The sequence below is a fragment of the Paenibacillus glucanolyticus genome, assembly GCF_037333485.1.
Classification (GTDB): domain Bacteria; phylum Bacillota; class Bacilli; order Paenibacillales; family Paenibacillaceae; genus Paenibacillus_AQ; species Paenibacillus_AQ glucanolyticus.
Window position 1 is genome coordinate 827,672 of record NZ_CP147845.1, and the last position, 57,671, is coordinate 885,342.

At 48.9% G+C, this 57,671-nt stretch carries 53 protein-coding genes and 1 riboswitch (2 of these 54 running past the window's edge); of the genes, 41 read left to right on the forward strand and 12 right to left on the reverse strand.

Annotated elements, in window-relative coordinates; all coding sequences use genetic code 11:
• Nucleotides 1-244 carry the beginning of a carbohydrate ABC transporter permease gene (locus tag WDY75_RS03890; RefSeq protein ID WP_006212864.1) on the reverse strand. 722 nt of this gene lie to the left of the window's left edge, so 244 of the gene's 966 nt are visible here — the first part of the coding sequence; the start codon lies at nt 242-244; its stop codon lies beyond the left edge, outside the window.
• A gap of 376 nt (nt 245-620) precedes the next feature.
• Between WDY75_RS03890 and dcuS the strand changes: the two genes are divergently transcribed.
• The 3 genes from dcuS to WDY75_RS03905 all read left to right on the forward strand — a co-directional run bounded on the left by dcuS (nt 621) and on the right by WDY75_RS03905 (nt 4,823).
• A complete protein-coding gene (gene dcuS, locus WDY75_RS03895; RefSeq protein WP_006212863.1) occupies nt 621-2,234 on the forward strand; it encodes a DcuS/MalK family sensor histidine kinase in 1,614 nt (537 codons plus the stop codon).
• An 8-nt stretch (nt 2,235-2,242) separates the two neighbouring features.
• Entirely contained in the window at nt 2,243-2,950 is a 708-nt protein-coding gene (locus WDY75_RS03900) for a response regulator (RefSeq protein ID WP_338841927.1), read from the forward strand.
• A 163-nt stretch (nt 2,951-3,113) separates the two neighbouring features.
• The gene (locus WDY75_RS03905; protein ID WP_063477833.1) at nt 3,114-4,823 is read left to right on the forward strand and encodes a DASS family sodium-coupled anion symporter; all 1,710 of its coding nucleotides are present in this window, start codon (nt 3,114-3,116) and stop codon (nt 4,821-4,823) included.
• Between the two features lie 172 nt (nt 4,824-4,995).
• Here WDY75_RS03905 and WDY75_RS03910 read toward each other — a convergent pair whose 3' ends face one another.
• Genes WDY75_RS03910 through WDY75_RS03920 form a run of 3 tightly spaced genes read right to left on the reverse strand, consistent with a single transcriptional unit; the run spans nt 4,996 to nt 8,002 of the window.
• Nucleotides 4,996-6,906 carry a hypothetical protein gene (locus WDY75_RS03910; RefSeq protein ID WP_006212860.1) on the reverse strand — a complete coding sequence of 637 codons (1,911 nt, stop codon included), beginning with the start codon at nt 6,904-6,906 and terminating at the stop codon, nt 4,996-4,998.
• A 15-nt stretch (nt 6,907-6,921) separates the two neighbouring features.
• The gene (locus WDY75_RS03915) at nt 6,922-7,857 is read right to left on the reverse strand and encodes a hypothetical protein (RefSeq protein WP_006212859.1); all 936 of its coding nucleotides are present in this window, start codon (nt 7,855-7,857) and stop codon (nt 6,922-6,924) included.
• Nucleotides 7,850-8,002 carry a hypothetical protein gene (locus WDY75_RS03920; RefSeq protein WP_006212858.1) on the reverse strand — a complete coding sequence of 51 codons (153 nt, stop codon included), beginning with the start codon at nt 8,000-8,002 and terminating at the stop codon, nt 7,850-7,852. Before WDY75_RS03920 ends, WDY75_RS03915 begins: the two co-directional genes overlap by 8 nt.
• 308 nt (nt 8,003-8,310) lie before the next feature.
• Between WDY75_RS03920 and WDY75_RS03925 the strand changes: the two genes are divergently transcribed.
• The 10 genes from WDY75_RS03925 (at nt 8,311) to WDY75_RS03970 (ending at nt 27,441) form a co-directional block, all read left to right on the forward strand.
• Complete coding sequence (locus WDY75_RS03925; RefSeq protein ID WP_036643604.1) at nt 8,311-10,098, forward strand: vWA domain-containing protein; 1,788 nt, start codon at nt 8,311-8,313, stop codon at nt 10,096-10,098.
• 72 nt (nt 10,099-10,170) lie between these two features.
• Nucleotides 10,171-13,560, forward strand: a complete 3,390-nt coding sequence (locus tag WDY75_RS03930; protein ID WP_036643603.1) for a tubulin-like doman-containing protein — start codon at nt 10,171-10,173, stop codon at nt 13,558-13,560.
• A 3-nt stretch (nt 13,561-13,563) separates the two neighbouring features.
• Nucleotides 13,564-15,948, forward strand: coding sequence for a hypothetical protein (locus tag WDY75_RS03935; RefSeq protein ID WP_063477832.1), 2,385 nt, complete (start codon nt 13,564-13,566; stop codon nt 15,946-15,948).
• A 37-nt stretch (nt 15,949-15,985) separates the two neighbouring features.
• Nucleotides 15,986-17,251: a vWA domain-containing protein gene (locus WDY75_RS03940; RefSeq protein WP_006212854.1), complete on the forward strand. Its 1,266-nt coding sequence runs from the start codon at nt 15,986-15,988 to the stop codon at nt 17,249-17,251.
• A 16-nt stretch (nt 17,252-17,267) separates the two neighbouring features.
• Nucleotides 17,268-17,909: a hypothetical protein gene (locus WDY75_RS03945; protein WP_006212853.1), complete on the forward strand. Its 642-nt coding sequence runs from the start codon at nt 17,268-17,270 to the stop codon at nt 17,907-17,909.
• A gap of 76 nt (nt 17,910-17,985) precedes the next feature.
• A complete protein-coding gene (locus WDY75_RS03950) occupies nt 17,986-19,245 on the forward strand; it encodes a TRAFAC clade GTPase domain-containing protein (RefSeq protein ID WP_006212852.1) in 1,260 nt (419 codons plus the stop codon).
• Complete coding sequence (locus WDY75_RS03955) at nt 19,245-22,253, forward strand: hypothetical protein (RefSeq protein ID WP_063477831.1); 3,009 nt, start codon at nt 19,245-19,247, stop codon at nt 22,251-22,253. The genes WDY75_RS03950 and WDY75_RS03955 overlap by 1 nt, the downstream gene beginning before the upstream one ends.
• A 5-nt stretch (nt 22,254-22,258) precedes the next feature.
• Nucleotides 22,259-22,624: a carbohydrate-binding protein gene (locus tag WDY75_RS03960; protein ID WP_063477830.1), complete on the forward strand. Its 366-nt coding sequence runs from the start codon at nt 22,259-22,261 to the stop codon at nt 22,622-22,624.
• A 48-nt stretch (nt 22,625-22,672) separates the two neighbouring features.
• On the forward strand, nt 22,673-23,041 hold the full coding sequence (locus WDY75_RS03965; protein ID WP_063477829.1) for a YybH family protein: 369 nt from the start codon (nt 22,673-22,675) through the stop codon (nt 23,039-23,041).
• A gap of 707 nt (nt 23,042-23,748) precedes the next feature.
• On the forward strand, nt 23,749-27,441 hold the full coding sequence (locus tag WDY75_RS03970) for a glycosyl hydrolase family 18 protein (protein ID WP_063477828.1): 3,693 nt from the start codon (nt 23,749-23,751) through the stop codon (nt 27,439-27,441).
• Nucleotides 27,442-27,572: 131 nt separating this feature from the next.
• Here WDY75_RS03970 and WDY75_RS03975 read toward each other — a convergent pair whose 3' ends face one another.
• Nucleotides 27,573-28,055 (reverse strand): SRPBCC domain-containing protein, encoded by a 483-nt coding sequence (locus WDY75_RS03975; RefSeq protein ID WP_082834251.1) that lies wholly within the window; start codon nt 28,053-28,055, stop codon nt 27,573-27,575.
• Between the two features lie 166 nt (nt 28,056-28,221).
• Here WDY75_RS03975 and WDY75_RS03980 point away from each other — a divergent pair, with 166 nt between their 5' ends.
• The 3 genes from WDY75_RS03980 to WDY75_RS03990 all read left to right on the forward strand — a co-directional run bounded on the left by WDY75_RS03980 (nt 28,222) and on the right by WDY75_RS03990 (nt 30,067).
• Nucleotides 28,222-28,632 carry a VOC family protein gene (locus WDY75_RS03980; RefSeq protein WP_006212842.1) on the forward strand — a complete coding sequence of 137 codons (411 nt, stop codon included), beginning with the start codon at nt 28,222-28,224 and terminating at the stop codon, nt 28,630-28,632.
• Nucleotides 28,633-28,816: 184 nt separating this feature from the next.
• Entirely contained in the window at nt 28,817-29,245 is a 429-nt protein-coding gene (locus tag WDY75_RS03985; RefSeq protein WP_063477827.1) for a MarR family winged helix-turn-helix transcriptional regulator, read from the forward strand.
• A gap of 165 nt (nt 29,246-29,410) precedes the next feature.
• The gene (locus WDY75_RS03990) at nt 29,411-30,067 is read left to right on the forward strand and encodes an FMN-dependent NADH-azoreductase (protein ID WP_063477826.1); all 657 of its coding nucleotides are present in this window, start codon (nt 29,411-29,413) and stop codon (nt 30,065-30,067) included.
• 304 nt (nt 30,068-30,371) lie between these two features.
• Here WDY75_RS03990 and cls read toward each other — a convergent pair whose 3' ends face one another.
• Nucleotides 30,372-31,820: a cardiolipin synthase gene (gene cls / locus WDY75_RS03995; protein WP_063477825.1), complete on the reverse strand. Its 1,449-nt coding sequence runs from the start codon at nt 31,818-31,820 to the stop codon at nt 30,372-30,374.
• A gap of 226 nt (nt 31,821-32,046) precedes the next feature.
• Here cls and WDY75_RS04000 point away from each other — a divergent pair, with 226 nt between their 5' ends.
• The 4 genes from WDY75_RS04000 to WDY75_RS04015 all read left to right on the forward strand — a co-directional run bounded on the left by WDY75_RS04000 (nt 32,047) and on the right by WDY75_RS04015 (nt 35,701).
• Nucleotides 32,047-33,126, forward strand: a complete 1,080-nt coding sequence (locus tag WDY75_RS04000) for an AI-2E family transporter (RefSeq protein WP_006212838.1) — start codon at nt 32,047-32,049, stop codon at nt 33,124-33,126.
• A gap of 218 nt (nt 33,127-33,344) precedes the next feature.
• A complete protein-coding gene (locus WDY75_RS04005; RefSeq protein WP_063477824.1) occupies nt 33,345-34,292 on the forward strand; it encodes a VOC family protein in 948 nt (315 codons plus the stop codon).
• A 1-nt stretch (nt 34,293) separates the two neighbouring features.
• The gene (locus WDY75_RS04010; RefSeq protein WP_063477823.1) at nt 34,294-34,905 is read left to right on the forward strand and encodes a flavin reductase family protein; all 612 of its coding nucleotides are present in this window, start codon (nt 34,294-34,296) and stop codon (nt 34,903-34,905) included.
• A gap of 52 nt (nt 34,906-34,957) precedes the next feature.
• Nucleotides 34,958-35,701, forward strand: a complete 744-nt coding sequence (locus WDY75_RS04015) for an SDR family NAD(P)-dependent oxidoreductase (RefSeq protein ID WP_036643587.1) — start codon at nt 34,958-34,960, stop codon at nt 35,699-35,701.
• A gap of 70 nt (nt 35,702-35,771) precedes the next feature.
• On the opposite strand, the gene WDY75_RS04020 is transcribed toward WDY75_RS04015, so the two are convergent.
• Nucleotides 35,772-36,728, reverse strand: a complete 957-nt coding sequence (locus WDY75_RS04020) for an exosporium glycoprotein BclB-related protein (RefSeq protein ID WP_269148262.1) — start codon at nt 36,726-36,728, stop codon at nt 35,772-35,774.
• A gap of 496 nt (nt 36,729-37,224) precedes the next feature.
• Nucleotides 37,225-37,369: riboswitch (cyclic di-AMP (ydaO/yuaA leader) on the forward strand.
• 349 nt (nt 37,370-37,718) lie between these two features.
• Here WDY75_RS04020 and ehuB point away from each other — a divergent pair.
• From ehuB to WDY75_RS04065, 9 genes are read left to right on the forward strand one after another with little or no spacing between them, the layout of a single operon-like run.
• Entirely contained in the window at nt 37,719-38,573 is an 855-nt protein-coding gene (ehuB, locus tag WDY75_RS04025; protein ID WP_063477822.1) for an ectoine/hydroxyectoine ABC transporter substrate-binding protein EhuB, read from the forward strand.
• Between the two features lies 1 nt (nt 38,574).
• Entirely contained in the window at nt 38,575-39,228 is a 654-nt protein-coding gene (gene ehuC / locus WDY75_RS04030) for an ectoine/hydroxyectoine ABC transporter permease subunit EhuC (protein WP_063477821.1), read from the forward strand.
• Nucleotides 39,229-39,231: 3 nt separating this feature from the next.
• A complete protein-coding gene (gene ehuD, locus WDY75_RS04035; RefSeq protein WP_063477820.1) occupies nt 39,232-39,894 on the forward strand; it encodes an ectoine/hydroxyectoine ABC transporter permease subunit EhuD in 663 nt (220 codons plus the stop codon).
• A gap of 12 nt (nt 39,895-39,906) precedes the next feature.
• Nucleotides 39,907-40,749, forward strand: coding sequence for an ectoine/hydroxyectoine ABC transporter ATP-binding protein EhuA (gene ehuA, locus WDY75_RS04040; protein WP_006212829.1), 843 nt, complete (start codon nt 39,907-39,909; stop codon nt 40,747-40,749).
• Nucleotides 40,750-40,793: 44 nt separating this feature from the next.
• Nucleotides 40,794-41,306: a diaminobutyrate acetyltransferase gene (ectA, locus tag WDY75_RS04045; RefSeq protein WP_006212828.1), complete on the forward strand. Its 513-nt coding sequence runs from the start codon at nt 40,794-40,796 to the stop codon at nt 41,304-41,306.
• A gap of 16 nt (nt 41,307-41,322) precedes the next feature.
• On the forward strand, nt 41,323-42,615 hold the full coding sequence (gene ectB / locus WDY75_RS04050) for a diaminobutyrate--2-oxoglutarate transaminase (protein ID WP_036643582.1): 1,293 nt from the start codon (nt 41,323-41,325) through the stop codon (nt 42,613-42,615).
• The gene (locus WDY75_RS04055; RefSeq protein WP_036643580.1) at nt 42,612-43,022 is read left to right on the forward strand and encodes an ectoine synthase; all 411 of its coding nucleotides are present in this window, start codon (nt 42,612-42,614) and stop codon (nt 43,020-43,022) included. Before ectB ends, WDY75_RS04055 begins: the two co-directional genes overlap by 4 nt.
• The gene (gene thpD, locus WDY75_RS04060) at nt 43,019-43,927 is read left to right on the forward strand and encodes an ectoine hydroxylase (protein WP_036643579.1); all 909 of its coding nucleotides are present in this window, start codon (nt 43,019-43,021) and stop codon (nt 43,925-43,927) included. Before WDY75_RS04055 ends, thpD begins: the two co-directional genes overlap by 4 nt.
• Entirely contained in the window at nt 43,924-44,454 is a 531-nt protein-coding gene (locus WDY75_RS04065; protein ID WP_006212824.1) for a DUF2179 domain-containing protein, read from the forward strand. The genes thpD and WDY75_RS04065 overlap by 4 nt, the downstream gene beginning before the upstream one ends.
• A 140-nt stretch (nt 44,455-44,594) precedes the next feature.
• Here WDY75_RS04065 and WDY75_RS04070 read toward each other — a convergent pair whose 3' ends face one another.
• Nucleotides 44,595-45,116, reverse strand: a complete 522-nt coding sequence (locus WDY75_RS04070) for a DinB family protein (protein ID WP_063477819.1) — start codon at nt 45,114-45,116, stop codon at nt 44,595-44,597.
• 75 nt (nt 45,117-45,191) lie between these two features.
• The gene (locus WDY75_RS04075) at nt 45,192-46,148 is read right to left on the reverse strand and encodes a YafY family protein (RefSeq protein WP_338841928.1); all 957 of its coding nucleotides are present in this window, start codon (nt 46,146-46,148) and stop codon (nt 45,192-45,194) included.
• Nucleotides 46,149-46,242: 94 nt separating this feature from the next.
• On the opposite strand from WDY75_RS04075, the gene WDY75_RS04080 reads away from it, so the two are divergent.
• From WDY75_RS04080 to WDY75_RS04105, 6 genes are all read left to right on the forward strand, one after another.
• Nucleotides 46,243-46,911, forward strand: coding sequence for a hypothetical protein (locus WDY75_RS04080; RefSeq protein ID WP_006212821.1), 669 nt, complete (start codon nt 46,243-46,245; stop codon nt 46,909-46,911).
• Nucleotides 46,912-47,017: 106 nt separating this feature from the next.
• Nucleotides 47,018-47,242, forward strand: a complete 225-nt coding sequence (locus WDY75_RS04085; RefSeq protein ID WP_006212820.1) for a hypothetical protein — start codon at nt 47,018-47,020, stop codon at nt 47,240-47,242.
• Between the two features lie 28 nt (nt 47,243-47,270).
• Nucleotides 47,271-47,933, forward strand: a complete 663-nt coding sequence (rnhA, locus tag WDY75_RS04090) for a ribonuclease H (RefSeq protein ID WP_006212819.1) — start codon at nt 47,271-47,273, stop codon at nt 47,931-47,933.
• 29 nt (nt 47,934-47,962) lie between these two features.
• The gene (locus WDY75_RS04095; protein ID WP_036643575.1) at nt 47,963-48,745 is read left to right on the forward strand and encodes a Cof-type HAD-IIB family hydrolase; all 783 of its coding nucleotides are present in this window, start codon (nt 47,963-47,965) and stop codon (nt 48,743-48,745) included.
• Between the two features lie 429 nt (nt 48,746-49,174).
• The gene (locus WDY75_RS04100) at nt 49,175-50,032 is read left to right on the forward strand and encodes a CPBP family intramembrane glutamic endopeptidase (protein ID WP_063477818.1); all 858 of its coding nucleotides are present in this window, start codon (nt 49,175-49,177) and stop codon (nt 50,030-50,032) included.
• A 17-nt stretch (nt 50,033-50,049) separates the two neighbouring features.
• Complete coding sequence (locus WDY75_RS04105) at nt 50,050-50,652, forward strand: TetR/AcrR family transcriptional regulator (RefSeq protein ID WP_006212817.1); 603 nt, start codon at nt 50,050-50,052, stop codon at nt 50,650-50,652.
• Nucleotides 50,653-50,804: 152 nt separating this feature from the next.
• On the opposite strand, the gene WDY75_RS04110 is transcribed toward WDY75_RS04105, so the two are convergent.
• A complete protein-coding gene (locus WDY75_RS04110) occupies nt 50,805-51,188 on the reverse strand; it encodes a RidA family protein (RefSeq protein WP_036643570.1) in 384 nt (127 codons plus the stop codon).
• Between the two features lie 278 nt (nt 51,189-51,466).
• Here WDY75_RS04110 and WDY75_RS04115 point away from each other — a divergent pair, with 278 nt between their 5' ends.
• The 4 genes from WDY75_RS04115 to WDY75_RS04130 all read left to right on the forward strand — a co-directional run bounded on the left by WDY75_RS04115 (nt 51,467) and on the right by WDY75_RS04130 (nt 54,591).
• Nucleotides 51,467-51,868 carry an Rrf2 family transcriptional regulator gene (locus tag WDY75_RS04115; RefSeq protein ID WP_006212815.1) on the forward strand — a complete coding sequence of 134 codons (402 nt, stop codon included), beginning with the start codon at nt 51,467-51,469 and terminating at the stop codon, nt 51,866-51,868.
• Between the two features lie 324 nt (nt 51,869-52,192).
• Nucleotides 52,193-52,849, forward strand: coding sequence for a ThuA domain-containing protein (locus WDY75_RS04120; RefSeq protein WP_063477817.1), 657 nt, complete (start codon nt 52,193-52,195; stop codon nt 52,847-52,849).
• Nucleotides 52,850-52,972: 123 nt separating this feature from the next.
• Nucleotides 52,973-53,443 carry a DinB family protein gene (locus tag WDY75_RS04125; protein ID WP_036643569.1) on the forward strand — a complete coding sequence of 157 codons (471 nt, stop codon included), beginning with the start codon at nt 52,973-52,975 and terminating at the stop codon, nt 53,441-53,443.
• A 248-nt stretch (nt 53,444-53,691) separates the two neighbouring features.
• Nucleotides 53,692-54,591 carry a bifunctional 2-polyprenyl-6-hydroxyphenol methylase/3-demethylubiquinol 3-O-methyltransferase UbiG gene (locus WDY75_RS04130; RefSeq protein ID WP_036643568.1) on the forward strand — a complete coding sequence of 300 codons (900 nt, stop codon included), beginning with the start codon at nt 53,692-53,694 and terminating at the stop codon, nt 54,589-54,591.
• Nucleotides 54,592-54,693: 102 nt separating this feature from the next.
• Here the strand turns inward: WDY75_RS04130 and WDY75_RS04135 are convergent, their stop codons facing one another.
• Both WDY75_RS04135 and WDY75_RS04140 read right to left on the reverse strand, forming a co-directional pair.
• Nucleotides 54,694-55,077 (reverse strand): hypothetical protein, encoded by a 384-nt coding sequence (locus WDY75_RS04135; RefSeq protein ID WP_156515024.1) that lies wholly within the window; start codon nt 55,075-55,077, stop codon nt 54,694-54,696.
• Nucleotides 55,078-55,297: 220 nt separating this feature from the next.
• Entirely contained in the window at nt 55,298-56,176 is an 879-nt protein-coding gene (locus tag WDY75_RS04140; protein WP_082834375.1) for an AraC family transcriptional regulator, read from the reverse strand.
• Between the two features lie 204 nt (nt 56,177-56,380).
• Between WDY75_RS04140 and WDY75_RS04145 the strand changes: the two genes are divergently transcribed.
• Both WDY75_RS04145 and WDY75_RS04150 read left to right on the forward strand, forming a co-directional pair.
• Nucleotides 56,381-57,115 carry a ThuA domain-containing protein gene (locus tag WDY75_RS04145; protein WP_063477814.1) on the forward strand — a complete coding sequence of 245 codons (735 nt, stop codon included), beginning with the start codon at nt 56,381-56,383 and terminating at the stop codon, nt 57,113-57,115.
• 259 nt (nt 57,116-57,374) lie between these two features.
• Nucleotides 57,375-57,671, forward strand: the start of a protein-coding gene (locus WDY75_RS04150) for a sugar-binding transcriptional regulator (RefSeq protein WP_006212807.1). Its footprint extends 639 nt past the window's final position; 297 of the gene's 936 nt are visible here — the first part of the coding sequence; it begins with the start codon at nt 57,375-57,377; its stop codon lies off the right edge, out of view.

Genomic DNA, 57,671 nt, shown 5'->3' on the forward strand with positions numbered 1-57,671 from the left:
TATCCTGGTAATTCTTGAGTCCGATCCAGCGGGCCGGCTCCAGCAGCGAATACTCGGTGAAGGATAAATAGAAGGATTGGATGATGGGCCACAGCTGTAAAATGAGAAAGCCCAGCAGCCAGGGTGCGATGAACAGGTAGCCGGCTAACGGAGCGTTCCAGCGTCCTTTGAACCTTTTGGTAATCGCTTTCATCTTTTTGTCCAGTTCGACCTTACCCGCCGACTGTACCGTTTGTGGATTCATGATTGATTAATCTCCTCTCGCCTATTGATAGCTCCCATTGTATCCTGATGAAAATGTGGCCTGTAGGCGAAAGATGCACAAATTCTTTCATTATTGAATGATGATTAGGAGTGAATTCAAGGTAAATTGCAGGGGGATGTTTTAAGAGTATCTTTTCTGACGATGGGTGTTCAGCACAAAGGACTGTAAAAAGCATTAAAAGCATGCCGGTTACTATGGGCGTCAAGCAGTTGAGTTAATGTGCTGAGGAGAGGTCTGCAGAATCACAAAATCCTTATTTCACAAGGGTTTTGTGACATCGTTGTCGAATTTATCTGCAAGGAAAACCGACTCCACTACATTTTATCAAAACAAGATAGAAAGGTGACCAAGATGGATGGTACACGGTCTCAAAACATTTGTTTTTTCGAATAGACCTTATAAACTAAAAACGCTTATCATTTTACTGGTAACCGTTGTGCTTGCGGTGTCTCTTATTTTGACAGGTATACTTATTGCAAATGACTATGCAACTACAACCCAGAGAAATCTCGAAGATAAAGCTAAAGCGATTGCAAGTGCAGTGGGGCACACCTCCACCACTCTGGAAAGCCTGCGCAATGGAAGTTATGGCGGTGCGGTCCAGACTTATACAAAGGATGTTCAAGCGGACACAAACATTGAGTACATCGTGGTCATGGATATGAATAGCATTCGCCTCTCTCATCCTAACGAAGAGATGATTGGCAGAAGGTTTGTAGGAGGAGACGAAGGGCCAGCCCTTGCAGGAGAAAGCTATACATCGGTCGCTCTCGGCACTTTGGGAGAGTCGATGCGTGCCTTTGTGCCAATTTGGGACGGAGCAGAGCAGGTTGGCGCAGTGGCGGTGGGGATGGCAAAGGATAAAATAAATGATGCGGTTTTTCATAGTCAAAAGATTATCCTTTTCGGCATGAGCATTGGTTTGGCTGCAGGCTTAGTTGGTGCACTCCTGCTGGCGCAAAAGGTCAAGAACACGATGCATGGGCTGGAGCCGGCTGAAATAAGCAAACTACTGGAGGAAAAGGAAGCGATGCTTGCTTCCGTTCGTGAGGGAGTAGTGGCTATTGATGAAAAGGGGATCATGGTGGTGGCCAATCCGGCAGCGCGGGATATATTTAAGAGGGCTGGTCTTGGAGTCGATCCTATTGGGAAAAATGTGCAAGAAATTATGCCAGAATCAAAGCTGCAGGAAGTTCTCATTCATCAAAGAGCAGAGATGGACCAGCCGCAAAAACTTAACAATCTGGAAATCGTCGTAAACTGTGTTCCTGTTAAGGCAGCAGGCAAACTCGTAGGAGCACTGGCTACGTTTCGTGATAAGAGGGAGTTGACAAGCATGCTGGAGCAATTATCAGGGGCCAAAAATTATGCAGAAAGCCTTCGGGTTCACACGCATGAGTTCATGAATAAGCTTCATGTGATATCAGCAATGGTACATACAGAATCTTACAAGGAATTGCTGGAGTATATAAAACAAATTTCAAATTACTATCAAAAAGATGTAGGCTGGGTCTCCAACTATGTGAAAGACCCTGTGTTAGCAGGATATTTGCTTAATAAGCTCACCTTTTTACAGGGTCATGATGTCAAAGTCACACTTACAGGGCAAGAAGCGTGGCCTTCCATTGCACGGTCAGAAGTTCTGGATGCGCTTACTACCATAATAGGAAACAGTTTGGACAACGCCTATGAAGCGATGGCCGGGCAGGAAGAAAAAGAAATAACGGTTGAATTGTCTTCAACCAAGGACGGCTGGCTTGAATGGACGGTGCGTGACAATGGCCCAGGTCTATCGGAAGAGCTTCCAGGGGAATGGATCAGAAAAGGAAGTTCTACCAAAGGAGAGGGACGGGGCTACGGCATGCATCTAATCCACAAAGCGGCGGCAGACACAGACGGCACTGTGCATATATCATCAAGGAAAGGAGACGGGATGAAATTGACGGTGCGCATCCCATACCAGGCATGATTCAGGTCTTGATTATTGAAGATGATCCGATGGTAGCAAAGTTTAACGGAATGTACGTGGACAAGGTGTCAGGATTTGAATTGGCAGGAACGGCAGATAGAGTGGAAGCGGGATGGGAGATTCTAAAAAATAAAAAAGTTGATTTAATTTTACTTGACGTATATCTGGCGAACAAGAACGGGCTTGATTTACTCGTTGATGTACGGAAATCTAACCATTCAGTTGATGTTATCGTTGTCTCTTCCGCGAATGACCAAGGCTCTATACAAACGGCTCTTCGTTACGGGGCTGTTGACTATTTAATCAAGCCCTTTGATTTTGAGCGGTTTCAAGAGGCGCTTATGCGATACAAGTTCAGATATATCCATTTGCAAAAAGAAGGAATTCAGCAAAAAGAGCTGGATGAATTATTTCATCAAAGGAACGGGAACAAAGAAAGAACTGAGGAGAACTTGCCCAAAGGGATAACAAAAGAAACATATATTCGTGTTCTACGTGAGCTTCATGGGCTGGAGGGCTGGTTTTCCACAGCTGCGTTAGCTGAGGTAACAGGGATTTCAAGAGTCTCGCTGCGAAAATATCTGCGCTTCCTGGAGGACTGCAACATACTGCTTAATGATGTCAGCTATGAAGGCAGCGGCCGTCCGCTTCATCGCTACAAGCTTAGTCAGGAGGGGCATGATTACGTGCTTTCTATTCTGCAAAAAACCAGATAAAAAATGAAGTTCATGCAGCTCGTTTGCAAATTTGCAACGAGTTTTTTCATGTTCACACACTTTTTTTAGTTACAAAAAACCAGATATTAGTTACAAAACCTATACGGAAAGAGAAATATATAAGAGAATTATCGAAAGCGCTTACAAAATGGAGGGGTAAATGATGAGACAACTGGCTTTGTCAGCTTGGCGCAGCCTGTGGGCACAGCACAAACGAACAAAAAACATACTGAATGTATTCTTTTATCGGAATCAATCAGCAGCTGTGCCAGTACCTAAACAAGCATCAGACAAGATAGCTATTCAACATAACGAAGAAAATGCTGTTGAGGATATGAAGAGTCAAGAACCGAATGAAAACTCCAATAAGCCGTACTCAAAAGCTCAGCTGATCGGGCTTATACTGGGGCCAGCATTGTTCATATTGACGATGTTATTTTTCCAACCTGACGGACTGTCCACGGAAGGGAAATCCGTGCTCGCCGTTACGTTATGGATTGCCACATGGTGGATTACAGAGGCGATCCCTATACCGGCTGCATCATTGCTGCCGCTCATACTTCTTCCTGTTACAGGAGCGATGCAGGGCAGTGAGGTGGCATCATCATACGGCAACGATATTATTTTTCTGTTTCTGGGCGGTTTTTTCATTGCTACGGCGATGGAAAAGTGGAATTTGCATAAAAGAATGGCCCTATTTATCATCTCGATGATCGGTACCAGCACACAGCGTATCTTGCTAGGTTTTATGGTTGCAACTGGATTTTTATCGATGTGGGTGTCAAATACCGCGGCTGTTATGATGATGGTCCCAATGGGCCTTGCGATTACTGCCCAGGTTGCCAGTGCTTTGAAGGGAAGGCCGGAAGAAAAGGATCTGCCGAAATTTGAGAAGTCCCTTATTTTTGCTATTGGCTATGCAGGAACGATCGGTGGACTCGGGACATTAATCGGCACTCCGCCCAATATTATTCTAGCTGCCCAAATGAATGAGTTATTTGGTATTACCATCTCCTTTGCCCAGTGGATGCTGTTTGCCGTACCCGTTGTCATTGTAATGCTGTTCTTCACATGGTTTTATTTGGGGAAAATGAAGTTCAACACGTCCATTAAACAACTTCCAGGCGGAAGAGAATTGATTCAGAGCGAGCGCGGAAAACTTGGCAAGTTATCCTTTGAAGAAGGTATGGTTGGCGCGGTGTTTGTATTTGCTGCATTTATGTGGATCACTCGTGAGTTTTTATGGGTAGAAGATGGTTTACTCATCCCAATTCCCGGGATCTCGGATGGGATGATTGCAATTATGGCAACCGCACTTTTGTTTATGATTCCAGCTAAAGCAAAAACAAGTTCTCGTATTTTAAATTGGAGTGATTCGAAGGAAATTCCGTGGGGTGTACTCCTTCTTTTTGGAGGCGGCCTGGCTATTGCGGCAGGGTTCCGTTCCAGCGGCTTATCTGACTGGATGGGTGAGCAGTTGACCATACTCAATGGTTCTCATCTTATTGTTATTATTTCATGTGCTACACTTCTCATCATCATGATGACCGAGATCACGTCCAATACGGCAACAGCAACGATGATCTTGCCTGTCGTAGCTGCCCTTGCCATCGCCCTTGGTATTCATCCATTCGCTCTTATGGTGCCTTGCGCCATGGCGGCCAACTGTGCCTTCATGCTGCCTGTCGGCACGCCGCCCAATGCGATCATATTCGGCACGGGGAAAATAAAGATTATTGACATGGTTCGCGCAGGTTTCTCCGTTAACATTTTTGCCACAATCATTATTATCCTTGCCGTGTATTATTTGCTTCCCATCGTTTTTGGGTTTGATCTTACCGTTGTCCCTGAAAGTTTCTTGAATAAGGCATAAAGAAGCCACCCCACTTCTACATCTGCATAGCTTGATGAAAGTGGGGACCTCTTTCGGTATCGTTTATACGCTTTAATATGTCTTGCCGATATTTCCTGTTATTTCTCTTCCATCTTGAATTCATCCTTGTCAATAGGATGAATTCATTGTGACAGGCCTTCATTCTTATGACTCATTCTACCGATTCTACCTGAATGACAGGAACCTGCGTGAGTTTAGCAGTTTCAGTACTGTCACGACTCTCACTGTTGTCTGGTTGGGCATCCTCAGGATTGATGACCTCGGTGGGGACGGAATCTCCTGGAATATCCGTTTCCTCCATGGAATCGCCCTCAGCTGGTATATCCTCCGGTTCGGTCGGGTCGGAGGCAGGAGGATCCTGGCTGCCTGGTATCTCCATCTGCTGATACTCGCTAAACGTTCCTATAATGCTTGCACTCCCCGCAGGGAAATCCAGCTCGCCTCTTAAGATCACATAGTGGCCATCCCGTTCAGCAAGGGCTTCACCATAGCCCCCTGCCAGGATATTGATGGTGAAGCGGACTTTCTTGTTCCGGTGACTTTCGATATCAGCAATATCGATGTCGGTATAATTGGGCTGAAACCCTGTGAATCCGTATTGATCTCCCTGACGCTCGAAGATGGCGATCTCTTCCGGGCTTGCTCCTTCGAAGTTGGTAACCAGCAGAGACTTATCCGGAAGGATTTGATAGCTTTCGGCGGTAAACTGGAACAGCGGAATCAGATTGGAAGCCCTGGCTTCATAGGCTGAATACCATACCAGATCGGTTCCTGTGCCACCTTCCACCAGGACGACCGGATTTGTCTCCGTGCTGAGCGATTCTTCAATTGAAACTTGGCGGATCGCGATTTCAGACGGGAAATCATGATTTTGGAATAATTGCACGCTTTCATCGGCGTTTAAAACCGCTAGATAGATGATATTCCCTTCATCGACTCCAATGGCATATGCCAATCCCCCGAAACGTTTCCCGCCTCCGCTGACATAACTAAAGCTGCCTTGAATATCTGCCATATTGAACAAACGAATGGGATCGTGAATTGTCCAGGCCAATTTTGCAGCTTGCAATGGTCTGCTCATATCCTGGTACCCGGACAGCGCTTCATAGAGCGCTACAGCTTCCTCGTAGTTCTGCTCTGTTACCATTTCATCCGCAGCCAGGATCCACCGGTTGATCTGATTCTGAATATACTCCAGCATATCCGAATTCTGTTGATTACTCCGATTCAAGTAGTCTCTGTAACCCTTGGCGTGTGAAACAAAGTCTGCCGGCCGTTCCCGCTGTGCATCCTTTTGCAGCATGGCAAGCACAAGTTCATCTGTCTTGCCGCTCACCCAAGCAGCCTTCACTGAACGGCTGGCATATTCGGAGCTTATGGCATGGGACCAGTTTAGCAGCTCGGCGTAATGTCCGGCTCCTGCCAACCGGGTCATTACCGTCTCATCGTAACGCTGGAACAGGCTGAGCAGCTTCTCATCCTTCTGCTTCTCGCCGCCATAGAATGAGTCCGGGATGCGAAGCAAGTTCCATTTAAAGCTGTTGTCATCATACTGCAACTCTTCAAGCTGCTCGTCGGCCTGGCGGTTAAACAAACCGATGAATTGCAGGAAAATTCGCTTCACATCATCGGGTATGCCATAGAACGCAACAATTTCATCGTAATACGAAGCATATGATCCCTGGTGCCCCGTCAGCTTCTCCTCCGCATCAAGCAACTCGGCATATACGTTCATGAAGGCGGAAAAGTCGCCTGCTTCTCCCACTTGATTCAACCGTTGATCTAGAGAGGAGAGATTCTGCTTCATAGACGTAATGGGGGCGAGCTCCTGAAGCCTTGAGGCCAGCAACGCTTCTTTATATAGAAGGGAGTGGTTTCGGCTTGCCTTCTGATACCACTCCTCAGCCTGAACGAGTTTCTTCTGAGCATACAATCGTTCGGCTTGCGCCATTGTCTGGATTTTTTGATAGATATGAACGCCCTTATATCCAATCAACAACAGTAGGACTATACATAGAAAAAAATACAGATTACGCAGGGTTAGCGTGTTTTTTATCGTCATAACGGTATAGCCCCTCTAATCCCATTTTTGAAAATCAGGGTCCGAGCGGTATTGTTCATTATAAATGGCAGATACCCGGTCCCGCAGGCCGTTCCACGACAAGCCGGGATTGCGGCGTACGATCTGATACAAGCGGAGGAAGCGATATCTTGGCAGTCCATCCGCATAGCGGCTAATAAAATCAGGGAATGTGTCGATATATTTTTTCTTCCGTACCGCTGCTCCGGTAGCGTCAATCATAATTTGCCTGCCTTGCTCCATCCGCAAAATGTCAGCTTCATGATCGAGCAGGTAACGGATGGCTTTACTGTTAATCAGTTCCCGCTTGATTTTGGCGATTTCACCAATATAAGCGGCCAAGTCCGGATCAAACTCATTCAGCAGCAGCGGTTCAAGTTCAAGCTCCATATCCTTGCGCAGGCTGAAGGTTTGCAGAAGAACGATCTGCTGCAGGCGGATTCGGTCATTTCGGACCAGGGAAGAAATTTCCCTGACGATCTCATACCCTAGTTGGGCATCTTCCTTGATGGCGGCAGCAGCCGTTGCTTTGTTCAGATCTAGGCCATCAAGAATCTGTTTTTGATGACTTCGTATTAACTTGTCCAGAGCATGCAGGGTCTCCGTTTGCAGCACTCGCCGCTGGATCAGCCATAACCATACGAGCAGGACCACCATACAAGCAAAGGAGATCACGATCTGCAAGAAGGTCTGACTAAGAAGTACGGCAGAGAGTCCTATAATATAGAAGAGAAGCCGGTCACTCTGCATGGAACGCTTGGCCTTTTTCTCTGCAAGCTCCATCACGTGGACCAGCGAGTGGCGTTTACAGAACGCGCAGCTGTCTTCCCACAGAATCGTAAAATTGTGGCAATGTTTGCAAACCCTTAACTTTTGGTAGACATATCTCGTTTTAATATAGGGACGAAGTTGTACCGGCTTTTTCTTATCCATGCCGTTCCCTCTTTGAATTGGCGACTTCTAGCAGCGTTTGGTGCAGCTGCTCCGGTGTCGGGGCGTTCTTCTTACGTTTGAAGTATGCCGTGATCTTGATGATGACAAAAAGAAACAAAATCCCGAGACATCCGTATGTAATCATATACCTATTCCTTTCCGGTATCGTAATGGGGGTGAAAATGGTGAATGAGCCTTGTGTCCTAAGTCCGGGTGATACACTGATTATGTTGAACTTTGGCAGGTATAATTATATCATATGGACATAGTACTGGGATATTTTAGTGAGTTGCATGGTATTTCCTATATAAACATACCAAGGAAATGAAAGTGGATGTATCGTTTTTAAGCTTTTTTTCATATATTTTTAAGACTTAATGCCTACAGTTAGATTAGAGGATCGAACATAGGCATCCTCAAATGCTAGATTAAATGGGTGAAGGAGTAAAATCAATGCTACGTAACAATAAATGGCTGCTCTGTCTGATGGCAGCAGCGCTGCTGATCGTGACCTGGAGCGGGGGAACCTTGCCTCAGGCAATGGCAGCCTCGCAAGGCTCCAAGATAGATGCCGTTTTGGTGATGGATGCCAGCAACTCGATGAAAAACAGTGATCCTGACAGAATCGGCAGCGAAGCGATGAAGATGTTCATCGACATGCTGTCCACAACCGGCGACAAAGTCGGCGTTGTTTCCTATACCGACCGGATTCAGCGGGAGAAGGCACTGCTGGAAATTCAATCGGAGGCGGACAAAACGGCGCTGAAGGAGTTTATCGACCAACTGGATCGCGGTCCTTACACTGACATTTCGGTAGGTCTCGACGAAGCGGTGAAGGTGCTGAAACAGGGCATGGACCCGGCTCATGCACCCATGATCGTTGTTTTGGCCGACGGTAACAATGATCTGGACCCCAACACAGGCAAGACGACCCAAGAAGCGTCAGATCATTTGAACCAGTCGGTTCAGGAGGCCAAAGGAAGCGGCATCCCGATCTATACGATTGGTCTGAACGCCGACGGGAAGCTGAATAAAGAGGCTTTGGCTGAGCTGGCGAACCAAACGGGAGGAAAATCCTTTACCACGAGCTCGGCGGATGATTTGCCGCAAATTCTAAGCGAGATTTTTGCCAGCCACCAGCAGCTCAAGATTGTACCCGTGCAGTCGATTACCGGCAATGGCAGCTATCAGGAGGTCACGGTCAACGTACCGAATGCAAACGTGCTGGAAGCGAATATTTCTATTATGTCCTCAAGTCCCGTGGACGTTAAACTGATGGACCCCACTGGTGCTGAGCAGAGCATTCCATCGGCTAATGTCATGCGCTCCACATCCAATTCCTACTCGCTTCTCAAGCTGCTGAAGCCGCAGCAGGGCGATTGGAAGCTGCAGGTGAAGGGTGTATCCAAAGACAAAATCGATATCAATCTTGTGTTCAACTACGATCTGGAGCTGACCATGGATCCTCCGTCATCATCGAAGGTGAAGGCAGGGGATACAATCGATATTAACGCGTATCTCGTCAGCAACGGACAGAAGCTGCAAAACAATGAGCTGTACGGCAACATGAAGGCCAAGCTGTTGGTGAAGGATCTCGACACCGGTGACGAGTCGGAGGTCGAGCTGGAGAACAAAGGCGGCAGCTTTGAAGGGAGTTACAAAATTCCGCAGAAGCATGACTATGAGCTGCGGGTAAGGGCGGAGGAGCAGAGCTTCTACCGCGAAAGCGCGCCTGTGAAGATCAGTGCGAAAGCAGCCGCCGCGGGCTCCGGCAGCGGTGGGAATGAGCTGACCGCAGGCGATGAAGAGAAACCTTTTCCATTATGGCCCGTAATCATTGGCATCGCTGCTCTGCTCATTGTGGGGGCTGGAGCTTATTTCATACTAGGCGCGATTAAGAAAGCGAACAAGGGCTTTGTCGGTCAGATCGTGATTGAAATCAGGGATGAGAATACCGGCGAGAAGACCTTCCCGCAATACAAAAAGCTGACTTCATTCAAAGGGAAGTTCAACCTGCACCAGCTTCTGCAGCTGGCACCTGAGCTGAAGGAGACGGAGAAGATTCTGTTCACGCCTGGCAAGAATGATCGCATCATGCTTAGAAATAATTCTTCGGCTGTGATTGAGAAGTCGGGACGTGCCCTGGATGCCACGAAAGGGACGGAACTGAAGAACGGAGACCGGCTGAGAGTTTCCCTGCAGCAGGCTGACAAGACCATATTATTTGAATATTTGGCTTAAAGTGCGTGTTCATGATCAAAAGCGGACTTTTTGAACAACCTCTTAAGCCATGACCTATCAGGAGGGGAAATTATGAAACCGGTAGTTAGAGAACATATACAACAGCTTGACGTTTCACTCGGAGGCGGGATTGTCAGTGAGAAAATACGAGTGGATACCATCGACAACCCGATTCTCATCATTGGACTTGGAGGCACGGGGATCGATGCGCTGCTGCGCCTGAAATATCAGATTAACCGCCGGTTTAAGCTGCCGGAGGATCCCTTGTCCAAGAAAAGAATGGACAAGCCGGACAATGTGGAGTTTCTGGCTTTTGAGACCAACGAACAGGATAAGAATAAACGCTATAAGGGAATAGGGCTTGATCCGATCAATGAATTCGTGCTTCTCTCGAATGCGGAGATTGGAGGGCTCCTTCAGAATCGCAGCATCCTGGAGCCATACATTACGGATTGGCTGTCGCCGGAGCTAAGCATTACCGATGGAATGAACGGGGCAGCCGGTGTCCGTCAGGCCGGCCGCTTGCTTCTGTTTACGAAAATCACCCAGGTGGTGCAAGCGATCGATAAGAAGATTAAGACATTATCGGTTGGCACCAACAAAAAGCTGATGGTCTTCCTGTTGACCGGATTGTCCGGCGGGACAGGCAGCGGCTGCTTCCTTGATATTGCTTATATCGTCCGCGGCATTATTGAGCGCGATCACGGCTCTGCGGGGATTGACCGCGTGAACACACTCGGTTATCTGTTTACGCCGGATATCAATCTGGCTAACAAAAGCTTGAGCGAGCACACGCGCGAGTACATCAAGAAGAACGGATATGCGGCGCTAAAGGAGCTTGACTACTGGATGAACGTGGATGCCAGAGGCGAGCGGTTCAAGCAGCAGTACGGCAGCATTCTGAACGTGAATTCGCCGCTGCCTCCGTTTAATCTGTGCCATCTCATCTCTGCTACCAATACGGAGGGCAAACTGCTGGAGAACGCCTATGATTACTGCATGAATGTCACCGCCGAGAATATCACGAACTTCATGGCCAGCGAGGAAAAGCAGTCCGGAGAAGAGTTTGCAATCCATGATTATATCAGCAACATCCGAACCAACATTGCCCAGATGAACAAAGCCTATCCTGCCAATTACGATTACAACATTATCGGAGCATCCTCGGCCGTGCTGCCTATCGAGGAGATGACCACCTATCTGGCATACCGCGTATTTGGCAAAATGCAAACCATGTTCGAGAAAGCGCCAAGCCAGGAGGATGTTGAGAAGTTTGCAAGTAAGCTGGGCATCGACCTGGACTCGATGACGAAGAATTTCGAGTCCCGCGTACCGGAGCCGCTGCCCGGGTATCAGAACAGCGAGCGGCTCAGCTATGCCAATGTGGTGAAGAATCAGGTCATTAATATGGATACGGAGCTGGAGCAGAATTTTCTCGCCAGAGCCCGTGAGGAATACATCAAAGCGAAGAAGCAGCTTCCAGGCGAGATCGTGGATCAATTCAGCGACCAAATCCGCCGGATGTTCCTGCATCCGCAGCAAGGACCGTTCTATGTATCCCGTCTGATTTATACGGAGAAGGGCTTCAGCCTGCTGAAGATGCTGCTGTCTTACATCGAAACGCTCCGGGAGAACCTGACCCGCATTCCCCGCGATATCGAGTCGGCCAGAGAACAGGCGATCGAACGCCTGGGCGATGCGAAGAGTGCTTTTGTCTCGAAGGATAAGAAGAAGAACATCTATATTGAAGCAAAGATCAATGAATACTGGCTGGAAGCCGATGTGGAACGCACCGAGCAGATGATTGAATTCTATGAGGATTTATACGATCTGCTCAACCAGGAGAATAACCGGATTTATAGCGTATATACCGAAATTCTGAACGCGCTGAACTCCATATTTGCCAAGAACGGGGACATCCTTGTCAACGGTGATGAACAGCAGGATCATAAAGGGAACAAGACGTATTACTGGAACTTGGTCAGCGTGCCCGACATCTCCGATGTGATCAATAAAATCATGGATCAAAAAGATGTGGACGATCTCATCCGGGATTTCGCACAGGAACTGCTGAGCCATGCCAATCGTTGGACACGGGAGCAGGAGATTGATATCGTCAGATCCATCTCCGAGTTTCTGACGGACAAATTCGGCGATTTGATCACCCGCTCGATGGAGGACTTCCTGACCATGAAATTCGGGCAGGAGGATTCCATCGAAAAGTTCGTCGAGCGCAACATCGCCAGCAAGCTGGATGATGAAGCCGTGCCGGTCTTCCATCTGAGCAACAGCGCGGGCAATTTGTACTTCCCATCCTGGGGCTTTGTGTCCGTGCCTGTGCAAGCGCCAAGCATTCTGAAGGGCATTCGCAATTACCAGAACAATTCGGTGGGTAAATCCCATTTCACGGTGAAGGAAAGTGAAGTGAAGAATCGGATATTCTGGTTGAATACAAAGAACGGTGTGCCGCTGTTCGTTTACACGCCGCTTAAGGTTTATGAGGAGAGTTACGAACGCACCATCATGGACAAGGAAGGCGTAGGGCGTCATTTGGTGCAGACAGACCGCAACAATTGGACCTACCTGCCTTCGCCGATTCCTGAGAAGTCCTGGGGCGATACTTATATCAACCCGCGGGTTCAGGATTATAACGCCCGGGTTCGTGCAGAATTCAACCAGGCACTTACGTATAAAGTTATCATGGAGAAGGATGTGGACCAGAATACAAGCAGCCGTTATGCGGTTGTGTTCACGAAGCCATTTGATCTCAGCGAGCTGCTTCGTGCCTATGATCTTCAGCTGGACACGCCTAAGCCTAATCTGGGCGAAGTGAAGCGGGCCTGGACGGAGCTGAAGCGGCTGATGAACGAAGGCCTCGAGCCGGTGGGGTCCAAGGATATCTTCAACAGCATCAATGAGGATATGGCTAAAGAGAATTTGATCCGTTCACCGGAAATGATTCGCAGCGTGCGTGAAGAGTTGAAGAAGTATGCCGCCATTGCCGCCAAAATCTCGGCATTCGAGCTCTTGATCAGCGACAATCAGAATGAGGAGAAATGGCTGGATCAATTTATCGAGGCAATGTATACCGGGACCATTACCAAGAAGGGTGCGCTGTTCGTCTATGACCGCGATCCGGAAGAGGATTCCTGGGAGCCGTTTGCCAATCTGCTGAAAAGCGTGAATGACGTGGAGTATGAAGTCTACAAGCATTTCCGCCAGCTGGATGAGAAAAGCCGGAGCACGCTGCTGCGCAAATCTTCCCGCCGGGATCAGGAGCTGACCGCTTCCGAAGATATTACGCCGCTGCTCGGTAAGCTGGAGGAATTGGCTGAGCGTTTCCTGGAGACGCGCGACCGGTTGGAATACGAGAAGGTGGAGCTAGCGGACGGCGAAGAGCGGTACCAGTTCTACCGACAGGTATCCTCCAAATTAAACGACATTCGAAGAAGGTTGAAATAGACGATGAGGGAAATTCTTCGCCAGTATGCTGCCGGTTATGCCAAGTCGGAAGAGCAGCTTACCTTGATGGAGGATGATCAGAGCAGCATCCACTACCCGGAGGTATACTTGTTCATCGGTGATATGACGGCGGCAGCCATCGAACCGATCATGGAGATTCATGACCGCAAATGGGACAACAGCGCTAGCGTCATCTATTTTCATGTGGGAACAGACCGTGGCGGCAGGCCGGGGCCGAAAGGCTCCGAATCCTCCAATCGTCTTCACAGTTATCAACTGGATCTGCCGGTGGCAGACGGTGCGTCCAAGTCCTTGCGCAAAGAGCTGTATCAGGCGTTCTATCAAGAACGGGGCCCCCTGTCTGGGTTAAATAAAGCCATTCGGAAGTTGAGCCACCATATTTCAGATTATGGACGCAGTTATTCGTCTTTTGACCGGGTCCATCTGTCTATCATTACACGGGTCGATGACCCGTTTAATGTATTTATCCCGGAAATTTCATTGCTGGCAGAATCCATCTTCAATCAGTCGTTCAAATCGGTGCAGATGGATTTGTACGCGCTAATCAATGAGAGGGAGCAGATTGAAACCTATGGCTATACGAGCTCCGTGGGGGTCGCCTTCTTACGGGAGCTTGAGTTGATGCAGAGCCGGGATTACAGCTTCTCCGCACCGCTTCAAATGACGGAGGATGGACTGAGCATCCCGGTCGTTCACCCGGCTTCGCCGTTGTTTGATCTGGTCTACGTGCTGTCCGATAAGAATGAGCGGGGCATCTCCGGTTACTCCGGCATGCAGGATATCTATGATATCATCTGTCATCTCGGCTTGCTTAAGAATCGGAAGCAGAAGGACGAGGCATATGACGGGATCAGAGGCGTTTACAACAATACATCCTTCAAAAGCAACATCATGACCGAATCCGGTCGCCAAGGCTTTGTCTCGGCTGGCTTTGCCCGGGTAAAAAGGCCGAACGAGCCGATTGCCTTAACGGTCCTCTATCATCTCTGCCGGGGACTTCTCCAGCGCATGAAGACCGGACCTGAACCGGAGGTTCAGGAATGCCTGACTTACTTCGGCCTCGACCCGGAAGCCGTAACGGCTAGAGCGAACCGGATGCTCCCGAATGTCGAACATCTGGACGGACTGAAAGGCATGATGTCCCATCCTGTCAGTTATGCCGGACTGAAGCGGATGAATATCCGCGAGGCCGAAGAGGCACTGTTCGGAGAAGGCTGCCAGCAGTTTTTCCATAGCAATTATGAGCTGGAGGTCCAGAAGAGACTAGGGGATACGAGCACATCCGAAGAAGTACACGCTGCCCTTCGCCGCTCGTTGTCCACACATCCGCATATCGGCTGTTATCAAATCGTGGAGTGGACAAGCGACAAGGGTGGAGCGGGGATCCTGCTCGAAGCGGTCCGTTCCCGAATCCGGGATCTCGGCAGTCTGCTGAAGACGGAGCAGGAAGAACTAACCCGCTATTATGAAGAAAGCGTGGAAACCCAGCCCTTCAAGAAACTGCCCTTTCGGGATAAACAGAATGTGCGCCAGTTCATTCGTTTTTTTGTAGGCGAGGTTTATCATCGCAGGTATGAGCTGCTGCTTCTGGAGACCGAACTTGCGCTGTACAGGTTATATGAGGCGGAGCTTGAGCAGATTCACCGGCATTACAAGCAGCAAGCGAGCATGCTGGACCAGTTGGAAGCAGAATTGCTGGAAGCAGCTCAGTCCAGTATCCGCACGGCAGACGATTATATCGGTCAGAACTTGATGGAGTATTATGGCCTGGTGACCGAGGAGTTGATGCTGGAGCTGGAAAGTAAGCGCGGCGCGGCTGTATTCTTCGAGGATCGCTATGTCGGCAATTTATCCGTTCTCACTCACGAAGGTACGGAGCCGATCCTGGCCAATATGATTCGAGTCTGTCTAAGGGATTTATTGACGGCAGAGCCGTTTGTGCAGACCTTCGAGGAGGAGCTGCTGCGCCGGGCGAACGTAACCATCGAGTATCATAACAAGCAGGTGCTTGCCAAGGAAGATTTGTTTAAGGTGCTCTACCGGATGCTGGAGGAGAACTCCGTTACTTTGGTCAGGCTGCTGGACTATACGCAGGAGCATCGATATGAAGAGAAATATTTCTTCGGCGATGCCGACAGTGAATTCGTTCGCTACGCCATCCGTGCGGATGAAGCATTACGAGTATACAAGCTTGGCATCGTGCATGAGAAGCGCTCCAGCGGGGTCGAGAAGCTGAATCTGATGGGGGGCTTCCATCTGGAGGATCTGATGTATTACCGGAATGGCAGAGCTTACTACGAAACCTATACGGCGAACGGTTATGAATTTCATGGAATGGAACCGGCGCTGCTCCCGGAGCTGCGCTAGCGTTCTTAGATTCTGATAAAGAGAGTAGGCGCGTATTGTGCAACGAAAAATAAACCCTCTCCTGCTGCTGTTGAGTCTGGTCGGCGGGGGAATTGGATTTGCCATTGGGGAATTTCTGCTCCGCCAGTGGGGAACAGGGCTTCCCGTTATTGTGGTTACGGGAATCTATTTCGGGATTCTGGCCTTCTGCATCGGCTTGGCCTGCTTAATCGCAGAATTGATCTCCCCCCGTTTGAGCGGGAGCTCCTGGAGACAGCGATACACGGGCACATCGTGGAAGCTGCTGATTCCATCCACTTTGGTGGCACTGTTCCTGCTTGGCATGCTGTTTGAGTGGGTGTACCAGCTGAACCCGGGCAGCGCCAAGCCCGTGAAGGACGTTGTTCTGGTCATAGACAATTCCGGCAGCATGAAGGATACCGACCCGAATCAGGATCGCTATACAGCAGCCAAAAATCTGATCAACCGCATGGATCGGGATAACAGGGTATCGGTAATCGTGTTTGATCATGCAACAACGTTACTGCAGCCATTTACCCGTGTGAAGAACCAGGAAATCAAGGATGAGATCATGGCGGAAATCGACGGTTTGGCAACAACTGACGGCGGTACGGACATTAGTCTCGCACTTGAGGATACCATGTCGCATATTCAGGAAAGCCAGGATGCGGGGCGAAGCGCCATGGTCATTATGCTGTCAGACGGATTTAGCGAAACCGACCATGATCGTGTGCTTGCGGACTACAAGCAGCAGCAAATCGCGGTGAATACGATTGGCCTTAGCCTCGTGTATAAGGATGGTGCCAATCTGCTTCAAACGATTGCAGCCGAGACGGGCGGGCAATATTACGATGTGCAGAATGCGGCAGACTTGTCTTTTGTTTTTCAGAAAATTTATGATGATGTCGGGGACCGTTCGCTGTTGACGAAGCGAACGGGCGCTATGGAAGACAGCGTTTATTATCAGATCGGAAGAATTGCTGCGATGCTGCTCATTGGCACTGCCATGGGTCTGGCGCTCGGCCTGGTGTTTGACAACCGTTATCTCGCGCGCAGCTTTAGCATAGGCGGTGCGGTATCGGGCTTACTGGCGGGCGTTGTTCTGGAATTTGGCCTCTCCGGGGGAGAAGTCAGAGATGCCAGTGTGCGTCTCTTGGCATGCTTCATCCTCGCAGGTTTGATGACCTTGTTCACGCTGGTGATACCTGTCAAGGAGAACGGCAGGTTAACTGGCGGCACGCAGCGGCCGGGCCGAACAGGACGTGGACAACGGCCGAATGATTCGACAAGCCGAGGATTTTAAGCAGGGGGCGTTCGATATGCAGTATAAAAATGCGGAGCCCGGAGATTGGGTTATTCAGGGATTAAGCCATCAATTGGACGAAGGTTTCTGCACGATTCGCTGGAACTGGCCGCCTGGTCTTCAAGCGGTATACATTCAACGTGTGATGGATGACGGATTCGCCGCATCGAATGGAGATCCGCATCTTGGCAGCCTGCGCTTGTATACCAGAGACGAATACAAGGCGAATAATGGTTATCGGGATCGTGTGGATGGTGTTGGGCAGATCTCATATACGGTGTATGCCTTCTCTTCTGAAAACGGGGAGACCACCTTGATCACACAGCCCGATGAAGCGAACTGCATTCAGTTCAGCACCGGTAAAGCCATGCTGGTATACTCCATTCGCGAAAAAAGCCGCTGGCTGCAATCCTATAAAACGATTGAAATTCAGGTTACAGCCGAAGTGCCTGTACCGAAGGAGGCTCTCTGCTATGTGAAGAAAGAGGGAGCTTATCCGGTGAACAAGGAAGACGGGATATTGTACCCGTTCGTTACGGATTTTGGGGCCGGACGGAATGTACTGCCCGTCATTGAGGTCGGTAAGAACGATTATGTACGCCTGTTTTTTACGGACGGGAAGAAGTATGGACAACGGTATGAGCTGGTGTATAGATAGAGAGAGCAGAGATAGAACACAGTGACAACAACGAAAGCGTCCATGCAATCCAGAGGTTTAGAGGGAGGTACAAATGATGGGCATTTTTGATATTTTCAAGAAGAAGCCGGAGCCGGAGCCAAGGCCGCTGTTTTATGATATTGTGTGCCCTTACTGTTTCAGTAAGTTCACGCCGAAGGAGGTTGTCTTCCGGGCTGCCCACGACCGTGAGGACGACGAGGATTATGCGCTTGGGGAAGACGACGAGCTGAATCGTTACCGCGAACGCTTTGGGCTGGATTCGGTCTATGATATTGAGGCTATCATCCGGCCAAGCGACATACCGGAGGAGCATCACATTTATTCGGATCATGTGCTGGTTGGATTGAACGACCGCTACGGTGTCGTCACACGCAGACGCTTATGCCCGAAATGCCATAATGAGCTGCCTGTGACCGCAGGGAAGGTACCGAGCAACATTATCTCGATTATCGGTGCATCCCAAGTGGGCAAGTCGGTGTATATGACTTCGCTGATCCATACATTGCAGCATACGACGGCGGATCACTTCGATGCGGCCTGTATGCCGCTGAATGCGGAGATCAGCCGCAAGTTCCGCACCGGATATGAGGAACCGTTGTTTGAACGCGGAGATTTGCTGGCGTCTACTCAGAAGGAGAAGATGCAGGAGCCTTTTATATTTCAATTCGTGTTCAAGGATGAATCGAAGCCGCCGTTAACGCTTGTATTTTTTGACGTGGCGGGTGAAGGCATGGTGGACGAGGACTACCTGGGACTTCATGGACAGCATATCAAGAACTCCGCGGGCATTCTGTTTATGGTCGATCCGCTCCAGATTCGCTCCATTCGGGAGAAAATCCGTTTGAAGTTCGGCGATCAGCCAGGCGAATGGGTATCCCAGTACGATGAACCTCGCGATGTTGTCCTCACCATGTTCGGTGATTTCATTGCTTATGAGGACAAGGGCAAAACGGATATTCCGACAGCTGTCGTCCTAACCAAGAGCGATATGCTTCATGCGCTTAAGGATGAGGATGGCGAATATGTGAAGCTGAACAGCAACATATTCAACAATATGGTTCACCGCAAGCATTTGAACATGACCGAGTTTGAAAATATCGATGGCGAGATTCGCCGCTTTATCGAGAAGGTCGACCGTCCGTTCAAAGGCACAATGGATGTATATTTTTCGAATACAGCGTATTTTGCCGTGTCTGCCTTAGGCAGCAACCCTGTGGATCAGAAGCTGCAGAGCGTGGTCAGCCCGATCCGAGTGGACGAACCGTTCATCTGGCTTCTGTACAAGCTGAAGTATATTGAGGGGAGGGATGACTAGTGCCGGATTTCCCTTCCCGAAACATACAGCAGCAAATGTACACGAGGGAACGGCGGGGCGTGTTTCGCTCGGCTGAAGGATTTGATACGGTTGCGCGCTCGTCAGGATTGGAACCTTCCTATATCAAAAAGGTGCTGCATCCCTTTTGTCAGTATGAAGCTCCGGCAGAGCTTACGGCACGCAGCGAGAAGGACGCCGAGGCTTATCCTGCCGCTCTTCATCTGTTCCATACGGAAACAGGGGAGACGGTGTTGGGGCGCAGTGTGTTTCAGCCAGCGGATTTCACGGGACTACGCAGCGCTTTTTTTACGCACCATTATGTGATTCCTGACGGATTTCTGGAAGATGAGCATTCCGCTTACCGGACTTGGCTCCAGGCCTCTTTTGCCAATCATTACGATATTGAAGAGGGGATAGAGCTGCCGGAGTTATCTGCCATGCCGGTTCAGGCTCGCCCGCAAGTTCCCGTCTCGCCTGACCAAACCCCGGCCTTACTGCAGGAACTGGGCATTGACGAGAAGGTATTCAAGCAACTGCTCTATGCATCGATAACCGCAGCTGCGGGTAAGAAAAAGGTGTATATCGTACTGGATGTACCGGTGGAACAGTTGTCCGCGAAGGCGGAGCAGCTGCTCTTTGTGTTGTTTGGCCGACTGCCTTACGCGCTGCGCCGGGTGCTTGGGTTCGTAACGTATGCCAAGGAACCCTACAGCAAGAAGGGACTTCATCTCATGTTCGTGGAGAAGGGCGGCCTGCGCCTGAATGACCGCAACATTGAGAAGGACTATTTATTTGAGCTTGCTGCCGGAAGGGTCATTAATGCGGATTTGAAATGGTCCGAGCAGCCTTATCTTGATTTTGCATGGGATACAGTGCTGGATCTGGCCCGATCTGAACGTTTTTTTGCCTTCGCGGAGCAGATGCTCTCGGATATGGAGCCGTCCCGTCAGATTTCTCTGGATAGCTACGACGATTTATGCGTGCTGTTCCAGATCGAAGAGGGCCGTGAAGATCTGTATAACGACCATAAGTTTGCTGTGCTTCGTGCCTTGCTGCTCTATCTGGAGCCAGCCGGGGCTCTGGGTTTAAAGAAACGGCTGGATGATCTGTTCCTTGCCCTGTTTGCCCATGAGTTTGAGCTTGTGAAGGGCGGACAGGTTCCCGATCCGGCGATTGCCGGGTCCGTGAAGGACTATCACAGCATCAACCCTAGACAGCACAATGACATGATTGTGGAATATTTTATTCGCTCATTAAATAATGCCTTGTCGAAGCAGCGTCAGGATGTGACCCAGGCGATTTATGGCTTGCTGGAGGGCAGTCCGGCTCTAAGCCGTGCCTTCTATGCCAGAGTACTGACCAGCCCGGGGCTGCCTGCGCTGATGTTCGATCCTTATATGAAAGCCAGTATGAAACAGAGGGCAACGCCAACGGATCTGGTTGATCTGATCAGTCTATGGGTGAGGAACCATCCCCTTCTGCTGGAACAGGAGAATTATGTTAGGCTGGCTGAAGCCCAGCTCATCGATAAATTACAGCATGATGCAGATCCTGTAAGAGCGGTCAACGCCGTGCTGGATCAATTGGATTCCCTGGAGCATCACGAAGAGCGGGGGATCGCTCATTACCAAGGCGGGACCGCATTTGCAGACCGAATGATTTATGCAGCCAACCTCTTTCTCTTGCGAGAATTGGAGCCTGAGCAATTGAACCGGAAGCAGCTTCTGGACATTGGATTTCTGCAAATGCCCAAGGAATTCAAAGGGTGGGTAGAACGTTTTGATTCCCGAATACGCTCCAAAGCGGCTGTCATGTTGGCGCTGTACCAGTGGTGCAGCAGAACCGAAGTTAAAGCGGAGGTGCTTGCCGATCTTTCAACCGAGGAGCGGGAGCGCACCCAGCATATTATGCGGAGGTGGCTGCAGCAGGATGTGGCGCCATCCCATTTTGAAAGCATCACCTTGGCCTTCTGCACGGAGATTCATTCCGGCGCTATTGACTACCGTGGCCTGCTGGATTATGTACATAAGTACAGCAAGAGTCCTGAAGTGGTCTACCAGTATATTCAATGGTCTGCGAAGCAGCCGGTATTCGTTAAACCACGGGGTCTCGTGCCGGCCTATGCTGCCGCGATCGTCCAGTACTTCAAGACCCATGACCGCGAAGCATTCAAGAATAAGGAGTACGTGAAGACTTATTTTAGTAACCCTGACCCTGTTCTTAAAGGGGTCTATACGAAGGTTAGGGCCGAGCTGGCTTCGCCATTCATGAGATTTATCCGAAGCCATCCGAGGTTCGTAAAAATAGCTTCAGCTGCACTTGTCCTCATCTTGGCCGGCGGTATCTTTCTCATGGTGCAAAACGGGAAGGATCCTGCGGATCCGAATTCAGTTGATACGCCTCCAGTTACCGTGCCTCCTGTCTCGCAGGATACGGTTCCGGAGCAGCCGCTGTTGACGGCGTCCGTAGTGGAAGAAGGTGAGCAGAAGGGCTTGACTGAACTGAGCTTCCATTTCAAACAGTCGGCAGCTTGCCGGGATTTCAATATGGAGAATCTCCAGGTCCTGGGTCAGGATGCAAACCTATTGTTTGAAGCGGCAAGTCCTGAACTATCACGGACGTGCACGGATGAAACAACAGGGGGAGCGGACACCGATCCAACAGGAACAGATTCTGGTTCCAGCCAGGATCAGACAGATTCGAATTCGGGGACAACAGCGGGAGACGCAGAAGGAGCAGGCTCAGATTCTTCCGAGTCGGTTGATGGTGGAGAAGAACCGGAGTCCTCAGGAACCGAAAATGACTCACAGCAGAAGCTGCCATATACAAGCAAAGTTATCGTGAAGCTGGATAAACCGCTGGATGTGTCCCTAATCGACAAGGTTGTTGTGGATGGCATATCTTATGAGCTGTCCGATGAAAGTGCGCTTTCTGAAGAGCAGACGCCTGAGAATGGAACGTCTGAAAGAAATGAGACATCTGAGAATGAGTCTGGCAGCGGAAATTGAATATAATGAGGGCGAAGGAGCATACAGATCATCTGTGTGCTCCTTCATTTTATATATCCACGCAGCAGCCGGACTACTTCCTCAGCGGCTTCAATCGCCTCAGTCAGGGAAGAGGTCAGACGATCGGTGAGGGCAATGATATCTTCGTGCTCATCCGGCGTGTTGAGAACCTGTTCAACGTTGGGTTCCTGTGTACGTTCTGTTTTATGGAGAAGTCGCAGGACTTTAACAAAGCAACCGTGGCTTGGAACAGCTCCAAGGCTTACATTGGCGGTGAACGGGTATCTTACAATGGAGCCGTTTGTGAAGCAAAATGGTGGACCAAAGGGGAAACGCCTGGCCAAGCCGGTGTGTGGAAAAAGGTTCAGTAAAAAAATGTGCCATCCTTATAATGGATTAGAGATGGGAGGTTAAGCGAAATGTCATATCAGAACGCACTTGAGGCTTATATTGCGGCTACGAACACACATGACTTTGATCAAGTGGCCCGGCTGCTGGATGAAGAGGCGGTTTATTGGTTTTCGGACCGGAGCTGCACGACCTTGGATGAGATCAGGTTGTATTTCGAGCAGGCGTGGGATGCCATTCGGGAGGAGGTATACCGGGCGGAGGATGTGGAATGGATTGCGAGTGATGCCCATTCGGCGGTGTGTATCTACACCTACCACTTCGAGGGTTATCACCAGGGGACATTTATGTCCGGGAGCGGCAGAGCCACCAATGTGTTTATTCGAGATGTCGAGGGATCATGGAAATTAAAGCATGAGCATTTAAGTTCGATGAAGTAGATCGAAGATTATTATGGTTTGCTTACATAGGGAAGTGAATAGACAAAAGAGCCCCTGGAGGGCTCTTTTTCAGCTCATACGTCTGCTTTGATTACTGGACCGGCTCCATTCGTACAGTGGGTTTAACCGCCCCGCCCCGCTTGGAATCCTAGAAGGCTTCATTATGGCACTTCGTTGCTTTTGGGATCGGATAATTCAACGGGCTGAATATGGAATTCGCTTGAGCAGATGTAACGGCTGCTTGAGTTTTTTTATGATGGTACTCCTTTTCTTTTTTATGCAAAACATTCGTTTAGTGGACACTAGCTGATTCTATATAGATTGAATTTATTAACAGAATATAAAATCACAAGATTTTATCCCATGTTTATGGAAATGTATCCCTTCTCAATAGAGAGGTTAGGTTCCATGATACAAATATGAATATGCATTAAATATATGAAGTTCTTTGAAGGGAGGCTGTAGCAGAGCGTTGGGATAAGAGATTGATATACTGGAATGAAGAGGGGGATATGATAAACGTTACACAATCCATCTGGAAAAAATAGTAACCGCTTTCAAAATAAGTTGAATTTCGGGCGAAATTCGAAATGGGGCAAGCCATCATGGATATAACCCGATGACACCGAGAGAACAGACATTCATGGAAATGCTGTATCCTTTGCAATCGAAATATATCGACAGAGGTGAAAACGGTGAACTCATTTATGACGAAAAAGCACCCGAAATGGGTGGTATGGTTTCTGGCTCTAATCCTTATCTTTACCCCTCTTCTCAACGCGCCTGTATCCTATGCTTCAGATGGTGCCCCTCCCTCAGACATACCGGCAGTCAGTTCCAGCGTCGATCCGTTGACGGTAACAAGCGCAACTTATGGATCTCAGGATCCGTTGGCGCCGCAGAATCTTCGTATTGAAAGTGTCTCTCATAACATGGCGATATTTCAATGGGATTTCAAACCCGTCGAAGGTGAAAATAATATACAAGTGTGGGACGCGGATTCAGGCAACTGGCTGGCATGGGGAAACTTCTGGACTCGTGCGGTGACCGGATTGACACCTGAAACGACCTACCGAATCTATATTACTTGGGACGGCGACGTGAAAAAAGAACACAAAAGCAATGTATTGGAATTCACCACAACCAAAGATGAAGCTGAATATAAAGATGCACCGTTGACTCCTCCAAGTCATCTTAAAATTGAAGATGCAACGGAAGATACGGTTACGCTGAGTTGGGGTTCGAGTCCCGGGGCCGAAGCCTATGACATTTATATTAATGGAGCATGGAAAGGCGGCACTTGGGAAAACTCCGTTACCACGGCTACTTATGGACCTTTGGAAGCAGGAGAGACTTATACTTTTAAAGTAGGTGCACAGAGAAGTGTGAATGGAGCTTTGGAAGCATCCGCCAATAGTAATGCTGTTACCCTTAAATGGGGGGAGCTGGCTCAACCTCGAGGGTTACAAGTAGTCACTTCTACACGATCTACGGCTTCACTGGGCTGGGCACCGGTGCCCGGGGCCACAAGTTACGACATTTATCAGGATGGAGTAAAGGTTGGTTCGAGTAGCGGGAGTCGGTACGTAGCTGCTGGACTAGAGGAAGGAAAGACCTATTCGTATAAGGTAGTGGGACATAACAGCCTATGGACTTCGCCTGAAAGCGAAGCTGTGTCGGTAGTGCCTGGCAGCAATTATAACAATATTACGTACTACACTTCTTGGTCAGCTAGTACCGAAGAGCGTAATTTTCATCCTGGTGACTTGGATGTATCACAGATCACCCACATTAACTATGCCTTCGCCGATATATGCTGGAAAAAATACGGGAGCGGGCCGAGAGCCTGCGAAGACCCTAATATTCCTGCACAGGATCGATACGTCCATGACGGAGAAATTGTGATTGGAGATCCGACGTTTGATTTTCAGAATTTCGCAGCTTTCGAATCCATCAAGGCATCGAACCCTCATTTGAAACTTATAGTTTCAGTAGGCGGCTGGTCCTGGTCTAGAAATTTTTCTAATGTAGCCATGACGGAAGAAACACGCCGTACTTTTGCTAACTCTGCTGTAAAATTCCTCCGGGAATACAAGTTTGATGGTTTGGATATCGATTGGGAGTACCCGGTCGAAGGCGGGGTGGAAGAAAACTCCAGAGCGCCGGAGGATAAAGAAAACTTCACATTATTAATGAAAAGCGTTCGCGAGGCACTGGATGCTGCAGGGTCAGAAGATGGAAAATATTATCTGCTGACGATTGCTTCCGGTCAGGGAGATAATTTTACCGTTAACGCAGATTTTGCGAATTCAGTCCAGTATCTGGATTTCATTAATATTATGACTTATGACTACAGTGGCAAAGATGACCCGTTTGGTCATCATAATTCACCATTGTTCTATGATAAAGCTCTTTCAAAGTCTTCTGCTCCAAGAAATCATGTGCTTGGCGGATTGTTAGGCCATCTGAATGGCGGGGTACCACAGCATAAATTGATTGTGGGAGTACCCTACTATGGCAAGGGCTGGGATGGCTGCGGGCCACTTGGTCAGTATCAGACTTGCAATAAGGGCGGGACTGATTTGAAGTCTTGGGAAAATGCCATTTTCGATTTCAGTGATCTCGAGAACAACTACATCGACAAGAACGGGTACAAGAGATATTGGAACGAATCGGCTAAGGTGCCTTATCTGTACAATGATCAGAATAAAGTGTTCATCACCTACAACGATAAGAACACCATGAAGTATACGGCTTCCATCGTGAAATCGTTGGATATTGCAGGTGTCATGAGCTGGGAAATAAGCGGTGATCGTAATAAAACATTAACCACCCAATTAGTCCATGACCTGCCGGTTAACGGCAAAGTCAATGCTTCAGCATTACAGGCCCCAACGAATCTTCAACGGGTCAATGCCGACTCCAGCTCCATTCAAGTCACATGGGATGCAGTGCCAGGGGCAACGGGGTACGAAGTCTATGTGAACCATGCATTGGCAGGTTCAGTCACCGAGAAGGGTTATATCATTAATGGCCTTAACGCTCTAACGAATTACAAGATTCATGTGCTTGCTGTGGATCGGGCGGGGGATGAAATTAACCGCGTGTCCAGCGCTTCGAATCTACTGAGCGTTACGACTTCTGGCAACAGCACAGGCGGATCTGAGGGTTCCGGCGGATCAAGCGGATCCGGTTCTACTACGCCTTCGACGCCGCAGCCGCCTAAAGGAAAGGATGAACTGGAAGCAAAAGTTGTGCTTGAGGGAGATAAGGCAGTGGTTACCGTGCCAACGGCAGCAGCAGTTAACAGCATTAACCTTTCGGACTCTTCCAGTTTCCAGATTCATGCGGGCACGGGTGCGAAGCAGGCTGAGTTTGAGATTCCACAAGAAGTGATTGCAGCCATCGCGAAAAAAGGAGCCAAGGCCAGTCTGTCCGTTATCGTAAACGGCACAGAATACCGGATTCCGGCTTCGCTGATCTCGGTTTCCGGCCATGTGAAAGTCTCCATTGTGGCTCCCGGTGCAGCCGATGCAACGAGCGTGGCATCCCTGCTTAAGGGTAAAGAAACTCTGACTTCTCCGCTGTTGTTCAAGCTCGAGCAGCTGAACGCGGATAAAACAACTACGGAGCTGAAACATTACGGGAAATCCTATGTCAGTGAGCTGGTAACCGTGGATGCCAAAAAGATAGATACAAAGCGCGCGGGCGGAGTGGTTTATATATCAGGCACAAATGAGCTTCGATCTTCTCCAACCTTGTATAAGGTGAATGCGGACGGTACGGTTACCGTGGAGATGAGGAAGACGGGAAGCGGTATTTATGCTCTGCTTCAGCAGGATGTCCGGTTTAACGATAGGATTCCTTCTTGGGCACAGGAAGACGTGGCACAAGCGGCTGCGAAGATGATTGTGTCTGGGGAGAGCATCAGCACGTTTGGTGCGAATAAAAACATTACCCGTGCCGAAATGATATCCATTGTAGTGAAAGGGCTGGGTATTCTTCCAGATGATAGCCTTGCTAACTTCCAGGATGTGAGCGCGAATGCCCCTTATGCCAAAGAAATTGCGGCTGCCAAGGCAGCAGGGCTGGTGAAGGGGCGTACAGGCGATATCTTTGATCCAAACAGTCTGATTACCCGTGAGGAATTGGCTGTTATCCTGAGCAGTGTACTGGAATATGCAGGCAAGAAGAATGAGGCTGGTCAAGGGCTGTTAAGCAAGTTTAAGGATAACGCTGCGATCTCATCCTATGCCAAGGCGTCTCTTGCCTTCGTAGTGGAGCAGAAGATTATGCAGGGCGTGTCAGCTACGAAGCTCGATCCCAAGTCTCATGTAACCAAAGCACAGACGGTGGTCACCGTGATGAGAATGCTGCGGTCATTGGGATTATCCAATTAAAACGAAAGGGTGTCACGTAAAGCATTGTTTTGCTTGGTGACACCCTTTTTCTTGTGTGAATAAGTGGATGGGGATGCGTCAAGCCATAAAATCCGATCCTGAACCAAGGGGCTGAGGAGCAGCCTTTGAGGTTATGAATTTGAGCGGTCCGGCTTCATAAGAGGATATTGAGTTTGCTCGGCGACCTTTTTGAGGTTATCGAATTGTCCCTTCCATACCAGCCTGGTGCTCCAGCCTCCCAACAGCTTGATTAAAATCTTGTAGAAGAGATTGCTGGGCAAGGTGGAAGAGTGAAGCTGAACCAGGGTGCCGCTCCCTGAACGAGAGAGGATATATCGGGTTGTACTGTAGCCTTCCTTGGTCGTTGCTCCAACGGAGACAAGGTAGGGCGGATTAAACTCCAGAATTTCGGCTTCCGCACGATAGGTTTTATCGCTGATTTGTTGTACAGAGGTGTAACGGGTCCCCGGAATACGACAGTTACGCTCCGCATCGGAATGATAGATATTTTCGATCATGAGAGTGTTCCACAGTTTGATTTTCTCATCATTATTGACGTAGGGAAATACGTCCTCAATGTCTGCTTCGATGTAGACTTCCATAGTAATTTCCAACGATAGATACGCTCCTTCAGGTTTACAGGGATGTCATTGATTAACATGATTAACAAATGTATATTCTAAGGGATAAAGGCATGTTTGAACATAGCAAATGAAGAGAAATGTTGTACTGCTCCCCGTGTTAAGATGAATCTATCAAATAAAATGAGGTGATCCCGAGATGGCGTTGAAATGCGATAATATTTTTGTGAACCTGCCTGTAAAGGACCTGGAGAAAACGAAGGAATTCTTCTCGAAAATCGGTTTTGAATTTAACGCGCAATTTACGGATAAGAACGCAGCCTGCCTGGTAATCGGCGACAATATTTTTGCGATGCTGCTCACCGAGGATTATTTCAAAACTTTCACGAAGAAAGATTTGTCCAATGCGGCCAATACAACGGAAGTTATTCTGGCATTGTCGGCAGACAGTCGTGAGCAGGTAGATGAAATCGTGAATCATGCACTCGCTGCAGGGGGATCGCCTTCCAATGACCCGGTGGATCATGGATTTATGTATGGATGGAGCTTCCAGGATCCAGATGGTCATCTGTGGGAAGTCATGTACATGGATCCGGGTCACGTAGAATAAAAGAAATTCACATCAAGGGCTCAAACCGTAATGAAGCATCCAAACCATAAAATGAAGCGGCGGAAGACTCCAAGTGTTATGGGGAAACTGCCGCTTTACTTTTATTTGGAAATCCATTATATTTGTATGTGCAAACAATAAATGGTTGATCATCGTGATGAACTTAGCGAAAGAGGTAGCCATGATGCTGAATACGTATATCAAAGAATGCCTGTACTTTACAGCCAATCGTCTTAGCCGGGTGATTACGAAAATGGCAGAAGACGAGTTTGCCGTAAGTGGATTATCACCAACGTATGCTTATCTACTTATGGCTGTATATGAGAAGGAAGGGATCTCGCAGAAGGAATTAGGCGAAATTCTCCATCTTCAGCCTTCTACGGTTACCCGACTGATTGAGAAGCTGGCCGTCAAAGGCCTCGTGTATAATCGGGTAGAGGGAAGGATGTCGCTGATCTACACAACGGATAAAGGGAAAGCGCTCGAAGAGGTTATTCACGAATGCTGGAACCATCTGCGCAGCCGGTATGGTGCCATCTTAGGCAACGCTGAAGGCGACGAATTATCACTGCGGCTCTATGAGGTTAGCGATCAATTAGAGAATAAGGACTGAGGTCTTTATTTTCACGAATTATAATTGTATGTACAAACAAATTTAATATAAAATAATGAGCTTCACAACTGAATCTTGATTCTAACAAGGAGGTGGATCCACTTCGTCATTACGGGTTATCGGTTATCTGGAACAAACAACATATTAAAGGAGTGAATGGTTCATATGGAAAGAGTACTTGTCATTAATGCCCATCCTAGAGTTGTAAGTGCAGATTCTCTAAGCTTGCAGGTGTTGGATCATTTCATAAGCCAGTATCGCGCACATAGTCCTGAGAGCGTGCTCGAACAGATTGATTTATATCGAGAGCATGTGCCTGCCATTGATGTGAATTTGTTGAACGGGTGGGAGAAGCTTGAAACCAGGGAGCTTCTAACAGAAGATGAGGAGAAGGTGATGGGCCGGATGGCAGAAATCTTGCAGCAGTTCAAGAGGGCTACGAAATATGTGATCGCTATGCCGCTGCATAATTTTAACGTCCCTTCCAGGCTGAAGGATTATTTGGACAACATCATCATACCGCAGGAAACGTTCAGATACACCGAAAGCGGTTCCGAGGGACTCCTTACGGATGGGCGAAGCGTTGTGGTGATTCAGGGCAGTGATGGGATATATACCGAGAACGATTGGTATAGTGAGGTTGAATATTCGCATAAGTATTTGAAATCCATGTTCGAATTTCTGGGCATTACCGATTATCAGATCATCCGTGCGCAGGGGCACGCTGTTCTGGATAAAAAGGATATTCTGGATACAAGCCGTTTGGCAGCTGCCGAGATTGCCGAGCGGTGGAGTGGAGAAAAACCGTCAGAGGCAGGTTAACCGGTGTTGGAATAACACATCCATTATTGAATTTTCAATAAAAACGTTATACCAGCCGCGGCTCTCTAACCACGAAGCTAATATGAGAAGAAGGCCCTCCAAGGTAACTTGAAGGGCCTTCTTCGTTTAATTGATTTGAGCTTCTGTTGTAACTTGCCATAATATGCCGAACTTGTCCTCCAGCACACGGAACAGCGCCCCCAGAACTGAATCTTCAGCGGGTCAATGACCTTACCGCCCTCTGCCAGTCGGTCAAAGTCTTCATGTGCATCGGAATCTATTTAAAGCAGTGTACGGGTTCGTCCTACAGAATAGGTGACAGCAGACGGGAGATCGACTCCTTGAACTTGACCCATCTCGAGCGTTCAAGATACTGCTTCATGGTGAGCTGGCTGGATACACGAAGATCATGGTGGAATATTCGAGTCAATCGTTTTGACAGCTGCTCATCGTACAGGAAGGCATTCACTTCGAAATTGAGCTTGAAGCTGCGAACATCAATGTTCGCCGTGCCAACGGATGAGATTTTCTCATCAATGATGATGGTTTTGGCATGAATGAACCCGTTATTGTATAGATATACGTTAGCACCCGTTCTCAGCATCTCCCCGATGTAGGACAAGGTTGCCCAGTACACAAAGGGATGATCCGGTTTATCCGGGATCATCAGGTGGACCTCTACACCGGACAGCGCCGCAATGCGAAGCGCATCAAGCAGGCTTGCATCCGGGATAAAATAGGGCGTCTGGATATAAATTGATTGTTTGGCGGACGAGATCATTTTGATATAACCGTTCTTGATGTGCTCGTATCTTGAATCGGGACCGCTGGTGACAATCTGAATGCCGACATTACCCGGTGAATTGATCTTGGGAAACAGATTGGATTCATAGGAGATGTCATTATGGTGAGAAGCCTGGTTCCAGTCCAGAATGAAACGAACCTGCATCGCGTAGACGGCTTCGCCTAAGATGCGCAGATGGGTATCACGCCAATACCCGAATTTGGAGTTCAGGCCCAAATACTCATCCCCGACATTAAAACCTCCGACATAGCCGATATTGCCATCAATGATCGCCAGCTTCCGGTGATTTCGGTAATTTAAGCGCAGATTAATGAAGCGCAGCTTGGAAGGGAAGAAGGCTTCGGCTTCACCACCAGCTTCGCGAAATGCCTTGAAGAATCCCTTGGTTAATTGACGTGAGCCGAGCTCATCGTATAGAACCCGGACTTTCACGCCTTCTTTTACCTTTTTGGTTAACAGGGTCATCAACTTCTTGCCAAGCTCATCACGACGGATAATATAGTATTGAATGTGTATGTAGACTTTGGCTTCCTCAATATCCTGAAACAGTCGTTCAAACTTCTTGCGTCCATCCGTGAAAATCTCGACGTCGTTGTCGTCCGTAAGAATAGCCTGATTTTCGTTGATGTGCATATGAATCAAATCGCTGTTATCCTTGGCGGCCTGGTTGCGAAACGGGTATTCCCCGGAACTCATTCCTTCCATCTGGGACAGTAACACCTTCTCAATACCGGTTTTCTGCAGGTCATCCCAATGAAAGAGTCGGATTCTTCTTAAGTTTTGAGCGAACAGCAGGTACAGAATAAACCCGAGAATGGGTATAAAGGACAGCACCAACAGCCATGCCCAAGTCGAGCCGGCATCCCGCCGTTCCCTAAAGACCACGAACATGGAGAACACAATATTCAGAATGATGATCAGACCAAGAATAATGGAAGTAACATGCATGTTTTTTATTATCCTCCTAAACTATAGCCTTGCCCTTGCAATGCTTCATATTATACGTGAGCCGTTAGGAGAAGTATATATCCGCAGTATGGCGTGCAACCGATGTTTTTAAACGGTGGATGCGGCAGCGTCTTCATTTCATACAAGCTGTCACGGTTGCTATTTGTATCACAACTCGTTGTCATGATACGATGATTGAAAAAAGTAGGAGAAGGGGCATGCTGTTTTGCTGAAAATGAATAAGTTTTTCAAATTGTGTCTTGCCGTGATCCTGGTTCTGATCATTATTTACTTGGGATCGCTGGTGAATTTTATATTCAGACCGATTCTTTCGTTCTTCTCCATTATCCTCGTGCCTTTGATGCTATCGGGATTTTTCTATTACCTGCTCAGGCCGCTGGTTGATCTTCTGGAAAAGCGAAAGCTCAATCGCTCGCTGGCGATTCTGCTCATTTATGTCGTATTTGCCGGTATATTCACGGGATTCATTATCGGAGTGTGGCCGTCCCTGCGTGATCAAATCATTGCGCTTGTGGACAATGCGCCTGCGTTGTTTGCTGCATTAGGGGAACAGCTGCAGGAATGGGAAAATAACGGTTTGTTCAAGGAGATATTTCCGGAGGATTCTAATCCACTTACCCAATTAACCGACTATTTGAATCAAGGCTTTACGTTCCTCACGAATTACATTATGAATCTGTTCTCGATTGTATCGAACTTTGCCATTGTATTGTTTACGTTCCCGATCATGCTCTACTACATGCTGAAGGAAGGCGGGAAGTTCGGGAAGATGATTGTCAGCTTTATGCCGAACCGCTTCAAGGAAGTGGGTGCTTCGGTACTGGATGAAATCAATAGCGCACTCAAAGGGTTTATCGTGGGACGGGTGCTCGTCAATTTGGCTTTGGGCGTCTTGATGTACTTCGGCTTCCTCATTATTGGGCTGCCGTATGCCTTGCTGCTTACAGTGGTAGCGTTCTTTGCAAACTTTATTCCGTTTATCGGGGCCATTCTGTCCTCCATCCCGATCGTTATCATCGGGTTCATCCAATCCCCGGGAACGGCAATCTGGTCCCTCGTTGTCATTCTGGCCGCTCAGCAAGTTCAGGATAACCTGATTGGTCCGTATATCTTTGGTAAACAGCTGGCCATTCACCCGATTACAATCATCATCCTCGTCCTGGTGGGACAGGATCTTGGCGGGATTATCGGAATTCTGATCGTGGTGCCCGTGTATATGATCATTAAAATTGTGGTTACCAGAGTGTATCAGCTGTTCTTTAAGGAAAAATGGGAAAAAGCTTGAGCTCAGAAATGAGCTGATTGCAAAAAGTGAAGCCGTTAAGAACGGGTATTCGTTCTTGACGGCTTTTTTATGAAGGGAGAGGGGCTTGGAACAGAATATCTTGCTTGACAACAAATAGGAAAATATATAATCTTGAATTAAAGATATTATAAATTGAGATTGTATTCGAATAACTATGATCATCTACCAAATAACTTTCGATAAGGGGGAGAAGAAACATGACGTTACAAACGGCAGGCATTCATCATATTACGGCTTATGCACAGGATCCGCAGAGGAACGTTGATTTTTATACTGGCGTGCTTGGGTTAAGAATGGTGAAGAGGACGGTCAATTATGATGCGCCAGAGGTATATCATTTGTATTTCGGGGATGAGTCAGGGCAGCCAGGAACGATTATTACGTTCTTTCCGTCTTCCGCTTCGCGAAGAGGCATGCATGGAGGGGGGCAGGTCGGTTATATCACATTTGCAGTGCCTATAGGCGCTCTTTCCTACTGGGAGCAGCGGTTGCGGGGCTTTGGCGTCTCGGTTATGAAAGCGTTCAGGTTTAATGAGCCTTATCTTCAATTCTCTGATCGTGATGGGCTTCGCCTGGAACTGGTTGAGCGGGACAGCGGATCGATGAGCGGGTGGAGCGTGGATGACATTACTTCGGAGACAGCAATTAAAGGATTCGGCGGTGCGGTGCTGTTCAGCAGCAAGTGGAAGGAAACGAAGGAGGCGCTTGAGCAGGTACTAGGACTTACATTCATTGGGGAGGATGTGAACTATGCCCGGTATGCGTCCGCGGGACCCTGCGGGAATATGATTGATCTTCCGATGCGGGATATCTCTTGGGGCGCTGGAGGTGCCGGAACTGCTCATCATATTGCCTGGCGGGCAAAAGATGATATGGAACTCAGTGAATGGAAGGAATGGATGAAGAAGTACGGGTACGCATCCACCGATATGATGAACCGCAATTATTTTAAATCGTTATATTTTAGGGAACGAGGGGGCATATTGTTTGAGATTGCCACGGATGTGCCTGGATTTACGATGGATGAGGATCTCCGTTCATTGGGTGAACGATTGAAACTTCCTGCGTGGTTGGAGCCGGAACGCCTCCGAATTGAGGAAGGACTGGAGCCGATCCAAATTCGTACACTGGAGAGGGGCAAGTGAAATGATATCCATTGATCCAAAAGTCCAAGACGAACGGGACAATTACAAGCTTTTGATTGGCAGTGTTGTCCCTCGACCGATCGCTTTTGTTACCACATTATCAGCGGATGGCGTGCTGAACGCGGCGCCGTTCAGCTATTTCTCGATTGTGTCCAGCAATCCTCCCATGCTATCCGTTTCGGTTCAGCGAAAGAATGGCATTGCAAAGGATACGGCGAGGAATGCCATGCTTAAGGGTGAGCTTGTCATCCATATCGTGGACGAAGATAACGTAGCAGCCGTGAATGAAACAGCTGCGAATCTTCTTCCGCATGAAAGCGAGATTGAACGAACGAATCTGACGCCGGTGGCCAGTGAGGCTGTTGCCGTTCCCGGCATTCAGGAAAGCAAGATTCGCATGGAATGTGTATTGGAACAGGTGGTTGCCTTGAATGACGCAGAACAGAGGCCAGCTGCTGATCTGCTGATCGTCCGCGTGGTAAGGTTTCACGTATCGGAGGAACTCTACGAGAAGGGCCGGATTGACGCTGCCAAGCTGAAGCCTGTGAGCCGTATGGCGGGGAACATCTATGCTGCTCTGGGAGATATGTTCACCATTGAGCGGCCATTATAACGCAGGCGAGATACGATAAATAATTCAACGATATAGGAGGAGTGGTTAACGGATGAGATTTCAATCGAAGGTTGTTATCGTAACAGGAGGCGCCAGCGGGATTGGCGAGGCAGCGGTAAGGCTTTTTGTTAAAGAGGGAGCCAGCGTTGTTATTGCGGATTTCTCTGACCGGGGACAAGCTGTTTCAGACGAATTAAGTGCAGCGGGGTTTAACACCCTGTTTGTCAAAACCGACGTAACCAAGGAGCAGGATGTTGCCAACATGGTTGAACAGACGGTCAAGCAGTATGGGCGTGTGGATATCTTGTTTGCGAATGCAGGCATTGCGCATGACGCTCCCGCAGATCAGCTAACGATGGAGAATTGGCAGAGAACGATTGATATTAATCTTACAGGCGTGTTTCTCTGTGATAAATATGTAATCCAGCAGCTGTTATCGCAGGGATCGGGCGGGGCTATTGTAAACTGCGGATCGATCCATAGCCATGTCGGAAAAGCAGGAGTAACCGCATATGCTTCGGCTAAAGGCGGCGTTAAGCTGCTGACGCAGTCGATGGGCGCTGATTATGCCTCCAGAGGAATCCGGGTCAATGCAGTGTGCCCGGGTTATATCGATACTCCGCTTATTCAGGGAAGAACTGAAGCGATCACGCAGCACTTGGTCGGCCTGCATCCGATGGGGCGCTTGGGGCAGCCTGAAGAAGTAGCTAAAGCCGTGCTGTTTCTTGCCAGCGAAGACGCATCCTTTATTACTGGCACCACCTTGCTGGTGGATGGCGGATATACAGCGGTTTAAACCATATGAAGAAGCCCCGAGCATGCTCGGGGCTTCTTTGTTATATATGACAGATACGGGATAGGGCAAATTATATAATGCTGACGCCAGCACTGCCGTAACCGGCAGTTGCAGTGATCAGAGTCAGACCTGTTGCTGTTGTGGAGAATACCATCAACAAGCGGGTATTTGCTGCAACCGGAATAGCCAGGCCATCCAAGAAGCCGTTGCTGACCGTACCCAATGTGACTGCGCCGGTATATGGGGGAGCCAATGTGACAAGGGCACCGGGGATTGGCGTGAAGATATTGCTTGTAGCCGGAGCGCTGTACAGCTGGGCTGTGACCGTAACAGTAGTTCCAAGCAGGTCGAGTGCCAAGGTGTTGCTGAAGGTTGCGGAAATTGCCGTGATGGTGCCTGCGCGTGGCGTATTGAAAGCAAAGTCAAGCGCAGTACCTCCCGCACCCGTAAGGTCGATCGTTCCGCCAGCGAGCGTAACGGTTGGACCCGAAATACCGAAGCCTACGAGACCAACCGTTCCGACCAAACCTCCAACAATGGTTGTAAGCGCAAGAGGTATGCCGGATGCGAAAGGAATGATCGCTCCTCCACCTGGCAACCCAGTAGCCCCTGTTGGCCCAGTAGGGCCGACGGCTCCAGCAGGACCAACGGGTCCGATCGCTCCAGCAGCACCGGCAGGTCCGACAGGTCCGACAGGTCCGACAGGTCCAACGGGTCCTGCAGGTCCTGTTGGACCCGGAATGCCTGTTGACGATCCAGCAGGTCCAGCAGGCCCAATTGGCCCAGCTGGCCCGACAGGTCCAACGGGTCCAAGAGCTCCAACCGGCCCCACAGGTCCGACTGGTCCAAGAGGTCCCTGCGGTCCAACCGGTCCGCGGGGGCCTCTGACACAGTGGCGACGAATCGGTTTGTGTCCACCTTTACCACTATTGCCGTTATCAGGACATCTTTTTTTCTTGGCGTGCAGTACTTTTTTCTCTATCTTTTTAAGAGCACACAATTTTCTCTTTCTAGAAGAACAATCCAAATCAAGCACCTCCTTTAGATTTGCTTTATACTACGCAGATGCTCTCTTAGCCGCATGGGTTAACAGCTTATAAATGATAGATATATACCTATTATTTTAAGAATGTACGATAGCCTCTGAGGAATCAGTCTATAAACGAATAGCGAAAAAAAGCGATCGTGATGATATTGGAATAGCGAAATTGGGGGCTAACAAAGCTTATAATGGATCGTGTTGAAAAAAAATTCTGTTTCGAAGTTGAGGGCTTGTCTCCTCTGCATCGTTCATGATTCATGTCATGAATGATCTACCGCATGAATTATCTGTTATCTGATGGGCGCAATGCCTGCTGTATAGCGAAAAACACACCTCCGAACAAGGAGGCGACAGGCAGGGGACAGCCCTGAATTTGTGGAGATTATGGCTACTAATATGCCTTGGAAGAGCGCTGATTTCACCTCCGAATTTCCAGAAAATGCAGCTCCAGGGGTTTGACTTTTACTGAGCTTCCCTTTATCATGAACACACGCTTAGTTTCCGGCATACATTTCCGGAGAGCGGGGGAACCAGTTTCATCAGGGGCGAGTCACTTGAATTCACGAGTGTAGGGTACCATCTTACCCGAGTCCGTCAGCTAACCTCGTCAGCAGTGGATGGGTCTTGTATACATAATGGATGTTCATAACAAAGGCCCTTTATTCTCTATAGGGGCCTTTTCTCTATTTTTTGACCCCCTGCTGGCGGAGCTATGTCTAGATCCCCTGTTTGGTGGTCTTTTTGTATTCTGCAAAAGAGGAGGGCAATGCCTGCTAATGTTTAGCCAATTGAATCAGTCAGACGGTTTGGGTTTACAAGGCACAGGGAAATGGATGCAACCTCTCCCCTGAGCCCCCGGACTGTGCAAGTGTGTCTGAATGTCACATATCCGAGTTAACACATGTGTTAACATGGATAATTTCCTCATGCCGTTTTTAGGAACAACAAAATCATTTCGAAAGGTTGTGGAAGGTGTTGAAGAAAGTTGTTGTGCTGTTGTTGTCATTGGTTATGGTGGTATCGGTCGCGGCCTGCGGCGATAAGGGGAGCACGCTGGAACGGGCCAAAGAGCAGGGGTATATTACCGTAGGTTTTGCCAATGAAAAGCCTTATGCCTACAAAGAGGCCAGCGGGGAGCTTACAGGCGAAGCCGTTGAGATTGCCCGTGTCATTCTGGAGCGACTTGGCATTAAGGAGATGAGAGGTGAGCTTACGGAGTTCGGCTCCCTGGTTGCCGGGCTTCAGGCGGAACGGTTTGACCTGATCACTGCAGGCATGTTCATCAATCCGGACCGCTGCTCCGCCGTTTTGTTTGCTAATCCGGAGTACAGCATAGGGGAAGCTCTTGCCGTGAAGCAAGGGAATCCAAGTGGACTCGGAAGTTACGAAGATATTGCCAAGGATGATCAGGCGAAGGTGGCCGTCATGACTGGCGCGGTTGAAATCGGCTATATGGAGAAGTCAGGCATCCCTTCGGACCGGATCATACAGGTTCCCGATCAGGCCTCGGCCATCAGTGCCCTCCAGGCAGACCGGGTGCAGGCGATTACCATGACGGGACCGTCCCTGCAGGCGATGCTGGATTCGGCCAGCGATGACAACATCGAACGCGTCGCGGATTTCGAACAGCCGGTCATCGACGGTGAAAGCGTTCGGGGCTATGGGGCCACGGCATTCCGTCAAGCGGATACCGAATTCCAGGAGGCTTATAATGCGGAGCTTGAAAAAATGAAGGAGTCAGGTGAGCTGCTGGAGATCTTGCAGAAGTTTGGATTTACCGAAGAAGAGCTGCCGGGCGAGATGACAGCCGCTGCGCTTTGCGGTGAATAGTATGCCGAATTCATGGATCGATTTTCTTCCTACTCTGCTGAAAGGAGCGGAGATTACGGTTTTGGTCGCCTTCTTTTCAGCTGTTCTGGCCATTGCCATGTCCTTCGCAGCCGGTTTATCCAGACTGTCGAAGCTGTGGATCGTCCGCACGGTTACAGCCGTGTATGTGGAAATCTTTCGGGGAACCTCCTTGCTGGTGCAGCTGTTCTGGTTGTATTTTGCTCTTCCGTTTATCGGCATTGAGCTTCCCAAAATGCTGGCAGCCATCCTTGCGATTGGATTCAACTTTGGCGCATATGGCTCCGAGATTGTCCGAAGCACGGTGCTGGCTGTTCCAAAAGGACAGTGGGAAGCTTCGGTGGCGCTTAATATGAAGCCATGGCAAAGGATGTGGAATGTTATATTGCCTCAAGCTTCACTGCGAATGCTCCCGCCATTCGGAAATCAGCTGGTGGAACTCATCAAATCTACGTCACTTGTCTATTTCATCACGATGGCGGATCTGACGTATCAGGCCATGGTGCTGCGCAACAACTATATTTCCTGGACAACCGAGATTCTGGTGCTGCTGCTTCTTATGTATTTTGTCATAGCTACGCTTGTCTCGATGGCAGTTCGGTTGCTGGAGCGTAAATGGACGGCGGGGAGGCTATAGCGGATGTGGGATTGGAATTATGTGTTTGATATCCTGCCGGAATTGCTGAGTGCATTAAAAATGACGGTATGGGTGACGCTCTGCGCTTTTGTGGTGGCCTTGATAATCGGGCTGCTGTTTGCCTTTGCTGCTCGAAGCCAGTGGAAGCCTGTGTCGCTCATGACCAAAGGTATTATCGAATTTATCCGCAATACACCGCTGCTGGTTCAGGTCTTCTTCCTGTACTACAGTCTGCCGCTCCTTACCGGAATCTCCATTCCGGCCTTCTATGCCGGGGTGATCGGTCTTGGGCTGCATTACAGCACGTATCTGTCCGAAGTGTATCGTTCTGGCATCGAAGGGGTCCCCAAGGGGCAGTGGGAAGCTGCAACTGCTCTGAATTACACGAAAGCCCAAACCTGGCGGAGCATTATTCTGCCGCAAGCGGTGCCGCCTATTATTCCGGTGCTGGGCAATTATTTGATTGTCATGTTTAAGGAAACACCGATTCTGTGTGCCATTACGCTTGTTGAGATGATGCTGACAGCCAAGAATATCGTTTCCCAGTCGTTTCGTGCATTCGAGCCGTATACGCTGGTTGGCATTCTGTTTCTAATTATCAGTTATATCGCGTCTTTGCTGGTGCAAAGGCTGGAGAAACGAATGAATCTGCAGCGTGGAAAATAAGGAGGGAGTCTATTGAACGCAGTAGTAATTGATGCGTTTGCCGGAGCCGAGGTGCCGCAGCCTGATCCAAACCCGGCAGCGGAAGTGAAGCCGATGGTGAGATACAAGGGCGTGACGAAGTCGTTTGGTGATCTCCAGGTGCTTAAAGGCATCGATCTGGAGATGCAGCCTGGAGAAAAGGTGGCTGTTATTGGTCCGAGCGGCTCGGGCAAAACGACGATGGGGCGGATGTTAATGACACTGGAGGAACCGACCGAAGGCACCATCGAGGTTGATGGTGAGCTTCTCTGGCATATGCAAGAGAAGGGCAGGCTTGTTCGGGCAAACGAGAAGCATTTGCATCGAATGCGCTGCAGCGTCGGTATGGTTTTCCAGCATTTTAATCTGTTCCCGCATATGAGTGTGCTTCGCAATGTGACGGAGGCCCCGCGCAAAGTGCTGGGTTTATCCAAGGAGGAGGCGGAGGAGCGGGCCGTCTCCATGCTGGGCAAAGTCGGCTTGGACGACAAGCTGAAGATGTACCCGGCCAATCTGTCCGGGGGGCAGAAGCAGCGTGTTGCTATCGCACGAGCGCTGGTCATGCGGCCGAAGGTGATGGTGTTCGACGAGGTGACCTCGGCTCTGGATCCGGAGCTGGTAGGCGAGGTGCTGGAGGTGATCCGGGAAATCGCGGAAGAAGGCGATATGGCGATGATGCTGATTACGCATGAAATGGATTTTGCCAAGGAAATCGCCGACCGGGTCATATTCGGTGCGGACGGCTTGATCGTCGAGCAGGGGACGCCGGAGGAGATATTCGATAATCCCCGGAGCGAGCGGCTGCAAAACTTTCTGCAGCGATTCCGCTCTAATTGAAAAATGAGCAGGGGACTGATCATGGAAAGAGGTGCTTGTATAGAATGATTGTTGATACTGGAGTGGACATCGTTTATCGCAGACCGGAAGCGCAGGATGGCGCCCGGGTGTGGGAGCTCGTAAGAGATACCGGATCACTAGATCTGAATTCCCCCTATTGTTATATGCTGCTTGGAGACTATTTCAATGATACCTGTATGATCGCCGAGCACGAAGGAGACATCATCGGTTTTATCTCTGCATTCCGCTCACCGCGTAATCCGGAAACGCTGTTTGTATGGCAGGTGGCCGTTGCCGGCTCGCATCGGAGGCAAGGGATTGCGAAGGCCATGCTGACAGGACTCATGAACCAGAGGGCATGTCACGGCGTTCGCTTCATTGAAACAACGGTATCGCCAAGCAACATGGCATCCCGCAGGTTATTTCTCGGTTATGCCGAGGAGAAATCCATTCCCAGCACCGTAACCGTAGGTTATGGAGCGGAGATGTTCCCGGATGGAACGTCACATGAAGATGAGCCATTATTCGTGATAGGCCCTTTTTTCAATGACATTTAGACCAATGGAGGGAATTATGGACAATCAAGTCATGGAGAAACCGAAGCTTACGGTGTTTAACAATCTGGAATCGGAAGTAAGAAGTTATTGCCGCAGCTTCCAGACGGTCTTTGACAAGGCTCGGAATGCAAGGCTGTGGGATACGCAAGGCAATGAATACATTGATTTTTTTGCCGGCGCCGGCGCGTTAAATTACGGACACAACAATGAGAAGATTCGACAGAAGCTGGTTGATTATATGATGCAGGATGGTGTTACACACAGTCTGGATATGGCTACCGAAGCGAAGGAGACCTTTCTGACCCGCTTTCAGGAAGTCATTCTAAAGCCGCGAGGCTGGGATCATAAAGTGATGTTCCCCGGTCCGACCGGCACGAATGCGGTAGAGGCAGCGCTCAAGATCGCGCGGAAAGTGACAGGGCGTAGCACCGTTCTGTGCTTCACGAATGCCTTTCACGGCATGTCCCTCGGCTCACTGGCTGTTACCGGCAATTCCTTCAAGCGGCAGGGTGCTGGCGTGGATCTGAGCCACTCGGTATTTATGCCTTATGACGGTTACTTCGGCGATGACGTGGATACGATGGCATATATGGAGAAGCTTCTGGATGATCCGGGGAGCGGTATTCCGCTTCCGGCGGCGGTTATCGTTGAAGCTGTACAAGGTGAAGGCGGATTGAATGCTGCGAGCGGGGAATGGCTGCAAAAGCTTGCGCGCATCTGCAAGGATAAGGGGATGCTGCTCATTCTGGATGATATCCAGATGGGCTGCGGCCGAACGGGTCCGTTCTTCAGCTTTGATGATGCCGGTATTGAGCCGGACATCATATGCCTCTCGAAATCGATCGGCGGCTTCGGCTTGCCGATGGCGCTCACGCTGATGAAGCCGGAGATCGATATTTGGGAGCCGGGCGAGCATAACGGCACCTTCCGGGGCAACAATCTCGGATTCGTTGCTGCAGCGGCAGCGCTGAATTATTGGGAAACGGAAGATTTTCAGCTTGATATCGGTATTCGCGAGAATCAGATTCGCGAATCCTTGGATTGTATAGCTAAGGATTATCCACAGCTCAGCGGTGAAATACGGGGCAGGGGGCTGATCCAGGGATTTGCCTTTGATAAGCCGGAGCTCGCAGGCAGATTGTCTGAAATCGCCTTCGAGCAGGGACTGATTATGGAAACGTCAGGTCCGCACAGTGAAGTAGCGAAACTCATGCCACCGCTGACGATTGAGTTGGACACATTGGAGCAGGGATTGGGGATATTTATAAACAGCGTGAAACAATTAGCAGCAGAGGAGAGGTTGTCATGATTGTTAAACATTTGAAAGAGATTGTGGATACGAAGGACGATATCGATGCGAAGACTTGGAATTCGAGAAGACTCCTGCTCACCAAAGACGGCATGGGCTTCTCCCTCAATGACACCATCATTAAGGCCGGAACCGAGACGCTGATCTGGTACAAAAATCATGTCGAGGCTGTATATTGCATCGAGGGAGAGGGTGAGATCCAGGTGGTCGGGGGTGAGACTTACCCCATCTCTCCGGGGATGATGTACGCACTGGATGGACATGAGAAGCATTACTTGAGAGCTCGTTCCCAGATGCGGATGGTCTGCGTGTTCAATCCGCCGCTGACGGGGGCTGAAGTTCATGACGAGGAAGGAACCTACCCGCTCCTTGCCCCCATATCGAACAAAGGAGATGACATGCGATGAGTCATAATCAGGTATCGGCCTTTCAGGAAAAAGAGATGGACGTTTATCCTTCGAGATTGCATTCAGAGCCAAGACTCTTAAAGAGACAGGATCCTGTGGTGTATTCGGACTGGACACCGGATGCTTCTATAACACTGGAGCAATCCGAATTCTATGAGCGCAACGGATATTTGTTTCTGGAAGGTTTCTTCGATCGGGAGGAACTGCAGCACTATCAGGCGGAAGCCCGCAGTCTGCAGGTGACCGCGAGAGAGTCGGAGAAGGATGAAGTTATTCGAGAGCCAGGCGGTGACGAAGTGCGTTCGGTGTTCGCGGTGCATCACAGCCATGCGGTATTCCAGGAGCTGTCCCAGCATCCGAGACTCCTGGCCATTGTGGAATATCTGCTGGGAAGCGAGACCTATATCCATCAATCGCGCATCAATTACAAGCCGGGTTTTACGGGCAAGGAGTTCTACTGGCACTCCGATTTCGAAACGTGGCACGTGGAGGACGGCATGCCGCGGATGAGGGCTTTGAGCTGCTCCATCGCACTAGAGGATAACTATCCCTTTAATGGCCCGCTCATGGTCGTGCCTGGATCCCATAAGGAGTTTGTGGCTTGCGTTGGCAAGACACCGGATAATCACTTCAAGGATTCGCTGCGCAAGCAGGAATATGGCGTTCCTGACCATGACAGTCTGACACGCTTGGTGAAGGAAGGCGGAATTGATACACCTGTTGGCAAAGCGGGATCGATCGTGCTGTTTGACTGCAACATTATGCACGGCTCGAACAGCAATATCACGCCTATGCCGCGCAGCAATATTTTCATGGTCTATAACAGCGTGGAAAATAAGATCGTTCAGCCCTACTCGGGTCAGAGCCCTAGGCCGGAGTACATTGCTGCCCGTGATTCTCGATGATCTCGCTGTCGCTTATCGGCTCGATCATCGGCATCAACGTAGTCTATGTCTCCATTTTTACGCTGCGCTTGATTCTGATGATCAAAGGCAGAAGAGGGGTAGCCTCTCTTCTTGCCATGCTGGAGGTATTCGTTTACTTGCTCGGCCTGAATCTTGTTCTGCAAAATCTGGACAATCCCTTTAATATGGCGGCTTATTGCCTGGGCTTCGGCCTTGGGGTATATGCCGGCAGCCGGATCGAGGAGTATTTGGCACTCGGGTACATCGTGGTACAGGTCATTGTAAATTCCGTAGAGACCAACCTGGCGATGAACCTGAGGGAGAAGGGATACGGCGTGACCGCATGGGAAGCGGATGGCAAGGACGGCAAGCGGCTCGTGCTGCAGGTTCTCGTGAAACGGAAGAACGAGCGCCGTCTGATGGAGACGCTGGGCAAAATGTCGCCGCAGGCGTTTATCATCTCTCATGAACCGAAAAGCTTCAAAGGCGGCTTCTGGGTGCGGTTGACGGAAGGTCGCAAATTATAGAACGCGTGACAAGGCATAGCCTGCTCGGAACCTGGTTTTTCGAAGCAGGCTTTTTTTATATGGCAGTATGTCGGGTTTCGTACAGTAGGAACAGCTAGCCACTTGCGAGTCAAGAAAGGAGCTTTCGATTCTTCAAATCCTCACTTGAGGACCTGCTCCGACTCACTCCGGTACCAAAAAAAAGCGTAATCGGTCATCGTGGAGGAGCTTCCGAGCTGGCGCAGCATGGCGGTAATATTTCCCCGACGGTAGGTGCCATGATTCACGATGTGCAGCACGATTTCGGAGAAGCGGGTATCCCGGATGCCGGCATAGGGATTATCCAGCCGAATGCTCTGCTCAAGATCCGGATGCTGAGACAGAAAGGCCGTGAATTGTTCTGACAGCTCGATAAACCGAAGATTCAGGTCCTCCAGCAAAATTGTTTCCAGCTTCTCGCGAAGCAGGTAGGCATCCGCTAAAGCAGCGTTCATGTCCGTCCCGGACAATATCTTCATCCAACCGAGATCCGTTGTGTAGATCTGAGTCAACGCCTCGGATACGGTCGGGAAAATGCTCGTTATTTTCCGGTTGTATACATCGCCCGGCAGCTCCAGCAGACGGTTGAATATGGCTTGATTCGCCCAAGCATGGTATTCATACATTTTGACGGGATAATTCATGAGCATTGTCCCCTTTAGCTTCGTGATTTGGTTTTGTTGAGATCAGTGTAAATAAAAAAGTATGACAGCGGACTGTCATACTTTTGCATAAAGCCGCAGCATTTTTTCTAGCTTGGATTGCATGCGTGTCCTTAAGCTGGCAGGCTCTATGATCTCGATATCCTCACCAAAGCTCAGCAGGGTGGACCAGAGCCACCCGGAGTCCGGATGGTCGATTTTAAATGTAAGGCGGAGTGATCCGTCCTCACAAAATTCCCGCTGGACATCATAGAAATGGTCCATTGCCTTCGCCAAAGCTTGAGTTGATACATGCAGCACGACTTCAATGCCATCTGAGGAAGCTTTCCATGCATGCGTTTCGTTCCTGTGGTGCTGCCGCTCTTGAAGATGGGGGCCTTGGGTGTGCTCCTCCGAATGTTTGCGCTGAAAGGGCTCAGCGGATGCAGAGAGCTCCGACATTCTTGATATGCGGAATTCCCGGTAGTCGGCCCGGGTTCTGCAGAATTCGTACACATACCAGACGCTATATTTATACATAAGCCGAAGGGGCTCAACCTTCCTGTAAATCCGCTCATTTTTGGCGCTGATGTATTGAAAGGAAATCACGTGTTGATCCGTAATGGCGCCGCGCAGAAGACGAAGCGATTCATGGTGTGACCGCCAGCTCCCGATATCCATGGACAATCCTCGCGATGCAGAGCTGCCGGAACGGTCAATGGTCTGCAGCCGCTGTATGGTATCCATTGCCCGTTCATCCTCAAACACGGTTGACATGCTGTGCAGGATCGTGATTAAGGCGCTGACGTCGTAAGAGCCAAGCAGGCTTCTGTCCATCTTATACTGTTCCATGATGCCATATCCGCCGTTCACCCCTTGATAGGATACAACCGGAATGCCGGCTGCGCAGATTGCGTCAATGTCCCGATAAATGGTTCTCTGGGATACGTTATATTTCTCAGCCAAGGCAGACGCCGAGAGAATTTCGTTGTTCAGCAGCATATAAATCATGGATATGAGCCGCTCCAATTTCATATCGGGTTGAACCCTCCTATCCTTATTGGGTCTATTCTCCAATGATTCCGTATTATATCATAGCTTTATAGAAAGAAAGGGGAGGAAGACACAGATGAGACAAAATATGAAATCTTTATTATTATCGCTGCTTGCAGCGTTATCTGTGCTGGCATTGTCCGCGTGCAGCGAGTCAGCTCTGTCGGATCCGGAGAAGGAACAAATTGTGAAGCAGGTTGAGCAGCTGGAGACGGCCGAATATAAATTGCTGCATTTTCAGATGGACTACCCGAAGTATCAGGCGGAGCTGGACGGGATTGTCAGCGATTCGTACAGGGATGTTATCAGCGACCGCATTATTTTCGGATATAACGAGAAGGAATATCGTGCTGCGGATTTGATGGGGATGCCCAAGGAGGAGTACGAGAAGCACAAGGAGCATATGCTCGGGCTGATTCATTCTATGGGGATGGACGAGGAGAAGGCCGTTCTCCGCGTTTCGGAGCCTTATGGAAGCGAAGGGGCAGATGGTGTCTATGTCTACGTCTCGGAATCCAGGGAGCTGAAGGAGAGACTGCTGTCGCAGACGAACCGAAGATATTCGCTGGACAACGCGAGCGGATCGTGGACCATCACGAATGTAGATCAGGATAAGGTCACGATCGGAAGTGACGAACGTGATGACGAGGCTGAGGCGAAGCTGAACGGGCTGGAATACCAGACGCATGACGGAGTGAAGATCGTTTATCGGGACAAGGCCCTTGCGTTTGATGGATGGAAATGAACAGCTGTGTAAAGGGAGTGGGAGTCTGCGCGAGCTTTTCGTTCCATTCCCTTCGGGTTTGCCGTACAATATAGGGGAATTCCATAATATAAGGAGTGTGAGCCTCATGGCCCGTACCAAAACACAAAAAGCGCTCCGCCAAGCGGAACGTGCCGGCACATGGTCAGCCGCGATGATGAGAAAGACCAATGAAGATTATAGTTCACTGTCACAGCATGTGAGAGTCAAACCTACGAAACAAGAACAATTGCATAAGGTCAAACACAGAAAGCGGATCGGAGACGATGGCGCTTTTTTTGTTGGTTTTGGGGGATGTGATATAGTACGCTAGAGAGGTTAGCTCAGGATGGAGGTTTATGATGGCGAAGCAGAAATTTTATGTAGTCTGGGTAGGTAAGGTGCCCGGAATTTATACAAGCTGGGCCGAATGCCAGCAGCAGGTGAACCAGTTTACTGGCGCTAAATTCAAGGCGTTCGAATCCCGAAGCGAAGCGGAGAAGGCTTATGCTGCGGGCTATAAGAATTACTGGGGACAGCAGTCCGGAAGCGGTGCCGGAAGTTCAGCATCCAAGGGTTTCAAGCGAAGCAGTGCTTCACCTGACATAGATCCGGGAGAGATCGATTACGATAGCATCTCAGTGGACGTGGGAACGCGGGGAAATCCGGGACCTGTGGAATATAAGGGTGTAGATACTCAAACCGGGGATATTCTATTCTCATGCGGACCCATCCAGAAGGGGACGAATAACCTCGGCGAGTTTCTGGCGATCGTTCATGCGTTAGCTTATTTAAAGAAAATAGGAAGCACCAAAACGGTGTACAGCGATTCCATGAATGCGCTCAAGTGGCTGAAGCAGAAGAAGGTGGTGTCTACACTCCCGCGGGATGCATCAACCAAGGAAATCTGGGATCTGGTGGACCGGGCAGAGCACTGGCTTAGAACCAATACCTATGAGAACAAGGTGTTGAAATGGCAGACGAAGAGCTGGGGAGAGATTAAGGCCGATTACGGGCGCAAATAAAGAGAAAATTAACAGGAGGAAACCATACGATGACGTACAAAGCCGTGTTTTTTGATATAGATGGAACGCTTGTGAATGAAGAGAAGGAAATTCCACAGGATACGATCGATGCGATTCATCAGTTGAAAAAGAACGGGATCGACGTTTTTATTGCCACAGGGCGGGCGCCGTACTATTTTGAGCATTATGCTAGGCAGCTAGGTGTCGATTCCTTCGTAAGTTTTAACGGATCTTATGTCGTGTATCAAGGGAAAGCGGTATACGAGCACCCGATCTCCGAGAAGACGCTGGAGCTGTTGGAAAATACGGCGCTTGCGCACAATCACCCGATTGTGATGCAAGGTGCGGAAGCGGGATTTGCAAACCATGAGGAGCATCCGTATGTTGCCGAGTCTTTCTACGATCTGAGGGTCGAAGTTCCTGGATACCGCAGCAGCTATTGGAAAGAGGCCAAGGTATATCAAGCGCTGCTGTACTGTGAGGCGCATGAGGAAGAGCTGTATACCTCTGCAGAGGCTCCGTTCAGCGATGTGAGCTTTGTGCGCTGGCATCGGGTCGCTATGGATGTCATTCCGGGAGGCGGTTCGAAAGCCAAGGGGATCGAGGCTGTGCTGAAGCATCTCGGGATTACCGCCGAGGAAGCCGTGGCCTTCGGGGACGGGCTTAACGACAAGGAAATGCTGTCTTATGTAGGGCTCGGTATTGCCATGGATAATGCGCATGAGGAAGTGAAGCCGCTTGCTGATTATGTAACCAGGCATGTGAACGATGGCGGCATTCGCCATGGATTGGAGTATGCGGGCCTGATATAGGACAGGTTACATCATATGACCCGAAATCGGGCGCTGCCGCGGGCAGGCCTAAATTCATAAGCGAAGACAGGGAGGAGCTTCCCTTGTCTTCGCTTTTTTTAATATACCTTAGCGATATGCAGAAAAATCCAAATTCTATATTGTGGATAATTCAAGCTCTCACAGCAGTGAGACTCTGAATGGACTGTGCATAACATCGTTTTGGAGTTCTTTATACACAGAGTTATGAACATTATCCACGCTAGATTCGTGTAAATTGAATTTAAGTCGCATATTCCATGAAAGTTATCCAGCGTTTGTGAACATATGTGGAGAAGTGCAAAGATAAGTGAGCGTCAAAACTCTTGTTCAATGTTGACAGACCAAAATCAGCTATGTATATTTTATTTACCGACTATATAGTCGGTAAATAAAATGAGAGATGGGTGAATGTCATTGGAAAAAAAATATGGCCTTCAACCGCTGATACCGTTCAGCGTCAAATCTTTAGCAGGCTTCATCATCATTTTTATGATTTGGCAGGGCGGCACTTTATTGTGGCTCAGTCTGCTTCATAACTTGATTCCCGCTACTCGCTCAGGACTGCCTGGTCTGATCACGCTGTATTTGTCCTTTGTTTTCCTGATTCTCGGAGTCTTCCTAGTCACCAGATATTTCTTCAAAATTCGTTTTAGAACATTTTTGTTTGAAGGTAATAGGCCTGATTTCCGGAAGTTTGTACGTTATTTTTTATGGTATTTATTTGCCCTTATCCTGTATTTGCTTGTGGATATAGGCGTACATCCTCAAGCTTTTACGCTTCATTTTGATCCGCTTCCATGGTTAGGTGTACTCCTCATTACCGCTCCTTTGATTTTGCTGCAAAGTGCTGCTGAAGAGATTTTCTTCAGAGGTTATATGTACCGTATGTTCAGATCATTAAGAGGCGGGGTATTCTGGTCCATCTTTGCCACTTCCCTAACCTTTGCCCTGATCCATGGTTTTAATCCCGAAATGCTAAACTATGGGATTTTTGGACCGTTGTATTACCTGCTGGGGGCCTTCTTTCTGGGAATCGTTGCTTACCACACCAATGGTCTGGCTGCTCCCATCGGGATCCATTTTGCCACGAATATTTTTAATACATCCATTTGGGGATATGGATCATCGACGTTGGATAATATGGGACTGCAGAGCATTGTATACCGTCACACGCTGGATATGCCGTTTGCATTCTTTGGGATTTTTGCTATTGTTATCTCATATGGGGCTTTTCAATTTTTCAAGCATCAAAGGAACCGTTCATAAGGTTCCGGGAGGAACATATGACCAGAAGGCGACTGCCAGCAGAAGAAGCAAAAACGATCATATTAAACCATGCCAAGTTATTATTTATTGAAAAAGGTTATGACCGAGCCACAATGGACGACTTGTGTGCATCGACACAGATGAGTAAAGGCAATTTGTATCATCATTTCAAAAATAAAGAGGTGCTCTTTCTCCAATTGCTTACCCAGCATGCGGAACAAATGTCACAAAAGTGGCTTCATTTGATGGAGCATTCCACGTCTCCCAGCGAACAGCTGATTGAAATGGCTGATTTATTCGGCAGAGATTGTGAAAGTCCATTAGTCCAAGCACTCGAAGAGTATGCCAGAACACTTTCTAGCGAATCCGAGTCATTGGCTACATTGAGAGAGATCACAGAAGCAGCCTATCGTGCAATAAGGCAAGTGCTGCAAACGGGGATCGACCAAGGCGTCTTTATTAATGAAGATATCGAAACGTTGAGTTTTGGTGTAATGTCCACATTGGCTGGAGCAACGCAGCTCTGCCTAACGATGCCAAATCTAAGCGGGGACGAGTATGCAGCTCTGCATGTCAATGCGGTCAAGCTGCTATTAAAGGGGATATCGATTGAACGATAATGAAATGGCCGGAGCAGCCTTGCGAGAAAATGATACACACGTAAAAGCCGCATCGTTGCGGCTTTTTGTGTTTTTACGATCTATAATTTTGTCTAAACCGGAGGGTGATCCAAAGCTCGGGCCGCACCTGCTGTGCAGACCACGGTGACGAGTTAGTCCGTGTGTGCAACGGCGCTTATTTCAATCCATTGTTCAGCGGACGCAAGATAGGTCACGCCGAGGAGACAGCCAGCCGGCCGGTGTTGTCCTACGTATTCCTTGAACAGTCTGATGACCGGATCGAAATGTTCTTCAGCGTTTGTTAAATAGATCTCCACATAAGCGAGGTTCGACCTCGTGACATCAAATCCCGCCAGTACGCGATCTAGATTTTCCAGCGTTTGCCGGGTTTGTGCCTCGATATCGCCTTTGCCAACGAACGTGCCCTCCGTGTCGTGGGAAAATTGCCCCGAAATGTAGATAGTTCCGTTTACGGAGTAACCCTGGGTGATGCCGTGATCCCAAAGACTGTGATTGTAGCTTTTGATATTCGTCATTTTTTTCTCTCCTTTACTTGAAGTAAGGTTAGTATAGATTGAAAGTATATAAAAAAATAGTACGCACATTATTGATAGGTACTATCAAAAAGGATAGTGTACGAAGTGAGAATGAGAAGGGCTTGAGCTCAAAATTGATCATGTGAAGAAATTCGATGTATGTAAGCCAGAAACATGCACATGGTTCAATACGGCGTAAAGCGCATGTTTTCTTCTTGACGTAATGAAATAAAATAGCTATTATAGACCTGTGAAGTCCCTAATTGAGGTGATGTTGAATGAAGTACTCCAAGGCCACAGACTATGCCCTCCATACGATGCTCTTTCTTACTGCGGCGACTCCCCAGAAACCAATAGGCGTACAGCAGTTGGCGGAGCGACAAAGTGTGTCTCCCACCTATCTGTCCAAAATACTGACCAAGTTGGTGAAGGCGGGCATGATCGAATCGATAACGGGGGTGAATGGCGGCTATCGCCTCAAACGAAATTGGGAAGATATTTCGTTTCTGGATATTATCCATGCGATTGAAGGTTCGGCTTCCTTGTTCGATTGCAGTTTCGATCATGGACCAGGATGCCCGATTCAGAAGGTGGTGTTGTCGGCAGAAGAGAAGATGGAAGAACTGTTGAGAAATCAGAAAATGTCGGATCTTGTACGTGAACATAACATCGTTATATGATCCTTCCTTTTTTTAAGTCAATTAAAGACAATAAGAGTCTTTGAAGTCTGTAATATGATTTTTAACGGGCATGATTGAATCGATAATGGGGGTGAATGGCGGGTATCGATTTAAACGAAGCCGCACTTTATGCAATCCACTATACCGCGTCAGCATTTGTTAGCCCATGGGTGACAAGTGATGGTTATCTAGCGGCCGTGCCGCCGGATGTGTCTGCCGATCGCATTATTTTTTAGCTTGTGATGGACCCCCCAATGCGCACCTTGGTCTTGATGGATTATGAAGGACAAGAGCGACCCTGATCAATGGGAAGGAGAGGAGACTATGAATATCAATAAGAAAGCAATTGCGCTTGGACAATACGAGGGAGCGAAATATCATCCTTTTGCGCATATTGATCACGAATTACAAACCATATTTGAACCTATGGACGTTGAATGTACGGATGATTACGCCGTGCTTCAGGAGGATACGCTGGAGGGCTATGATCTGTTCATATCGTACGCGGATTTCTCGGATCTGGAGATCACCCCAGATCAGGTACAAGCGCTCATATCCTATGTGAGAAACGGTGGCGGTCTGCTAGTCATCCATAACGGTATCTCACTGCAGCAAAGTCAAGAGCTCGAAAAGTTAATCGGCGGCAGGGTTACGGGACATCCGGACTATACGTCACTGCCAATTCGATATAATCGGGGGAGTCACCCTATTGTGGAGAACTTAAGCGATTTTACGATAGATGAAGAACCGTTCCGGTTCGAGCTGAGTCCGCATGAATCAGCGGTTATACTTGCCGAATATGTGCATGATGGCCAGCGGTGGCCTGCTGCGTGGGCACATACATATGGCTCTGGCCGCGTGGTATATCTGATGCCGGGGCATCATCTTCCATCTTTCCAGGTGGAATCCGTGCGTAAGCTGATTCGGAATAGCGGAATGTGGGCTGCTCGGGGGGCGAAGAGTAGTGATGCGACATCCTAATTTTAGGATAACGTGCATCGCTATTAACGACGGTATTTTTTAGCGCTTTGTATGGCGATTAACTAGGTGGGGAAATCCGCAATTTAATCATACGTAGCTTATTATCAAAAGGAGGGGAAGAAGATGGATGTATTCAAAAGCCAGTATGATTTGATTAAGCGTACAAGGGAATCATTATTTCGTTACTGCGAAACTATGTCCCCCACAGATTATGCTAAAGAAGTTGAAGCCCTGGGCGGAGTTTCTATTCGGAGTCTGCATGTTCATGTAGCTGATTGTTATCGGGTATGGTTGGGGAATCGTGGCCTTGGCAAATCACTTCCCAGATTAAAACCAGAATCCGTTGACAATGTGCAGGGAATGCGTGAAGTTTTTAAGAAAACGGATGCCCTGGTTTATGAATTTCTGAATGAATTTAAAAACCAATGGGATCCTACCGTTCAAGCATCCTGGCAGAGTGACAGCGTAGAGTTAACCGAATTATGGCTATTTACCCATGCCATCACGCACGAATTTCATCATAGAGGACAAATTGTGAAAATAGGCAGGCAGCTCGGATATATCCCGCCGAAAATGAACCTCGCTAAATCTTAGTGATTTCATGGAGATACGTTACTGCCCGAGCTGGTGAAGGCGAGCATGACAATCCTGGGCCAGAACGCCCGATTGTTGTTGCGCAGGTTTCGTCCTTTCTCTTTTCATGAAGCGTGTTCACATATCGGTCAGAAGGACAGGAACGTTTAGCCATTCCCGACCCCATGTGAAAAATGATTATGAATAGACCTCCATGTTGGTTTTTCAATTGAGTCATAAAAATCGTGAGAAAATAGGTGATATATACAATGAGCCATGAACTGTTTGATTCGGCGGTATGGGAAAAAGCATGGAAGGAAGATCCGTATACGGGTGTAAACAAGATGAAGAGGGCCGGCATCGACCCGGCTCATTCATTTGATTCATCGGCTAAGTCATTCAATAAAGAAGTGTTCAGCGAAGAAGGCAGACAAAGGGCTAGACGGATTATGAACTGGCTGGAGGACCAGGGCGTTGAATTTTCAGGATCTTCTGTTCTGGATATAGGTGCGGCGTCGGGTGGCTTTTCCGTACCTTTCGCGGAGCGGGGAGCGGATGTAACCGCGGTGGAAACCTCCCTTCCGTTGGTCGAGCTCCTGCAGCAGAATAGTTCAGCCTTGGTCAATGGAACGGTCAAGGTGGTACACGAACCTTTCGAAAATATTGATCTTGAGGCAAAAGGATGGGAGCGAGCCTTTGATCTTGTCTTTGTCTCCATGTGCCCGGTTTTGGTTGATTGGGCCAGTGTGGAGAGGGTACTGAGCTGCGCGAGGGCGTTCTGCTATATGAGCTTGGCGGTAGGTTTCAGGGAGCACAGCCTGGTTGACGAGATATGGCCGCTTGTCACTGATCGCCCCCGAAAGACCGAGCATTTGGAGATGATTTACCTGACCCAATTACTGCTGCTGAAGGGCTACTCTTATCAATCGCTGGTAACCCGAGAGGTGAAAACAACAACGCTTTCCAAAGAGGCGGCGTTCCATGATACGATCAAATGGTTGAATATGCACGGCTTGACTGTGGATGAGCGGGTTCGTGGCATCGTCTCGAGGCATCTGGACAATCATTATCCGACTGACGAGGTTCCGCTTCGGCAAGGAGGCAGCTTTGGTAAGGTGCTCGTTCGATTGCAAGACGAGAATATGTACAGCAGAGAAGATAGGGGGTAGCCCGAACAGCATGGGGGCAAGAATAACTTCCCCAAATGTACTGCCATCCCGTATCCAAACGTTACTACATTCAGCGTTTTCGGCAAAACCGGAAATACTCCCTTAACTTTCTTTTGTAGGCGTAGAATTAACCACTTTCCATTGATCCTGTTGGTAAGCTAGAGTTATTTTTGCGGTGAGCCCGCCCTCATTCGAACGATACTTGCTTACCTCGATAGTCATGTTGTTCTGATCCGATTGCTCCTGCTTTTCAATGCTCAGTAAAATCCCTTTACGTTTGGTATCACCAGCGTCATATAACCCTTGCGCAACCAATTGTTCATAGGTGAGATGATAAATCTTCACGTTATATCGGCTTTGCAGGTATTCCTCGATGCTCTGCTTATCTGAATCCTCTAATGGAAGCTGTTCATCGAAATCCAGTGAGATGAACTCCATGCCGTCATTGAGGGCTGTATCGGTTGATATTAATTCATCCAGCGCCAAGCGATAAGGCTCCGCTAACCCGTTCCGCGAATCTGAGTCAGTAACGCCATTGGCGCAAGCTGATATGAGAAAAACGACTACAACACTGAGCACAACATACAACGACTTGAATCTTATGATAATCCCCTCCTTGGTATTCGCTACTTAAACTAACGCATTCCGTCCATTAATGTTCCATCTACACCAGATTTTTTCAACAAAAAAGCGGCTGATCGCCGCTTTATTCCTTCTCATGCACCTGTTTATAGTATTGATTGGGGGACATGCCAACGTATTTTTTGAACACCTTGCTGAAATAGAATGGATCATCCAGGCCGGTCAGATACCCGATCTCCCCGAAGCTGAGATGGGTGGCCTCAATCAGCTCCTTGGCATGATGAATCCGGACTTGGTTCACGTAGCGCATGATCGTAAGGCCAGTGAGCTTGGCGAACACCCGGTTGATGTAGTCATAATTGCATTCGAAGCGCAGCTCGATTTCCGAGCTGATGATCTTCTGGGCGTAGTGTTCATGGATGTAATCCAGCAATGCATGCACCTTCATGTAGGACTTGGTATGCGGGCTGTCGTTCTCCAGCTCGTCGAAGAGGCTCTCGCGGGACAGCTCGATCAGCATTTCCATGAATTTGAGCGCGGTCAAACTGCGGTTGAAGTGCTTGCGTCGGTACAGTTGCAGCATTTCACCCAGGGCATGGTGCATATGATGGAGGCTTTTTTTCTGAGTCAAGGTGCAGGTCTTAGGGAAGTATAGCTGCCTGTTGCTATCCTTGCCTGCGGGGTCGCTCTCACCCATTATCCATTGTTTGGCAAGCAGGGATAAGGGACGGTCCGGTGCGGGATGAATATCCGGATGTTCAAAATGAATATAGTAGTAGTCGCAGGTATGCTTGCGGGTCCCCTCATGGTCCAGATGCGGTTCAAGCACGAGCAAGTCGCCTTTCTTGAGCACATGGGCAACACCATTCTCCTGAAGATGAAGCTCGCCGTTCTTCACAAAATACAGAATAAACTCGTGCGTATTCCGCTTGAAATGAATCCAGGGGTTCTTGTAGGAGACAAATCCCATGAGTTTGATTCTTGGTACATAGTCCGCGTTCATCGATAGCACGAATACACCCTCTCTCCCCAAAAAAAACGCAAAGTCGTTTTTGTACAAAAAGAGTAACTTTCTCACATTCCCGTTCATTGTAACACAGCCTATACTTGGGGTGAATTTAAATAGTTTGCCAACGAACGATGGATGTTATTTGCTGATTTTGGTCGGAAGAACGCAGAATGATCATACTTTGGGAGGTCACTAACCATGGCTAGGATTAATGTAACGGTATGGAATGAATATCGGCACGAGAGACATAATGAACAGATTGCAAAAATTTACCCCGAAGGCATACACCGGACGATTGCGGACTTTCTGGAGAAGGATGCCGAGTTTTATGTACGTACAGCCGTTTTGGATGATCCGGAACATGGTCTGACAGATGAAGTACTAGCTTCAACAGACGTTCTGCTCTGGTGGGGGCATGTGGCACACGGTGAAGTGAGAGATGATATCGTGGAAAAAGTACGCCAGCGCGTACTGGACGGCATGGGGATCATTGTGCTCCATTCCGGGCACGGATCGAAGATTTTTCAGCGCCTTCTCGGCACGAATACTGGCGCCCTGAAATGGCGTGATGATGGCGAGAAGGAACGCTTATGGGTTATTGATCCAAGCCATCCTATCGTTAGCGGGCTCGGAGAGTATATTGAAGTTCCGCAGGAGGAAATGTACGGAGAACGCTTTGAGATTCCGGCACCGGATGAACTGGTGTTTGTCTCCTGGTTTGAAGGCGGCGAGGTGTTCCGCAGCGGCTGCTGTTATAAGCGGGGGCGCGGCAGGCTGTTCTATTTCAGACCGGGTCACGAAGCGTTCCCTACCTATCATCTGCCGGACATTCAGCAGGTAATCGTGAACGCCGTAGGCTGGGCGGCACCGATCCAAGGTGCCAAGGCTTCCTATGGCCGAGTATCTCCGCTCGAATACAATCAGCCGGTATAGGCTGGTAGATGGTAAGTGGCAAGTGCCCGTTGTTAACGCGTGAAGCGACTGAGTTTTCAGCGATAGCATGTGCTGCGCGGGTGCTTGTCTGTTTTTGCAAGGAGGCAGTTGGTTGACACAGGATTTCCTATGATGCTGCACATCAAATTGCGAACATATCGCAAATTTATGTGCTTCTTTTGCATGGCTATCGAAATCCGCATAAGAACGCTGTATAATGTACCCAAATTGTATACGACACAACAAAGTGGGTTGGATGATGGAACAGGATAAACAGCGTCTCAGTATCGAGGCCGCAAGATTGTACTATATGTCGGATTACAGCCAGCAGGATATCGCCACCAGGCTCGGCGTTTCACGCCCTACGGTTTCAAGGCTTCTTCAGCACGCTAAAGAGCAGGGGTATGTGCAGATCAGCATTGTGGACCCGCTTGAGAATCTCGATGCTTTGGGCGAGAGGGTCAAGAAGGTATACAAGCTGGAGGAAGTGCTCATTAGCTATTCTCCCATCAATGAGTATCGTGAAATTCAGAAGCATATCAGCAAAAGGGCAGCC

Coding starts and splice junctions, on each gene's coding strand:
- WDY75_RS03935 (WP_063477832.1), top strand. CDS start 13,564: ATGAGGGAAATTCTTCGCCAGTATGCTGCCGGTTATGCCAAGTCGGAA.
- WDY75_RS04125 (WP_036643569.1), top strand. CDS start 52,973: ATGGATGTATTCAAAAGCCAGTATGATTTGATTAAGCGTACAAGGGAA.
- rnhA (WP_006212819.1), top strand. CDS start 47,271: ATGGCGAAGCAGAAATTTTATGTAGTCTGGGTAGGTAAGGTGCCCGGA.
- WDY75_RS04005 (WP_063477824.1), top strand. CDS start 33,345: ATGACGTTACAAACGGCAGGCATTCATCATATTACGGCTTATGCACAG.
- WDY75_RS03990 (WP_063477826.1), top strand. CDS start 29,411: ATGGAAAGAGTACTTGTCATTAATGCCCATCCTAGAGTTGTAAGTGCA.
- cls (WP_063477825.1), bottom strand. CDS start 31,820: ATGCATGTTACTTCCATTATTCTTGGTCTGATCATCATTCTGAATATT.
- WDY75_RS03985 (WP_063477827.1), top strand. CDS start 28,817: ATGCTGAATACGTATATCAAAGAATGCCTGTACTTTACAGCCAATCGT.
- WDY75_RS04145 (WP_063477814.1), top strand. CDS start 56,381: ATGGCTAGGATTAATGTAACGGTATGGAATGAATATCGGCACGAGAGA.
- WDY75_RS03930 (WP_036643603.1), top strand. CDS start 10,171: ATGAAACCGGTAGTTAGAGAACATATACAACAGCTTGACGTTTCACTC.
- WDY75_RS04110 (WP_036643570.1), bottom strand. CDS start 51,188: ATGACGAATATCAAAAGCTACAATCACAGTCTTTGGGATCACGGCATC.
- WDY75_RS03905 (WP_063477833.1), top strand. CDS start 3,114: ATGAGACAACTGGCTTTGTCAGCTTGGCGCAGCCTGTGGGCACAGCAC.
- dcuS (WP_006212863.1), top strand. CDS start 621: ATGGTACACGGTCTCAAAACATTTGTTTTTTCGAATAGACCTTATAAA.
- WDY75_RS04120 (WP_063477817.1), top strand. CDS start 52,193: ATGAATATCAATAAGAAAGCAATTGCGCTTGGACAATACGAGGGAGCG.
- ehuC (WP_063477821.1), top strand. CDS start 38,575: ATGCCGAATTCATGGATCGATTTTCTTCCTACTCTGCTGAAAGGAGCG.
- WDY75_RS03915 (WP_006212859.1), bottom strand. CDS start 7,857: ATGGATAAGAAAAAGCCGGTACAACTTCGTCCCTATATTAAAACGAGA.
- WDY75_RS03910 (WP_006212860.1), bottom strand. CDS start 6,906: ATGACGATAAAAAACACGCTAACCCTGCGTAATCTGTATTTTTTTCTA.
- WDY75_RS03925 (WP_036643604.1), top strand. CDS start 8,311: ATGCTACGTAACAATAAATGGCTGCTCTGTCTGATGGCAGCAGCGCTG.
- WDY75_RS04080 (WP_006212821.1), top strand. CDS start 46,243: ATGAGACAAAATATGAAATCTTTATTATTATCGCTGCTTGCAGCGTTA.
- WDY75_RS04100 (WP_063477818.1), top strand. CDS start 49,175: ATGTCATTGGAAAAAAAATATGGCCTTCAACCGCTGATACCGTTCAGC.
- WDY75_RS04105 (WP_006212817.1), top strand. CDS start 50,050: ATGACCAGAAGGCGACTGCCAGCAGAAGAAGCAAAAACGATCATATTA.
- WDY75_RS03970 (WP_063477828.1), top strand. CDS start 23,749: ATGACGAAAAAGCACCCGAAATGGGTGGTATGGTTTCTGGCTCTAATC.
- WDY75_RS03920 (WP_006212858.1), bottom strand. CDS start 8,002: ATGATTACATACGGATGTCTCGGGATTTTGTTTCTTTTTGTCATCATC.
- WDY75_RS03980 (WP_006212842.1), top strand. CDS start 28,222: ATGGCGTTGAAATGCGATAATATTTTTGTGAACCTGCCTGTAAAGGAC.
- WDY75_RS03960 (WP_063477830.1), top strand. CDS start 22,259: ATGAGGGCGAAGGAGCATACAGATCATCTGTGTGCTCCTTCATTTTAT.
- WDY75_RS04075 (WP_338841928.1), bottom strand. CDS start 46,148: ATGAAATTGGAGCGGCTCATATCCATGATTTATATGCTGCTGAACAAC.
- WDY75_RS03950 (WP_006212852.1), top strand. CDS start 17,986: ATGGGCATTTTTGATATTTTCAAGAAGAAGCCGGAGCCGGAGCCAAGG.
- ehuD (WP_063477820.1), top strand. CDS start 39,232: ATGTGGGATTGGAATTATGTGTTTGATATCCTGCCGGAATTGCTGAGT.
- WDY75_RS03945 (WP_006212853.1), top strand. CDS start 17,268: ATGCAGTATAAAAATGCGGAGCCCGGAGATTGGGTTATTCAGGGATTA.
- WDY75_RS04015 (WP_036643587.1), top strand. CDS start 34,958: ATGAGATTTCAATCGAAGGTTGTTATCGTAACAGGAGGCGCCAGCGGG.
- WDY75_RS04115 (WP_006212815.1), top strand. CDS start 51,467: ATGAAGTACTCCAAGGCCACAGACTATGCCCTCCATACGATGCTCTTT.
- WDY75_RS04065 (WP_006212824.1), top strand. CDS start 43,924: ATGATCTCGCTGTCGCTTATCGGCTCGATCATCGGCATCAACGTAGTC.
- ectB (WP_036643582.1), top strand. CDS start 41,323: ATGGACAATCAAGTCATGGAGAAACCGAAGCTTACGGTGTTTAACAAT.
- WDY75_RS04010 (WP_063477823.1), top strand. CDS start 34,294: ATGATATCCATTGATCCAAAAGTCCAAGACGAACGGGACAATTACAAG.
- WDY75_RS04055 (WP_036643580.1), top strand. CDS start 42,612: ATGATTGTTAAACATTTGAAAGAGATTGTGGATACGAAGGACGATATC.
- thpD (WP_036643579.1), top strand. CDS start 43,019: ATGAGTCATAATCAGGTATCGGCCTTTCAGGAAAAAGAGATGGACGTT.
- WDY75_RS04130 (WP_036643568.1), top strand. CDS start 53,692: ATGAGCCATGAACTGTTTGATTCGGCGGTATGGGAAAAAGCATGGAAG.
- WDY75_RS04085 (WP_006212820.1), top strand. CDS start 47,018: ATGGCCCGTACCAAAACACAAAAAGCGCTCCGCCAAGCGGAACGTGCC.
- WDY75_RS04095 (WP_036643575.1), top strand. CDS start 47,963: ATGACGTACAAAGCCGTGTTTTTTGATATAGATGGAACGCTTGTGAAT.
- ectA (WP_006212828.1), top strand. CDS start 40,794: ATGATTGTTGATACTGGAGTGGACATCGTTTATCGCAGACCGGAAGCG.
- WDY75_RS03965 (WP_063477829.1), top strand. CDS start 22,673: ATGTCATATCAGAACGCACTTGAGGCTTATATTGCGGCTACGAACACA.
- WDY75_RS04070 (WP_063477819.1), bottom strand. CDS start 45,116: ATGAATTATCCCGTCAAAATGTATGAATACCATGCTTGGGCGAATCAA.
- WDY75_RS04140 (WP_082834375.1), bottom strand. CDS start 56,176: ATGAACGCGGACTATGTACCAAGAATCAAACTCATGGGATTTGTCTCC.